The organism is Kitasatospora gansuensis (assembly GCF_014203705.1).
Lineage (GTDB): Bacteria > Actinomycetota > Actinomycetes > Streptomycetales > Streptomycetaceae > Kitasatospora > Kitasatospora gansuensis.
Window position 1 is genome coordinate 4,676,796 of sequence record NZ_JACHJR010000001.1, and the last position, 54,971, is coordinate 4,731,766.

At 70.9% G+C, this 54,971-nt stretch carries 57 protein-coding genes and 5 tRNA genes (2 of these 62 cut by a window edge); 34 read left to right on the top strand and 28 right to left on the bottom strand.

Annotated elements, in window-relative coordinates:
• A protein-coding gene (locus F4556_RS20860; protein WP_184918409.1) for a carbohydrate kinase family protein crosses the window boundary here: on the bottom strand, positions 1–248 show its 5' portion. The gene continues 685 nt to the left of window position 1, outside the view; the window shows 248 of its 933 coding nt (coding positions 1–248); its start codon is at positions 246–248; its stop codon lies off the left edge, out of view.
• 121 nt (positions 249–369) lie between these two features.
• Here F4556_RS20860 and F4556_RS39150 point away from each other — a divergent pair, with 121 nt between their 5' ends.
• The gene (locus F4556_RS39150) at positions 370–1,086 is read left to right on the top strand and encodes a helix-turn-helix domain-containing protein (RefSeq protein ID WP_184918411.1); all 717 of its coding nucleotides are present in this window, start codon (positions 370–372) and stop codon (positions 1,084–1,086) included.
• A 2-nt stretch (positions 1,087–1,088) separates the two neighbouring features.
• Here F4556_RS39150 and F4556_RS20870 read toward each other — a convergent pair whose 3' ends face one another.
• Entirely contained in the window at positions 1,089–2,324 is a 1,236-nt protein-coding gene (locus tag F4556_RS20870) for a PucR family transcriptional regulator (protein WP_184918413.1), read from the bottom strand.
• 241 nt (positions 2,325–2,565) lie between these two features.
• On the opposite strand from F4556_RS20870, the gene F4556_RS20875 reads away from it, so the two are divergent.
• Positions 2,566–4,176: a long-chain fatty acid--CoA ligase gene (locus F4556_RS20875; protein WP_184918415.1), complete on the top strand. Its 1,611-nt coding sequence runs from the start codon at positions 2,566–2,568 to the stop codon at positions 4,174–4,176.
• A 35-nt stretch (positions 4,177–4,211) separates the two neighbouring features.
• Here F4556_RS20875 and F4556_RS20880 read toward each other — a convergent pair whose 3' ends face one another.
• The gene (locus tag F4556_RS20880) at positions 4,212–4,607 is read right to left on the bottom strand and encodes an SHOCT domain-containing protein (RefSeq protein ID WP_184918418.1); all 396 of its coding nucleotides are present in this window, start codon (positions 4,605–4,607) and stop codon (positions 4,212–4,214) included.
• Between the two features lie 175 nt (positions 4,608–4,782).
• Here F4556_RS20880 and F4556_RS39155 point away from each other — a divergent pair, with 175 nt between their 5' ends.
• Complete coding sequence (locus F4556_RS39155) at positions 4,783–5,469, top strand: AAA family ATPase (protein WP_184918420.1); 687 nt, start codon at positions 4,783–4,785, stop codon at positions 5,467–5,469.
• A gap of 98 nt (positions 5,470–5,567) precedes the next feature.
• Here the strand turns inward: F4556_RS39155 and F4556_RS20890 are convergent, their stop codons facing one another.
• Positions 5,568–7,673, bottom strand: a complete 2,106-nt coding sequence (locus tag F4556_RS20890) for a right-handed parallel beta-helix repeat-containing protein (RefSeq protein ID WP_184918422.1) — start codon at positions 7,671–7,673, stop codon at positions 5,568–5,570.
• A 386-nt stretch (positions 7,674–8,059) separates the two neighbouring features.
• Here F4556_RS20890 and F4556_RS20895 point away from each other — a divergent pair, with 386 nt between their 5' ends.
• Positions 8,060–8,461, top strand: a complete 402-nt coding sequence (locus F4556_RS20895) for a YccF domain-containing protein (RefSeq protein WP_184918424.1) — start codon at positions 8,060–8,062, stop codon at positions 8,459–8,461.
• A 4-nt stretch (positions 8,462–8,465) separates the two neighbouring features.
• On the opposite strand, the gene F4556_RS20900 is transcribed toward F4556_RS20895, so the two are convergent.
• Together F4556_RS20900 and F4556_RS20905 are read right to left on the bottom strand one after the other, a co-directional pair.
• Positions 8,466–9,362 (bottom strand): hypothetical protein, encoded by an 897-nt coding sequence (locus F4556_RS20900; RefSeq protein WP_184918426.1) that lies wholly within the window; start codon positions 9,360–9,362, stop codon positions 8,466–8,468.
• A 40-nt stretch (positions 9,363–9,402) separates the two neighbouring features.
• Positions 9,403–10,221 carry a helix-turn-helix transcriptional regulator gene (locus F4556_RS20905; RefSeq protein ID WP_184918428.1) on the bottom strand — a complete coding sequence of 273 codons (819 nt, stop codon included), beginning with the start codon at positions 10,219–10,221 and terminating at the stop codon, positions 9,403–9,405.
• A 128-nt stretch (positions 10,222–10,349) separates the two neighbouring features.
• Between F4556_RS20905 and F4556_RS20910 the strand changes: the two genes are divergently transcribed.
• From F4556_RS20910 to F4556_RS20925, 4 genes are all read left to right on the top strand, one after another.
• Entirely contained in the window at positions 10,350–11,366 is a 1,017-nt protein-coding gene (locus F4556_RS20910; RefSeq protein ID WP_184918430.1) for a zinc-dependent alcohol dehydrogenase family protein, read from the top strand.
• 380 nt (positions 11,367–11,746) lie between these two features.
• Positions 11,747–13,147 (top strand): sulfatase family protein, encoded by a 1,401-nt coding sequence (locus F4556_RS20915; RefSeq protein WP_313068420.1) that lies wholly within the window; start codon positions 11,747–11,749, stop codon positions 13,145–13,147.
• A gap of 119 nt (positions 13,148–13,266) precedes the next feature.
• The gene (locus F4556_RS20920; RefSeq protein WP_313069230.1) at positions 13,267–14,145 is read left to right on the top strand and encodes a formylglycine-generating enzyme family protein; all 879 of its coding nucleotides are present in this window, start codon (positions 13,267–13,269) and stop codon (positions 14,143–14,145) included.
• 42 nt (positions 14,146–14,187) lie between these two features.
• Positions 14,188–14,775 carry a GNAT family N-acetyltransferase gene (locus F4556_RS20925; RefSeq protein WP_184918435.1) on the top strand — a complete coding sequence of 196 codons (588 nt, stop codon included), beginning with the start codon at positions 14,188–14,190 and terminating at the stop codon, positions 14,773–14,775.
• A 157-nt stretch (positions 14,776–14,932) separates the two neighbouring features.
• Here the strand turns inward: F4556_RS20925 and F4556_RS20930 are convergent, their stop codons facing one another.
• On the bottom strand, positions 14,933–16,834 hold the full coding sequence (locus tag F4556_RS20930) for an FtsX-like permease family protein (RefSeq protein ID WP_184918437.1): 1,902 nt from the start codon (positions 16,832–16,834) through the stop codon (positions 14,933–14,935).
• Positions 16,835–16,975: 141 nt separating this feature from the next.
• Here F4556_RS20930 and F4556_RS20935 point away from each other — a divergent pair, with 141 nt between their 5' ends.
• Positions 16,976–18,265, top strand: coding sequence for a sensor histidine kinase (locus F4556_RS20935; RefSeq protein ID WP_184918439.1), 1,290 nt, complete (start codon positions 16,976–16,978; stop codon positions 18,263–18,265).
• Entirely contained in the window at positions 18,226–18,897 is a 672-nt protein-coding gene (locus F4556_RS20940) for a response regulator (protein ID WP_184918441.1), read from the top strand. The genes F4556_RS20935 and F4556_RS20940 overlap by 40 nt, the downstream gene beginning before the upstream one ends.
• A 5-nt stretch (positions 18,898–18,902) precedes the next feature.
• Here F4556_RS20940 and F4556_RS20945 read toward each other — a convergent pair whose 3' ends face one another.
• On the bottom strand, positions 18,903–19,988 hold the full coding sequence (locus F4556_RS20945) for an NADP-dependent oxidoreductase (protein ID WP_184918443.1): 1,086 nt from the start codon (positions 19,986–19,988) through the stop codon (positions 18,903–18,905).
• 134 nt (positions 19,989–20,122) lie between these two features.
• Here F4556_RS20945 and F4556_RS20950 point away from each other — a divergent pair, with 134 nt between their 5' ends.
• Positions 20,123–21,034: a LysR family transcriptional regulator gene (locus F4556_RS20950; protein ID WP_184918446.1), complete on the top strand. Its 912-nt coding sequence runs from the start codon at positions 20,123–20,125 to the stop codon at positions 21,032–21,034.
• Here the strand turns inward: F4556_RS20950 and mug are convergent.
• Positions 21,031–21,609 carry a G/U mismatch-specific DNA glycosylase gene (mug, locus tag F4556_RS20955; RefSeq protein ID WP_184918448.1) on the bottom strand — a complete coding sequence of 193 codons (579 nt, stop codon included), beginning with the start codon at positions 21,607–21,609 and terminating at the stop codon, positions 21,031–21,033. The genes F4556_RS20950 and mug overlap by 4 nt on opposite strands.
• A 111-nt stretch (positions 21,610–21,720) precedes the next feature.
• Between mug and F4556_RS20960 the strand changes: the two genes are divergently transcribed.
• Positions 21,721–22,194 (top strand): hypothetical protein, encoded by a 474-nt coding sequence (locus F4556_RS20960; RefSeq protein WP_184918450.1) that lies wholly within the window; start codon positions 21,721–21,723, stop codon positions 22,192–22,194.
• 131 nt (positions 22,195–22,325) lie between these two features.
• Positions 22,326–22,964, top strand: coding sequence for a hypothetical protein (locus tag F4556_RS20965; RefSeq protein WP_184918452.1), 639 nt, complete (start codon positions 22,326–22,328; stop codon positions 22,962–22,964).
• 81 nt (positions 22,965–23,045) lie between these two features.
• Here F4556_RS20965 and F4556_RS20970 read toward each other — a convergent pair whose 3' ends face one another.
• On the bottom strand, positions 23,046–23,534 hold the full coding sequence (locus F4556_RS20970; protein ID WP_057231451.1) for a YajQ family cyclic di-GMP-binding protein: 489 nt from the start codon (positions 23,532–23,534) through the stop codon (positions 23,046–23,048).
• A 217-nt stretch (positions 23,535–23,751) separates the two neighbouring features.
• Between F4556_RS20970 and F4556_RS20975 the strand changes: the two genes are divergently transcribed.
• A tRNA-Tyr gene (locus F4556_RS20975) sits at positions 23,752–23,832 on the top strand.
• A gap of 151 nt (positions 23,833–23,983) precedes the next feature.
• Here F4556_RS20975 and F4556_RS20980 read toward each other — a convergent pair.
• The 11 genes from F4556_RS20980 to F4556_RS21030 all read right to left on the bottom strand — a co-directional run bounded on the left by F4556_RS20980 (position 23,984) and on the right by F4556_RS21030 (position 31,372).
• Positions 23,984–25,369: a tyrosine-type recombinase/integrase gene (locus F4556_RS20980; RefSeq protein ID WP_184918454.1), complete on the bottom strand. Its 1,386-nt coding sequence runs from the start codon at positions 25,367–25,369 to the stop codon at positions 23,984–23,986.
• A complete protein-coding gene (locus F4556_RS20985) occupies positions 25,369–25,503 on the bottom strand; it encodes a helix-turn-helix transcriptional regulator (RefSeq protein ID WP_221504360.1) in 135 nt (44 codons plus the stop codon). The genes F4556_RS20980 and F4556_RS20985 overlap by 1 nt, the downstream gene beginning before the upstream one ends.
• Positions 25,504–25,540: 37 nt before the next feature.
• Positions 25,541–26,887 (bottom strand): replication initiator, encoded by a 1,347-nt coding sequence (locus tag F4556_RS20990; protein ID WP_184918458.1) that lies wholly within the window; start codon positions 26,885–26,887, stop codon positions 25,541–25,543.
• Between the two features lie 71 nt (positions 26,888–26,958).
• Positions 26,959–27,144 carry a hypothetical protein gene (locus F4556_RS20995; RefSeq protein WP_184918461.1) on the bottom strand — a complete coding sequence of 62 codons (186 nt, stop codon included), beginning with the start codon at positions 27,142–27,144 and terminating at the stop codon, positions 26,959–26,961.
• 99 nt (positions 27,145–27,243) lie between these two features.
• Positions 27,244–27,786, bottom strand: coding sequence for a GGDEF domain-containing protein (locus F4556_RS21000; RefSeq protein WP_184918463.1), 543 nt, complete (start codon positions 27,784–27,786; stop codon positions 27,244–27,246).
• 75 nt (positions 27,787–27,861) lie between these two features.
• Positions 27,862–28,395 carry a DUF6197 family protein gene (locus F4556_RS21005; protein WP_184918465.1) on the bottom strand — a complete coding sequence of 178 codons (534 nt, stop codon included), beginning with the start codon at positions 28,393–28,395 and terminating at the stop codon, positions 27,862–27,864.
• Between the two features lie 23 nt (positions 28,396–28,418).
• Positions 28,419–28,616 (bottom strand): hypothetical protein, encoded by a 198-nt coding sequence (locus tag F4556_RS21010; protein WP_184918467.1) that lies wholly within the window; start codon positions 28,614–28,616, stop codon positions 28,419–28,421.
• A 12-nt stretch (positions 28,617–28,628) separates the two neighbouring features.
• On the bottom strand, positions 28,629–29,291 hold the full coding sequence (locus F4556_RS21015; RefSeq protein ID WP_184918469.1) for a DUF2637 domain-containing protein: 663 nt from the start codon (positions 29,289–29,291) through the stop codon (positions 28,629–28,631).
• A gap of 53 nt (positions 29,292–29,344) precedes the next feature.
• Positions 29,345–29,551, bottom strand: coding sequence for a hypothetical protein (locus F4556_RS21020; protein ID WP_184918471.1), 207 nt, complete (start codon positions 29,549–29,551; stop codon positions 29,345–29,347).
• A gap of 82 nt (positions 29,552–29,633) precedes the next feature.
• A complete protein-coding gene (locus F4556_RS21025; RefSeq protein ID WP_184918473.1) occupies positions 29,634–31,013 on the bottom strand; it encodes an FtsK/SpoIIIE domain-containing protein in 1,380 nt (459 codons plus the stop codon).
• A gap of 5 nt (positions 31,014–31,018) precedes the next feature.
• Positions 31,019–31,372, bottom strand: a complete 354-nt coding sequence (locus F4556_RS21030; protein WP_184918475.1) for an SCO3933 family regulatory protein — start codon at positions 31,370–31,372, stop codon at positions 31,019–31,021.
• A gap of 204 nt (positions 31,373–31,576) precedes the next feature.
• Between F4556_RS21030 and F4556_RS21035 the strand changes: the two genes are divergently transcribed.
• Together F4556_RS21035 and F4556_RS21040 are read left to right on the top strand one after the other, a co-directional pair.
• The gene (locus F4556_RS21035) at positions 31,577–32,365 is read left to right on the top strand and encodes a GntR family transcriptional regulator (RefSeq protein ID WP_184918477.1); all 789 of its coding nucleotides are present in this window, start codon (positions 31,577–31,579) and stop codon (positions 32,363–32,365) included.
• Between the two features lie 2 nt (positions 32,366–32,367).
• Complete coding sequence (locus F4556_RS21040) at positions 32,368–33,126, top strand: glycosyltransferase family 2 protein (RefSeq protein WP_184918479.1); 759 nt, start codon at positions 32,368–32,370, stop codon at positions 33,124–33,126.
• Between the two features lie 33 nt (positions 33,127–33,159).
• Here the strand turns inward: F4556_RS21040 and F4556_RS21045 are convergent, their stop codons facing one another.
• The 3 genes from F4556_RS21045 to F4556_RS21055 form a co-directional block, all read right to left on the bottom strand.
• Positions 33,160–33,735 carry a hypothetical protein gene (locus F4556_RS21045; RefSeq protein ID WP_184918481.1) on the bottom strand — a complete coding sequence of 192 codons (576 nt, stop codon included), beginning with the start codon at positions 33,733–33,735 and terminating at the stop codon, positions 33,160–33,162.
• A gap of 501 nt (positions 33,736–34,236) precedes the next feature.
• On the bottom strand, positions 34,237–34,950 hold the full coding sequence (locus F4556_RS21050) for a HEPN domain-containing protein (protein ID WP_184918483.1): 714 nt from the start codon (positions 34,948–34,950) through the stop codon (positions 34,237–34,239).
• On the bottom strand, positions 34,937–35,998 hold the full coding sequence (locus F4556_RS21055) for a DUF262 domain-containing protein (protein WP_221503665.1): 1,062 nt from the start codon (positions 35,996–35,998) through the stop codon (positions 34,937–34,939). Before F4556_RS21055 ends, F4556_RS21050 begins: the two co-directional genes overlap by 14 nt.
• Before the next feature lie 191 nt (positions 35,999–36,189).
• On the opposite strand from F4556_RS21055, the gene F4556_RS21060 reads away from it, so the two are divergent.
• A tRNA-Tyr gene (locus F4556_RS21060) sits at positions 36,190–36,264 on the top strand.
• 144 nt (positions 36,265–36,408) lie between these two features.
• Here the strand turns inward: F4556_RS21060 and F4556_RS21065 are convergent.
• Positions 36,409–37,011, bottom strand: coding sequence for a superoxide dismutase (locus F4556_RS21065; RefSeq protein WP_184918485.1), 603 nt, complete (start codon positions 37,009–37,011; stop codon positions 36,409–36,411).
• Between the two features lie 376 nt (positions 37,012–37,387).
• Between F4556_RS21065 and F4556_RS21070 the strand changes: the two genes are divergently transcribed.
• Positions 37,388–39,373, top strand: a complete 1,986-nt coding sequence (locus tag F4556_RS21070; protein WP_184924904.1) for an APC family permease — start codon at positions 37,388–37,390, stop codon at positions 39,371–39,373.
• Positions 39,374–39,382: 9 nt separating this feature from the next.
• On the opposite strand, the gene F4556_RS21075 is transcribed toward F4556_RS21070, so the two are convergent.
• A complete protein-coding gene (locus F4556_RS21075; protein ID WP_184918487.1) occupies positions 39,383–40,657 on the bottom strand; it encodes an amidohydrolase family protein in 1,275 nt (424 codons plus the stop codon).
• A gap of 265 nt (positions 40,658–40,922) precedes the next feature.
• Here F4556_RS21075 and F4556_RS21080 point away from each other — a divergent pair.
• The 6 genes from F4556_RS21080 (at position 40,923) to F4556_RS21105 (ending at position 43,485) form a co-directional block, all read left to right on the top strand.
• Positions 40,923–40,995, top strand: a tRNA-Thr gene (locus tag F4556_RS21080).
• 44 nt (positions 40,996–41,039) lie between these two features.
• Positions 41,040–41,112: transfer RNA gene (locus F4556_RS21085), tRNA-Met, on the top strand.
• A gap of 82 nt (positions 41,113–41,194) precedes the next feature.
• Positions 41,195–41,359 carry a 50S ribosomal protein L33 gene (gene rpmG, locus F4556_RS21090; protein ID WP_006604855.1) on the top strand — a complete coding sequence of 55 codons (165 nt, stop codon included), beginning with the start codon at positions 41,195–41,197 and terminating at the stop codon, positions 41,357–41,359.
• Positions 41,360–41,499: 140 nt separating this feature from the next.
• Complete coding sequence (locus tag F4556_RS21095; protein WP_184918489.1) at positions 41,500–41,958, top strand: MaoC family dehydratase N-terminal domain-containing protein; 459 nt, start codon at positions 41,500–41,502, stop codon at positions 41,956–41,958.
• A 5-nt stretch (positions 41,959–41,963) separates the two neighbouring features.
• Entirely contained in the window at positions 41,964–42,386 is a 423-nt protein-coding gene (locus tag F4556_RS21100) for a MaoC family dehydratase (RefSeq protein ID WP_184918491.1), read from the top strand.
• A 58-nt stretch (positions 42,387–42,444) separates the two neighbouring features.
• Positions 42,445–43,485, top strand: a complete 1,041-nt coding sequence (locus F4556_RS21105) for a UDP-N-acetylmuramate dehydrogenase (RefSeq protein ID WP_184918493.1) — start codon at positions 42,445–42,447, stop codon at positions 43,483–43,485.
• A 139-nt stretch (positions 43,486–43,624) separates the two neighbouring features.
• Here the strand turns inward: F4556_RS21105 and F4556_RS21110 are convergent, their stop codons facing one another.
• Positions 43,625–44,644 carry an adenosine deaminase gene (locus F4556_RS21110; RefSeq protein WP_184918495.1) on the bottom strand — a complete coding sequence of 340 codons (1,020 nt, stop codon included), beginning with the start codon at positions 44,642–44,644 and terminating at the stop codon, positions 43,625–43,627.
• A gap of 90 nt (positions 44,645–44,734) precedes the next feature.
• Entirely contained in the window at positions 44,735–45,964 is a 1,230-nt protein-coding gene (locus tag F4556_RS21115) for a pyridoxal phosphate-dependent aminotransferase (protein ID WP_184918497.1), read from the bottom strand.
• Between the two features lie 237 nt (positions 45,965–46,201).
• Between F4556_RS21115 and F4556_RS21120 the strand changes: the two genes are divergently transcribed.
• From F4556_RS21120 to rpoB, 10 genes are all read left to right on the top strand, one after another.
• Positions 46,202–46,274, top strand: a tRNA-Trp gene (locus tag F4556_RS21120).
• 142 nt (positions 46,275–46,416) lie between these two features.
• A complete protein-coding gene (gene secE / locus F4556_RS37605) occupies positions 46,417–46,785 on the top strand; it encodes a preprotein translocase subunit SecE (protein ID WP_184918499.1) in 369 nt (122 codons plus the stop codon).
• 198 nt (positions 46,786–46,983) lie between these two features.
• Positions 46,984–47,895: a transcription termination/antitermination protein NusG gene (nusG, locus tag F4556_RS21130; RefSeq protein ID WP_184918501.1), complete on the top strand. Its 912-nt coding sequence runs from the start codon at positions 46,984–46,986 to the stop codon at positions 47,893–47,895.
• A gap of 164 nt (positions 47,896–48,059) precedes the next feature.
• Positions 48,060–48,494, top strand: coding sequence for a 50S ribosomal protein L11 (gene rplK / locus F4556_RS21135; RefSeq protein ID WP_184918503.1), 435 nt, complete (start codon positions 48,060–48,062; stop codon positions 48,492–48,494).
• A 73-nt stretch (positions 48,495–48,567) separates the two neighbouring features.
• Complete coding sequence (rplA, locus tag F4556_RS21140) at positions 48,568–49,290, top strand: 50S ribosomal protein L1 (protein WP_184918505.1); 723 nt, start codon at positions 48,568–48,570, stop codon at positions 49,288–49,290.
• A 131-nt stretch (positions 49,291–49,421) separates the two neighbouring features.
• Positions 49,422–50,351, top strand: a complete 930-nt coding sequence (locus F4556_RS21145) for an SCO4651 family lipoprotein (protein WP_184918507.1) — start codon at positions 49,422–49,424, stop codon at positions 50,349–50,351.
• Between the two features lie 49 nt (positions 50,352–50,400).
• A complete protein-coding gene (locus F4556_RS21150) occupies positions 50,401–51,225 on the top strand; it encodes an SCO4651 family lipoprotein (protein WP_184918509.1) in 825 nt (274 codons plus the stop codon).
• Between the two features lie 321 nt (positions 51,226–51,546).
• Positions 51,547–52,110: a 50S ribosomal protein L10 gene (gene rplJ / locus F4556_RS21155; protein WP_184918511.1), complete on the top strand. Its 564-nt coding sequence runs from the start codon at positions 51,547–51,549 to the stop codon at positions 52,108–52,110.
• Between the two features lie 90 nt (positions 52,111–52,200).
• Positions 52,201–52,581 (top strand): 50S ribosomal protein L7/L12, encoded by a 381-nt coding sequence (gene rplL / locus F4556_RS21160; RefSeq protein ID WP_184918513.1) that lies wholly within the window; start codon positions 52,201–52,203, stop codon positions 52,579–52,581.
• A 719-nt stretch (positions 52,582–53,300) separates the two neighbouring features.
• Positions 53,301–54,971 carry the start of a DNA-directed RNA polymerase subunit beta gene (gene rpoB / locus F4556_RS21165; protein WP_184918515.1) on the top strand. Its footprint extends 1,803 nt past the window's final position, so 1,671 of the gene's 3,474 nt are visible here — the first part of the coding sequence; its start codon is at positions 53,301–53,303; its stop codon lies beyond the right edge, outside the window.

The following is a 54,971-nucleotide window of genomic DNA, read 5'->3' on the forward strand; positions in this document are numbered from 1 at the left end:
CCGGTCTGACCGTCGGTCAGCAGCTCCACCCCGGCCGACCGCAGGTGCGCGGTGATCAACCCGCCCACCTCGTCCGCCCCGAGCTGGGTGAGTAGCGCGACCCGGCGGCCCAGCCGGGCCAGCCCGTACGCCACGTTGGCCGGGCTGCCGCCCGGGTGCGGGACGTCCGGCTGCCCGGGGGTGCGGACGATGTCGGCCACGCTCTCGCCGACGACGAGGAAGGACGGGGTGGACGGGGTGGAGGTCATGGACCGTCAGGCTCCGGTGCGGGTGAGGAGGGTCGCGGACGACCTTCACCGTACCGATCGCGCTGGTTGCCGGGGAGTGCGGCGGCTACGCTGGCCGCTCCTGGGGCGGGAGGTGGGTGTGGTGGGGGAGGGCGAGCTGCTGGCCGAGCTGCTGGCGGCGGTACGGGAGCTGGCCGGCCGGTCGGCGGCCCGGCCGTGGCTGGTGCGGCTGGCCTGTGGAGCGGTGTCCGCTGAGGCGCTGCGGGCGGCGGCCGAGGCGGCCGGACTCGACCCGGACGAGGGCTTTCAGGGCTGGGCCGCGCCGTACGCGGCGGAGGCGCAGGAGCGGCTGGACCGGCTGCCGGGGCGTTGTGCGGTGGGGGAGGGCCCCGAGGGGCTGCTGATCCTCACCCAGGGGGTCCCGGAGTCGGAGGTCGCGGCGGCCCTCGGGGCGGACTGCCTGGCGGCCGGGCTGCTCCGGATCGGTCCGGACGCCGCGCGGGAGACGCTGCGGGATGCCCGGGCGGCGGCCGCGCTGGCGGGTGGCCGGGCCGGGCTGTGGCGCTATCAGGACCTCTGGCCGCTGACCACGACCGCGGCCGGGGACGGCCGGCTCGACCCGCTGCTCGCCCCCGCCGTCGCCACCGCCCGGACCTTCCCCCATCTGGCCGACGCGGTACGGGCGTTCGCCGATCACGGCTTCGCGGTGGACACCGCCGCCCGCGCCCTGCGGCTGCACCCCGACCTCCTGGGCCGCCGCCTCGACCGCTGGCAGCAGCTGACCGGCGCCGACCTGCGTACGCTGCCGGGGCTGACCGCCTCGCGCACGGCGGTGGAGCTGGCGGCGCGCGGGCGCTGAGGTCAGCTGGACTCGGGCGGCAGGCCGACGCCGGTGCGGAACGCCGTGAGGGCGAGGGCGAGTTCGACGATATGGGCGGGCTCGCCCAGGGTGCGGTGGGTGAGCTGCTCCAGGCGGCGGATCCGGTTCAGCACGGTGTTGCGGTGGCAGTAGAGGCGGTCGGCGGCGGTGGTGGCCGAGCCGCCGGAGTCCAGCCAGGCGGCCAGGGTGTCGAGCAGCGAGTGCCGCTCGGCGTGCGGGAGCGCGAGCACCGGGGCGAGCAGCCGGGTCAGCCGCTGGGCCAGGTCGGGCTGCGCGACCAGCAGGGCGGCGGGCAACCGGTCGTCCAGGTGGGCCAGTTCGGGACCGTCGCCGGTGCAGGTCTGCAGCGCGATCTCGGCCAGCCAGCGGGCCCGTCCGACGTCGGCCAGCGAGCCGACCACCGGGCTGATCCCGACCCGGGCCGGCTGGTGGGCCAACTGCCGCCCCAGCTCGGCCGGTTCGTGGCTGAGCAGCTGGACCAGCGCCACCTCGCGGTCGGCGTGGATCCGCCAGAGCAGCCGGGGCCCGTTCTGCTCGGCAGTCAACTGCCCCTGCCCTGCTCGTGGTTGATGGAACCCACCAGGCAGCGGGCGCAGCACGGCCACCGCGTAGCGGCCGCGCTCGGGCAGGCCGAGCCGGGAGACCGCCTCCGGGATCGAGCCGGTGGCCACGCCGGAGCCGTCCAGCAGGGTGTCGAGCAGCGCGTTGCGCCGGTCCTGGTCCCGGGCCGCCCGAGCAGCCGCGGCGCTGCGGTACGACTCGGTGACGGCGTCGCAGATCTGGTCCAGTACGTCCCACAGGTCGGCCGCCAGCGGCAGCAGTTCGGGCAGCGCCCCGGGGTGGTCGGCCTTGACCAGCTCGGTCACCCGCAGCCACATCAGCCGGCCGCCCCGGCGGTAGGCGTGCAGCAACGAGGCCAGCGGCAGCCCCTGTTCGGCCCGGCGGCGGCCGGTCAGGGTGGCGTCGGCCAGGTCGATGGCCCGCCCCTGGGCGTGGTCGAGCAGCGCGGCGAGCGCCTGGCAGAGGTTGTGCTGGATCCGGGCCCGCAGCTCGGCGGGCGGCACCAGCTCCGCGTACGCGGTGTCCTGGCGCAGGATCTCGGCGGTCAACTGGTGCGCCACGGCCGGGAACCCGGCGGTCAGCGGCCCCTGCACCAGGCCGACGATCCGGATCGCCTCGGAGCGGCCGGGGTCGGCGGTTGTGGCCCGAGCATCCATCCCGCTCTCCTTCGCTGTCGTCCGCGGCGCGTCCGCCGAGGGCTGCGCGGCAGGTCAGCGTGGCACGGAAGGCTCGGCGCCGATACCCCTCCGCAGTGAACCGTCCGCCGGACTGTGCGGGTGCCCAACCGGGCCGGGCGCGAGTTGGGGAGGTGCAGCGGATTGCCGCCGGACGCTTCTCCGGCCGGGCGGCCGGGTGCTGTGATGCCTGACCACCCCACCCTTCGGACAGGAGACCCGCGTGCTCAGCACCATGCAGCGGCACCAGCTGAACGTCACCACCCTGCTGCGGCACGGCGCCACCGTGCACGGCCGCAGCGAGGCGGTCACCTGGACCGGGGCCACGGCCCGGCGCACCAGCTACGCCGCGACCGCCGCCCGGGCCGCCCGGCTGGCCGGGGCGCTGCGCGCGCTCGGCGTGGACGGTGACCAGCGGGTCGCCACCTTGATGTGGAACCAGCAGGAGCACCTGGAGGCGTACCTGGCCGTCCCGGCGATGGGCGCCGTCCTGCACACCCTCAACCTCCGGCTGCCCGCCGACCAGCTCGCGCACATCGCCCGGCACGCCGAGGACCGGGTGGTGATCGTCTCCGCCGACCTGCTCCCGGTGCTGCCGGCCGCCCCCTCGATCGAGCACGTCGTGGTGGTCGGCGCGGCCGAACTCCCCTCCCTGCCCGGCGTGCTGGTGCACGACTACGAAGCGCTGCTGGCCACGGCCCCGGAGCGGTTCGACTGGCCCGAGCCGGACGAGGACTCGGCGGCGGCGCTCTGCTACACCTCCGGCACCACCGGCGACCCCAAGGGCGTGGTCTACTCGCACCGCTCGGTCTACCTGCACTCGATGCAGGTCTGCCTGCCCGAGGCGCTCGGCCTGTCCGACGCCGACCGGGCGCTGGTGGTGGTCCCGATGTTCCACGCGATGGCCTGGGGCCTGCCGTACGCGGCCTTCCTGGCGGGCAGTTCGCTGCTGCTGCCCGGCCGGTACCTGCAGGCCGCTCCGCTGGCCGCGTTCATCGCGGCCGAACGCCCGACCACGGCCGGGGCCGTCCCGACCGTCTGGGCCGCGCTGCTCGCCCACCTGGACGCCGAGGGCGGGGACGTCTCCTCGCTGCGCGAGGTGCTGGTCGGCGGCGCGGCCTGCCCGCCCGCGCTGATGACCGGCTTCGAGGAGCGGCACGGCGTCCGGGTGCTCGCCGCCTGGGGGATGACCGAGACCTCCCCGCTGGGCACGGTGGCCCGGCCGCCGCAGTACGCCAGGACCGCCGAGCAGCAGTGGCCGTACCGGAACTCGGCGGGCCGCCCGCCGGCCGGGGTACGGCTGCGGCTGACCGCCGAGGACGGCACCGTGCTGCCCCAGGACGGCGTCACGGTGGGCGAGTTGGAGGTCAGCGGCCCGTGGGTGACCGGCTCGTACCACCTGGTGGAGGCGCCCGACAGCTTCCGGGACGGCTGGCTGCGCACCGGCGACCTCGGCACCCTGACCGCCGACGGTTTCCTGCGGCTCACCGACCGGGCCAAGGACGTGATCAAGTCCGGCGGGGAGTGGATCTCCTCGGTCGAGCTGGAGAACCAGCTGATGGCCCACCCCGCTGTCCGGGAGGCCGCCGTGATCGGCGTACCGGACCGGCGTTGGGACGAACGCCCGCTGGCCGCCGTGGTGTTGACCGAGCCGGTGGCACCGGCCGAGCTGGCGGTCTTCCTCGGCGAGCGGATCGCCCGCTGGCAACTGCCGGAGCGCTGGGCGGTGCTGGCCGAGATCCCGAAGACCGGGGTGGGCAAGTTCGACAAGAAGGAGCTGCGGGCCCGCTACCGGGCGGGCGAACTGGACGTCACCGTGCTCGACGGCCGCTGACCGAGGGGTCCTCGGTCAGCGGCCGTCGGCAGCGGTCAGGTGAGCAGCTTCTCCTTGGCCTTCCGGTACTCCTCCTCGGTGAGGGCGCCCTGCTCCTTGAGCGCGGCGAGCTTGGCGAGCTCGTCGACCCCGCCGCTGCCGCCCGGGGCCGAGGCCGCGTTCCGGATGTACTCCTTGAAGGCGGCGTCGGCCTGCTGGGCCTGTTCGGTGTCCCGGCGGGTCATCGACTTGCCCCGGGCGATCAGATAGACCAGGACACCCAGATAGGGCAGCACGATCACGAAGAGCAGCCAGCCCGCCTTGCCCCAGCCGCCCATGTCGTGACTGCGGAAGATATCCGTGATGATCTTGAAGAGCAGGAAGAACCAGAGGACCCAGAGGAAGATCCACATCATGGTCCAGAACAGATTGAGCAGCGGATAGTCGTCCATGCCAACCACACTGGTGACTGCGCGGGCGCCCCGCGCGCGGAGCCGTGGCAGGTTGGGCCGTCCGGGGGCGTTCCCGGCCTGACGGTGCGTGCGATGATCGATGGCCGACGGCGTCTGACGGTCGGTCGATTCGCCGACGGTGGCCGGTGACTGGTGAGGGAAGAGGGGCGAGCGCGTGCGGCACAACCTCATACCGGACCCCCGGGTGCCGCTGCCCAGCGATCTGCACCCGCGCGGCGTGGTCGACCTGCGGGGCACCGGCCCGCTGCCCGCCGCCCTCCGCTACCCGCCGGGCGCGGTGGTCGTCGTCTCCGGCCTGCCCGGCAGCGGCAAGAGCACCGCCCTGCACCACTGGGCCGACGCGGCCCCGGTCATCGACCCCCGCACCACCCACCTCGCCTGCGAGGCAGTCATGCCGGACTGGCTCCCGTACGCGGTCTACCGCCCGTGGTCCCGCCTGCGGCACTTCCGCCGGCTGCACATCGCCGCGCGCGACGGCGGCCACCTGCTCGTCCACGACTGCGGCAGCCGCTCCTGGCTGCGCCGCCACCTGGCCCGCCTGCTCCGGGCCCGGGGCCGCGAACTGCACCTGATCGTCCTCGACGTCGGCACCACCGAAGCCCTGGCAGGCCAACGCGCCCGCGGCCGCTGGGCCCCGCCCCGCACCTTCACCCGGCACGACCGCGGCCTCGCCCACCTCCTGCGGACCCTCGACGACCTCGGCCCCGCCGCCGCCCCCGAAGCCGCCTCGGTCACCCTCTTCGACCGCTCCTCCCGCGGCCGCCTGCCCCGGCTCGCCTTCGAGCCGTTCGGGACACCTGACGTGCCCAGCCGACTGAGCGAGTCGGACCTGCACTCCTGAAGCACCGCCGGCCCACGGGTCGAGCGGGCGCCGGCCGAAATCGCAAACGGCCCATCGCCGCGGGGCAGTTGCCGCAGCGATGGGCCGAGGAGCGGTGGCTACCAGGTCTGGTAGCCGAGGACGTCGACGACGAAGTCGGCGTCGCCCCCGCCGCCGTTGTAGAGCGAGATCTTGCCGTTCTTGATCGGCACGATGACCTGGTTCGGGATGGTCTGGCCGGTCACCCAGTTCAGGTTCGAGGCGAGCGGCCGGTCGGTGCCGTACGGGTAGACCGTCAGGAAGCCCGGAGCGGACGGGTTGGTGACCGTCACGTTCAGGATGGCGGCGCCCGGCCGGCGCGGGTCGCCGAGCTGCGGCCTGTTGCCGACGACGAGATCCAGCGTGCCGCCCGCGGCGACCTTCGCGGCCTTCCGGATGGGGTACTCGGACCCGTCCTGCCGGGTGTCGGCCAGCCGACGGGGGGTGACCGCCCGGTAGGTGCCGAAGCTGTCGGGGCTGTAGTAGCCGGCCACGTCGGCGACGACGTGGACGCCGCCCTGGCCGCTGCCCGCGTAGATGCTGACCTTGCCGTCGGTCACCGGCACGGTGACCAGGTTGGCGATGGTCTGGCCGGGCGCCCAGTTGAGGTTGGAGGCGGTGGGCCGCTGGGTGCCGTGCGGGAAGACGGTGAGGTAGCCCGCAGCGGCGGACTGGGTGGCCGTCATGTTCAACGTCACCGCGGTGGCGTTGGCCGGGACGCCCTTGATGCCCGCGATCGGGAGGTCGAGGACCTGGCCCGGCTGCAACGCGGCGCCACCGCCGTCCCGGGTGTCGAGTACCCGAGCCGGGCCGGCCGAGGTGAAGGCGGTGCCGTGCTCGCCGTAATAGCCCTGCAGGTCCGCGACGAGCTGCACGCTGCCGGGGTCCCCGGCGGTGCCGCCGACGTGGAACCAGACCGTGTCGTCGGTCACCGGCACGGTGACCAGGTTGGCGATCGTGGTGCCCGGCGTCCAGTTCAGGTTGGAGATACCGGTGGTGTCGGCGCCGTCCGGATGGACCGTCAGGTACCCGGCGGAGGTCGGGTCGGTCACCGTGACGTTCATGGTGACGGCCTTGGCACCCTTGAGCTCGGCGGGCAGCTTCAGGTGTACGTTCCCGCCTGCGCCGACCGCACCCGGGTGGCCGCCGATGTCGGTGCGGGTGTCCAGCAGCCGCCGGGGCGCGAGCGGGGTGTAGAGGCTGCCGAACTCCCGGAACTCGTTCGAACCGCGATCGCGGAAGCCCGAGCCGGTACCGGTGTTGGCGACGAACGGGTAGTCCACGGGGGGCAACCCGCCGCCGTCGACCGGCAGCATGCCGGGTGCGTTCTCGTCCGCCGAGTCGATGACCGGGCTGACCGGGCGTCCGTTGTACGGGACGGCGGGGTCGGCCACGAAGTCGTGCGTGCCCTGGCCGGTGGCCGAGGTGAAGCCGGCCTGCGTGGTGTAGGCGGTGCCGGCCCAGTTGTAGGCGGGGCCGCCGCTGAGCGGGCTGACCACGTTGTAGTCGACCTTGGTGCCGGCCGTCGATCCCGGGCTCACGGTGATGCCGGTGTCGGTGGCGTCGGCGGGGCAGGGCTTGGCCTGGCCGGTGTAGCTGTCGAGGTCGGCCGCCTCGACCTCGTTGTTCTCGACGGTCGAGCCCGGGGAGGCACCGGCCAGCACGATCCCCTGGTGGCACTCGCTGCGGATGGTGTTGGCGACCACCACGGTGCCGGGCGCGTCGGTGGCCAGGATCGACGTGGCGTCGTTGTGGAAGTAGTTGCTGGTCACCACGGCGCCCCGCACGCCCGGGTCGATCTGCACCGTCGGGCCCGGGCCGTTGAGGAACCGGTACCGGCCCACCGTGACCTTGCTGGAGTCGCCGGTGACCTGGACCACCGGACCCTGCGCATTGCCGATCAGGCCGCGCAGCAGGGTGACGTCCGAGGAGTTCTCGATCACCACGGCCTGCTTCGTGCTGCCGACTATCGAGAAGCCGTTCAGCACCAGGTGCCGGGCACCGGAGACGGACACGGCGGGCTCGGACGTTCCGGTCGGGTTGAGTACGGCCTCGAAGTCGAAGTTGCCCGGGGTGTCTTCCCCTGCCAGGAACGTGATGGGTGCATCGGCGGTACCCGAGTGGGTGAGCTTCAGCCCGCCCGGGTAGTCGCCTCGGGCGACGTGCACGGTCTGGCCCGGCAGCACGACGTCGGCGGCTGCCTGGATGGTGCAGTACGGCGCGTCCTGAGTGCCGCTGCCGCGGTCGGTGCAGCGGGAGTCGGACTTCTTGACGTACAGATCGGTCGCTGCCGCGCTCGCCGGGCCGGAGACGGCCGGTAGTGCGAGCGAACCGAGCAGCGCGGCGCCGACGACGGCGCCTATGCGGAGCTTGATGATTCCCCCAGAGCAATGAAACGGGGATCACCCGATCCCGGGGACATCCTGGCACAGGGAAATCACGCCCCACCAAGAGGTATTCGCTCAGTGGAGCAGCACTTCCCGAATCGGTGGCGTCATTGCCCGCGCTTTCCGGGACTCGCCCGTGACGGTTGTGAACACATTGCGGGGCAGCTCGTGGGAGGGTGGGGGTCATGAAGGTGATCGACTTCGTCCTGAACGTGCTCTGGCTGATCTTCTGCGGCATCTGGATGGCCCTCGGTTACGCCATCGCCGGGATCGTCTGCTGCGTCCTCATCGTCACGATCCCGTTCGGCATCGCGTCGTTCCGGATCGCCGGGTACATCCTGTGGCCGTTCGGGCGGACCACGGTGGAGAAGCCGGGGGCCGGGGCGCCGTCCTGCGTCGGGAACGTGATCTGGCTGGTGTTCGCCGGGTGGTGGCTGGCGCTGGCTCACATCGCGACCAGCATCCCGCTGTTCCTGTCGATCATCGGGATCCCGTTCGGCTGGGCGAACCTCAAGATGATCCCGATCTCGCTGATGCCGCTCGGGCGCGAGGTGGTCTCCACGGACGAGAAGTTCGGCGGCCGCTGAAGTCTCAGCCGGTCGGCTGCTGCTCGTTCCCGCGTCGCAGCAGGCCGTACGCCCAGCGTTCGTTGAGCCCGGCGAGGAAGCCGACGCTGCTCCAGAAGAACCAGCCCTTGATCACTGCCTGGTGCCCGGCCGCGGTCAGCGGAGTGGCGCCGCAGAGGTCGTCCGGGACGGCGGGCGGTGTGAGCAGCGTGAGAACCCCGCCGTTGATCAGCAGGAAGAGCGAGGTGGCCAGGAACCAGCCGACCACCACCCGGTACCAGCCCTCCTGACGCATGGTCTGGGCCAGCTGCACGGGGTTGGCGGGCAGGCCGGGAGTCGCGCCGCGGAGCGGGCCGCGCTGGATCAGCTGGTAGGCGTCGCGGAGCCGGATGACGACGCTGAGGACCGAGCCCATCGCCCCGCCCGAGAAGCAGACCAGGGCGTACACCAGGCTGAGCTCCTCGGGGCAGCCGAGGCTGCCGCCCAGCAGCGGTGGCACCGCCCGGGCCACGGCGAGGGCCAGGACCAGGACGACCGGGCTGAGCAGGATGCCGAAGGCCAGGCCCGTGTTGAGACCGCGTCCGCCGGCCAGCGCCGCGTCCGCTTCGAGTTGGCGGGCGGCGGCGTCGGCCTCCTCCTTCAGGTGGTCGGGGTCGGTGGCGTCCCGGAGGGCGACCCGCACCGCTCGCTCCAGGGCCCGGCACACGTCGACGCGCGTACGCCGCTCGAAGGCGTGCTGGGCAGCCGTGTGCAGGTGCTCGATCCGGACCAGCTGCGATCCCTCCGCCTGCCGCAGGCCCTGCAGCTCGGGAGTGTCCTCGGCCAGGCCGAGCGCGTCGGCCAGCGTCCCGGGCTCGGCCGGGCCGGCTCCCAGCAGCCACTCCTTGACCCGTTGGGCCCGGCCCGCTCGCTGTCCACTCATGTGTGTCCCCGCCCCCTTGCTCCGAGAGGCAGTTGTACCGTCATGCGCCCGTCGAGCGGAACCCTCGACCGGACCCGGCCCGGGCGCGGAGGATGGTGGCGGTGGCCTCGTCGGCCGGCAGGAACGCCTCCAGGTGCAGTTCGGCCAGGGTGACGTCGAGTGCGGTGGCGAACGAGGTGATCGTGGTGATCAGCCGCAACTCGCCCTCGGGGGTGGCCAGTCGGAGCGGGACGGCGAAGCCGAGGTGCTCCGGGTCGGGGGTGGTGGGCGGCAGGTAGCCCTCCAGCTCGGCGATGAAGGCGGCCAGGCGCGGATCGTGGCCGCCGTTCGCCAGCGCCCGGCGCATGTTCTCGGTGACGTGCCGGCCCCACTCGGGGAGGTTCAGCACGCGGCGGGCCATGCCGTCGGGGTGCAGCAGCAGCCGGATCATGTTGACCGGGGGTTCGAGGAGTTCGGCCGAGCAGCCCTCGGTGATCAGGTCCACGGCGCTGTTCGCGGCGACCAGTTCGCCGTACGGGCGGAGCACCAGCGCGGGGTAGGGCAGGTGGCCGCGCAGGATGACCTCCAGCGCCTCCCGCACCGGGCCGAGCAGTGGGGTGTCCAGCCGGGACTCGGGGTACACGGGCGCGTAACCGGCCGCGTGCAGCAGGGAGTTGCGGTCGCGCAGCGGCAGGTCGAGGGATTCCGCGATCCGGATCACCATCGTCCGGCCGGGGCGGGAGCGGCCGCGTTCCATGAAGCTCAGGTGCCGCTGGGTGGTCCCCGCCCGCAGGGCGAGGTCGAGTTGGCTGAGCCTGCGTTCGGTCCGGCGGCGCCGTAACTCGGCGGGGAAGGGGCTTGGTTCGGCAACGGTGCTCACTGCACGGTTATAGCCCGCGCGCTCGCTCCCCGCACGGTCATTCCCTGCGCGGAATTGTGACGCCCCGTCGGCTCGCGCAGGATCGTTCCTGTCACCCCGTCGAGGAAGACAGCAGAGGAGCGGAAACCATGAAGAGCTACCACGTGACCGGCGCCGGTACCGGATCCGCGGGCCTGACGCTGCGTGAGCACGCCGTGCCGGAGCCCGGCCCCGGCCAGGTGCTGGTGCGGATGCGCGCCAACGCCGTCAGCTTCCGGGACGCGCTGATCCTGGCCGACGACTACCCGCTGCCGGTCGTACCGGACGTGGTCGCCGGGTGCGAGGGGGCCGGCGAGGTGGTCGCGCTCGGGCCGGCCGTCAGGACCTTCGGGCTCGGCGACCGGGTCGCGCTGACGGTCTTCCCGGACTGGCTGGACGGCCCGTTCGGGCTGGACCGGGCGGCCCAGCTGGGATCCTCGCTGGACGGCGCGCTCACCGAGTACCGGGTGGTCGCGGAACAGGCGTTGGTACGGATCCCCGGTCACCTGTCGTACGAGGAGGCCACCGCACTGCCGCTCACCGCGCTGACGGCGTGGAACGCTCTCACCGGCGGCCGCCCGCTGCTCCCCGGCGAGACCGTGCTCACCCTCGGCACCGGCGCGGTCAGCCTGGCCGCGGTGCAGCTGGCCCTGCTGGCCGGCGTGCGGGTGATCGCCACCACCTCGGGCGGGCCGAAGGCCGTACGGCTCAAGGAACTCGGCGCCCACGAGGTGATCGACCGGACCGCCGAGCCGGACTGGCACCAGCGGGTCCGCGAGCTCACCGGCGGCCGGGGCGTGGAGCAGGTGGTGCACGTCGCGGGGCCGCTGGACCAGTCGCTGCGCTCGGCCGGGATCGGTGCCGAGCTGGCGTACGTCGGCTACCGGGTCGGCGCGGCCCCCGTCGCTCCGCCGGTGGACGCCCGGCTGCTGTTCGCCTCGGGGGTGCAGGTGCGCAGCGTCGCGGTCGGCAGCCGGGCCCAGTTCACGGCGCTGAACCGGGCGTTGGAGGTGCACGGGGTGCGGCCGGTGCTGGACCGGGTGTTCCCGTTCGCCCAGGCCCCGGAGGCCTTCCGGTACCAGCAGGAGGGCGGCGCCTTCGGCCGGGTGGTGATCAGCCACGGGTGACGTCCGCCCGAACTCCGTTCCGGCGGACGGTGGTTCGTTGTTTCCGATGGCCCCACGTGAATTCGGTGTGTCCAGTCCGGGATGCCGTTGCGGGCCGCCGAGGAGAGCCCCTATGGTCGCCTGCATGGCAGCCGGAGAGTTCCTCGCTGCCCGCCGCCACGTCGATCTCGGCCGACTGGCCAGCGGGCTCTGTAGCGCCGCCGCGTGATCTCCGCGGCTCGTCGCCGCTGATCGCGGCGCCGACGACGCCCTTGCCGTGAATCCCGGGGAGTGCCTTTCCCCCCTCCCGGGGATCACGCGTTCTCCTCCGACTCCGGTGCTGATTTCGGCATGCCCTGTCGTGCACACCGGAGTTCACCGACGCCGAAAGGAATTCCGTGGTGCCCGAGAACACCCGTCCCGAATTCGGCCGGCGGGGCTTCCTCGCCGGAGCCGCCGCCGTGGCCGCCGCCGGAGCGGTCCCGCTGGCCGCCGGAACCGCGGCCGCCGCCGCACCGGCCGCCGCCCGCCCGAACGTCCTGCTGATCGTCACCGACGACCAGCCCAAGCACACCGACTGGGCGATCCAGAACACCATCGCCTGGCTCGGCGGCCAGGGCGTGACGTACCCCAACGGCCATGTCGCGACGCCGCTCTGCGCGCCGTCCAGGTCCTCGATCTTCTCCGGCCGGTACGCCCACAACCACGGGGTGCGCAACAACGGCGCCTCGGCCGCGCTGGACCAGCACACCACCGTGCAGCGCTACCTGAGCCAGGCGGGCTACCGGACGGGCCTGTTCGGCAAGTACCTCAACTCCTGGGCGCTGGCGGACAATCCGCCGCACTTCGAGGACTGGCTGCTGCTCCAGCCGTCCTACCAGGACGCCAACTACAACGACAACGGCACCGTCCGCACCATCAGCGGCTACGCCACCAACGTGATCAAGAACCACACGCTGGCCTTCCTCGACAAGGCGGCCACCGACACCCGCCCGTGGTTCGCCTACGTCACCCCGTACGCCTCGCACGAGCCCAACAAGCCGGCCGCCAAGTACGCCGACACCCCCGTACCGGCCTGGAACGGCCGCCCCTCGGTGCCCGAGGCCGACCGGAGCGACAAGCCCGCGTACATCCGCAACGCCACCGCCACGCTGGCCGACGCCCAGGCGCTGCGGCAGCGTCAGCTCCGCACGCTGCTCTCGGTGGACGACGCGGTGCAGGCGTTCCACGACAAGCTGGCCGCGCTCGGCCAGCTCGACAACACCCTGGTCATCTACCTCGGCGACAACGGCTACACCTGGGCCGACCACGGCTGGCTGAAGAAGTCCGTGCCGTACTCCCCGTCCCACCAGGTGCCGTTCTACCTCTCCTGGCCCGCCGGCGGTCTCGGCGCGGGCACCACCGACAGCCGGATCGCCGCCAACATCGACATCGCCCCGACCATCCTGGACGCGGCCGGCATCGTCCCGGACACCCCGCAGGACGGCCGCTCGCTGCTCACCGGCTACCGCCGCGACCACCTGCTGGTCGAGTGGTGGAAGCAGGGCGCCGGGGCCGGCACGCCGGACACCTGGGCCTCGTACGTCGGCACCGACCGGCAGTACACCGAGTACTACGACCTGAAGACCGACGCCAACGGGACGGTCACCGGCACCGGGCAGGTGCTGTTCCGGGAGTACTACGACCTGGTGAGCGACCCGTACCAGCTGCAGAACCTGCTGCACCAGGCCACCCCGCAGCAGGAGCAGGCGCTCGGAATCCCGGCGCTGGCAGCCCAGTTGGCGGCCGACCGCGCGCTCTGACCGACCACCGTCCCCCGGGCCGCGCCGCCCGGGGGACACCTTCGAGAGGACGACCAGCCGTGAGCACCGAGCCGACCAAGTCCTGCTGCACGCCGGGCCGGACCGAGCCGGGACCGGCTGTGCTCACCCTGACCGCCGCTCCGGGGCGGACCGCTCGGGGGCTGCTCGCGCTGCCCGGCGGACGGTTCCTGATGGGCACCGACGACCCGGTGGGCTTCCCGGCCGACGGCGAGGGGCCGGTCCGTGAGGTCGAGGTCGGCCCGTTCCGGATCTCGCCGACCGCCGTCACCAACGCGCAGTTCGGCAGCTTCGTGAAGGCCACCGGGTACGTCACGGAGGCCGAGCGGTTCGGGTTCAGCTTCGTCTTCGAGGGCTTCCTCGCCTCGGCCGTGGCGGCCACCGCACAGTCGGTGGCGGGCGTCCCGTGGTGGCGGGCGGTGCCGGGCGCGGACTGGCGACGCCCCGAGGGCCCCGGCTCCACAGCCGGTGACCGACAGAACCACCCCGTGGTGCACGTCTCCTGGCACGACGCCCGGGCGTACTGCGCCTGGTCCGGCACCCGGCTGCCCACCGAGGCCGAGTGGGAGTACGCCGCGCGGGGCGGGCTGGAGCAGAAGCGCTACCCGTGGGGCGACGAACTCACCCCCGGCGGACGGCACATGTGCAACATCTGGCAGGGCGTCTTCCCGACCCTGAACACCGCCGCCGACGGCCACCGGAGCACCGCCCCCGTGAAGTCCTTCCGCCCCAACGGGCACGGCCTGTACAACGTGGCGGGCAACGTCTGGGAGTGGTGCGCCGACTGGTTCAGCCCCGACTTCCACCGCACCGGCCCGCACCACCACCCGGCCGGCCCGCCGGACGGCACCCGCCGGGTGATGCGGGGCGGCTCGCACATGTGCCACGACTCGTACTGCAACCGCTACCGGGTCGCCGCGCGCAGCTCCAACACCCCCGACAGCTCGGCGGGCAACATCGGCTTCCGGGTCGCCGCCTGAACAGGCTGGCGCGGCCGTCCGGCAGCGGGTAGACAGTTCGTCATGAGCGCTGACGGTTCCCTGAACTTCCTGCCGACCTTCACCCCCGTCGACCTGCCCGGGGACGGTTTCGCGCTCCGCCCGTGGAGCCGGGTCGGCGAACCGGAGCGCCGGGCCCGGGAGTTGTCCGCACTCGCCGACGACCCCGCGATATCCCTCTGGAACCCGCTCCTGGTCACCACCGTGCTGCACGCCGAACGCTGGCTGAACGGCCGGACGGCCGCCTGGGAGCGCGGCGAGGTGGCCTCCTTCGCACTGCTCGACCCCGACTTCGACCAACTCCTCGGCACCGTCACCACCCGCTGGGCGGACCGGGGCGACGGCCTCGCGATGATCGGCTACTGGCTGGTCCCGGCCGCCCGCGGCCGCGGCCTCGCCACCCGCGCCGTCGAAACCGTCACCCGCTGGGCCTTCACCACCGCCGACGTCCGCCGCATCGAACTCGCCCACGCCGTCGGCAACACCGCCTCCTGCCACGTCGCCACCCGAACCGGCTACCTCCTGGAGGGCACCCTCCGCCAAAGCCACTGCTTCGGCGACGGCAACTACCACGACGAACACCTCCACGCCCGCCTCGCCACCGACGCATAGGCAGACGCTTCGGCAGACAGGGGCTCGGGGAACTGCGACGCCGACCTCAGAAAAGGTCACCCGTGCGTAGCTGGTCAGGCACTTTGCCTTTTGACCCGCACACCAGACCTCCTCGCAGTTCCCCGAGCCCCTGGACCGTAAGACTGAGCGCCCTGCCTTACCCGACCACCGTCACCGCCCGCTCCCGCAACGCCCAAGCTGCCGCAACCACCGTGCACGGCACAGCAATCACCGCACAAACGCCCGCCACCCCACCGACCGCCAGCCACGGCACCACCAACGGCGGATCCACCCCCAACACCCGCAGCGCAACCTGCATGCCCCCCAAGTTGACCCCTGTGACCAGCGCGCCGAGCACCGCCCCCGCTGCCACCGCGAGCAGCGACTCCGCCGTCACCACCCGGATCACCTGCGTACGGGTCGCCCCGGCCAGCCGCAGCTGCGCCAGCTCCCGCTTCCGGTCCGCCGTCGCCAGGACCAGCGTGTTGGCCAGCCCGATCGCCGTGTAGACCAGCGCGAGCCCGAGCACCAGCACCGCCCGCAGCCAGGACACCCGGTTCGGCGCAACCGGATACGCGGTCGCCAACCACCGTTCCCCGGTGACCAGTTCGGCGCGGTACCGCTCCGCCACCACCGCCAACTGACGCTCCGTCCCCGGCCCGGACCCGCTCACCTCGATCCGGTCGACCCGGGCACCGGGTGCGTTCCGCGCCGTCAGGTACAGCCCGTTGTTCCCGGTCCCGTCCCGCAGCACGCCCGCCACCCGGAGCGTCCGCCTGCTCCCGTCCGCGAGCACCAGCTCCACCGGCGCGCCCACCGTGTGCTGCTCCCACTCCTCGGGCAGGATCACCGAGTCGTCGTCCAGCCCCGCCAACGACCCGGCCACCAACGGCAGTCGCGACACCTTCCCGTACGTCGCCGGATCGACCGCCCTGGCCTCCGTCCGCACCTGCACCCCGTCGCTCTCCACCACCGCGACCACGGTCGGCGCACTCGGCGCGACCACCACACCCGGCACCGTCCGCAGCTCACGTACCAACTCCTCCACCCGGGTGCCTCGTTGCGGTGTCACCACATGATCCGGCGCGCTCTGCGACCGCGCCTCCGCGGCCCGCCCCGCCGCCACGGTGTTCATCCCGCCGAGCAGCGAGCCCGCCAGCGCCACCGAGACCAGCACCGGCGCGGCCACCGCACCCGTACGCCGGACCCCGCCCAGCGCGTTCGCCCGGACCAGCCGTCCGGCGTACGAGGTCAGCCGAGCCGGCAGCGCCCCGAGGCCGTGCAGCAACGGCCGGGCCAGCACCGGGGTCAGCAGCCCGCAGGCGGAGATCAGCACCATCGGCTGCACGGTGTAGTTCTTCCGTCGCAGCAGCGTGCCCGGGGCGTCGACCAGGGCCGTGCCGGTCAGCACCAGCGCCGTGAGCAGCAGGCCGAGGCCGCAGAGCCAGCGTCCGCCGGTCATCACTCGGGAGTTGACGTCCGCCTCGCGCAGCGCGTCCAGCGGACCGAGCCGACCGGCCCGGTGGGCCGCCGCCGCGACACCCGCGACGGCGACCAGCAGGCCGGTCCAGAACGCGGCGTACAGCGGCCAGCCCTCCGCCCCGAACCCGCCTGTCCCGATGGTGAATCCCTCCGGCGCGGTGCCGACCCGGACCAGTTCCCGCCCCAGCCGGGGTGCACCGGCCGCCCCCAGCGCGCAGCCCGCCGCCGAGGCCACCACCCCGAGCGCCAGCGCCTCGAACAGCACCATCCGCCGGACCTGCCCCCGGCTCGCCCCGGTCAGCCGGAGCAGCCCCAACTCCCGCTGCCGCTGCGCCACCACGTACGAGAAGGTGGAGGAGATCACGAATCCCGCGACGAAGGTGCTCACCCCGCCCGCCGTCCCGAACGCGGAGTTCAGCCCGATCGCTGCCTCGCCCCACGGCAGCCGGGCGGTGGCGGCCAGCCCGAGCAGCATCACCGTCATCAGCGCCACCCCGAGCGACAACGCGACGAACGCCCCCGTCAACGAGACCCAGCGCACCCGCAGCGACTTCCACGCGATCCTCGACATCCTCATGCCCCGAGCCAACCGCGCCGGGCCCGCCCGATCACCAGCCCGAGCCCCACCCTCAGAGGTAGAGCCAGCCCTACCGCCCGCCCCCAACCCGCCGCCTAGGGTGGCCCGGTACGAGTCCCCAACTCTCCGGAGGTGGCGCAGATGGCGGCGCCCTGGCTGGCCCTGACCGGACCCGGCTTCCTGCGGTCGGCCCGCCCCTGGCGGTCGGCCGGCTACCTGCTGGCCACCGGGCTGTCCGGGCTGCTGCTCTGCGTCGTCCTGCTGGTCAGCGCGATCGTCTCGGGCGTGCTGGTGATGGTCCTGGTCGGGCTGCCGATGCTGGCCGCGCTCGCTCTCGCCGGGCTGCCGTACGCGGCGCTGGAGCGCCGGCTGCTGCGCCTGCTCCCTGGCCGGCCTCCGGCGGAGTCGCCGCACCGGGAGCCCGACCGCCCCGGCCTGGTGGCGTGGCTGCGCACCCGCTACCGCGAGCAGTCCACCTGGCGCGAACTCGGCTGCACCGCGCTGGCCGCCCTGGTGCTCTGGGTGATCGACCTGACCGCCGTCGGCGGCGCGGTCCTCCTCCCGGTCTGGCTGCTGGCGACCCCGGCCCTGCTGGCCCTGGACGGTGAGCAGGTGAACGTCCTGAAGGTCTGGCAGATCCACGACCAGCCGACCGCGTTCGCTCTCTCCCTGATCGGCGCGCTCCTGCTGGCGGCCCTGAGCTACCCCCTGACGGCCGTCGCGATGGGCCGGGCCGCGCTGGTCCGCCGCCTCACGGGCCGGACCGAGCAGGACCGCCGGATCGGCGAACTGGTCAGCTCCCGGGCCCGGTTGGTGGACGCCTTCGAGGCCGAACGCCGCCGGATCGAACGCGACCTGCACGACGGCGCCCAACAGCGCCTGGTGGCCCTGGCGATGAACCTCGGCCTGGCCCGGCTGGACGCCCCGACCGGCAGCCCACTGGCCGGACGGCTGGCCGACGCCCACCGCGAGGTCGGTCAAGTGCTGTCCGAACTAAGGGAGTTGATCAACGGCATCCACCCGCAGGTGCTGGCCGACCGGGGCCTGCCGGAGGCGGTGGCCGACCTGGCCGACCGGTCCCCCGTCCCGGTCGACCTGGCCTTCGAGCTGCCCGGGCGGCCACCGCCCGCCGTCGAGGCGGCCGGGTACTTCGCGGTCGCCGAGGCGCTGGCCAACATCGCCAAGCACAGCGGCGCGAACCGGGCCCGGCTGACCGGCCGTTACGCTGACGGTCGGCTCGCCGTCGAGGTGTCGGACGACGGCCACGGCGGCGCCGATCCGGCCCGGGGCACCGGCCTGACCGGCCTGGCCGACCGGCTCGCGGTGGTGGACGGCACCCTGACGGTGAGCAGCCCGCCCGGAGGACCGACCCTGCTGCGCCTGGAGATCCCATGCACCCTGACCAGCCGACCGCCGCACCGCTCCGGGTAGTGCTGGCCGAGGACAGCGTGCTGCTGCGGGAGGGACTGGTCGGCCTGTTGGAGCGGTTCGGCCACCGGGTGGTGGCCGCGGTCGGCGACGCCGGGGCGCTCCGCGCGGCGGTGGCCGAACACGCCCCGGACCTGGTGGTCACCGACGTCCGGATGCCGCCCGGCCAGGCCGACGAGGGTCTGCGGGCCGCCGTCGAACTCCGCGAGGCCCGTCCGGGGCTGCCGGTTCTGGTGCTCAGTCAGTACGTCCAACGGTCCTACGCCGCCGACCTGTTGGACTCCGGGGACGGCTCCGGGGTGGGCTACCTGCTGAAGGACCGGGTCGGTCAGATCGAGGACTTCCTGACCGCCGTCGCCACCGTGGCGGACGGCGGCACGGTGGTCGACCCGGAGGTGGTCCGGCAGCTGATCGGCCGTCGGCGCGACCCGCTGGCCCGGCTGACGCCGCGTGAGCGCGAGGTGCTGGCGCTGATGGCCGAGGGCCGCTCCAACGCGGCGATCTGCCGGGAACTGGTGGTCACCGAGGCCGCCGTCTCCAAGCACATCGGCAACATCCTGGCCAAACTCGACCTGCCGCCGGCCGAGCAGAGCCACCGCCGGGTGCTCGCGGTGCTCACCTTCCTCCGGGGCTGACTCGGTCACACCTCCCCGACCTGCACGATCGCCTTGCCGGTGTTCGCCCCGGCCAGCATCCCGAGGAAGGCGTCCACCGCCCGGTCGAAGCCGACCGTCACGGTCTCGTCCGGCACCAGTGCGCCCGAGCGCAGGTAGGGGGCGAGGTACGCCTCCAACTCGCCCTGGACCTCCCGGTAGTTGCGTACCAGGAAGCCCTCCAGCCGCAGGCTCTTGCTCACCACGTCGTAGAGGTTGTACGGCGCGGCGGGCGGGTTCGCCGGATCGTCGTACTGGGCCACCGCGCCGCACCAGGCGATCCGGCCGCCGTCCCGCAGCACGTCGATGGCCCCCGCGAGGTGGTCCCCGCCGACGTTGTCGAAGTACACGTCCAGGCCGTCGGGGGCGGCCTTGCGCAGCTGCTCGCCGACCGGTCCCTCGTGGTGGTCGAAGGCGGCGTCGAAGCCGAGCCGTTCGGTCAGGTGCCGGACCTTGGCGGCCGAGCCCGTGCTGCCGACCAGCCGGCCGACGCCCATCAGCCGGGCGAGCTGCCCGACCGCCGTGCCCACCCCGCCCGCCGCCGCGCTCACATACAGGCTCTCGCCGGGCTGCAGCCGGGCGATCCGGGTCAGGCCGACGTACGCCGTCAGGCCGGTGCCGCCGAGCAGGCTCAGGTACGTGCGGAGCGGCACCCCGTCCGGCGGGCTGATCACCCGGACCCCGGCCGACTGGAGCGTCGGCACCCCGGGCCGGCGCAGCCGGACCTGGACGCCGCCCGGGTCGGGTGCCGCGCCGCGCGGCGGGATCTGATCCGGGCTCAGCAGGGCGTGGGTCCGCCAGCCCAGCCGGTGCGCGACCAGATCGCCGACCTTCAGATGATCCGACCGGGACTCCACCACCCGGCCGAGCGCGCGGCCCTCCATGGGGGCGTGCAGGTCACCGAAGTCCATCACTTCGCGCATGTACGGATCGACCGAGAAGTACAGGTTCTCGATCAGCGCACCGCCCGGCTCGACCGGCGGGAGCGCGGCCTCGACGAAGGCGAAGTCGGTGGGGGAGGGGCGGCCCTGCGGGCGGGCGACCTGGTGGACGAAGCGGGCGGTGCGGGTCATGGTGGGGCTCCCTGTTCGGTGTGATGATCACGCTAGGGAGGCCAGGCGCGGCCGGGCAGGGGGTCGCGTCGATGGTTGGGGCCGTTCCATGAGCGCTCTTCATGGAAGCCGCCGGCCCGGGGTAGGTTGCCCGGATGACCGACCTCGCCCCGCACGAGCTGCGCATCCTCGTCGCCGTCGACCGCGATCGCAGCTTCACCGCCGCCGCCACGGCGCTCGGCATGTCGCAGTCCGCCGTCTCGCACGCCGTGCGCGGGTGCGAACGCAAGCTGGGCGCGGTGCTGTTCGAGCGGGGTCGGCACGGGGCGCGCCCCACCCCGGCCGGCGCGCAGGCCGTCGCCCACGCCCGCCAGATCCTGCACCTGCTCGCCACCCTGGCCACCGAGACCCGGGCCGCCGCCCAGCAGACCGCCGAACTCACCGGACCGCTCCGCATCGTCGCCTTCCGCAGCGCCGCCGCCCACCTGCTGCCCGGCGTGCTGGCCCGGCTGACGGCGCGTCACCCCGGTCTCGCGCCGGAGCTGCGGATCGTCCGCGAGATCGGCCGCGGCACGGCCGGCGAAGTCGCCGACGGCCACGCCGAACTGGGCATCGCCACCCTGGACGCGGCCACCGGCCAGACCCCGTCCCCGGCCCTGCCCGGCCTCCTCGCGGGCCGCCTGTTCACCGAGCCGTACGCGCTGGCGCACCCCGTCGGCCACCCGCTGCCGCGCACCCTGCCGCTGGTCGACTGGGACGAGAACTGCGGCTCGTACACCCGCGACTGGTGGCGCAGCCAGGACTGGATCCCGGCCGCCACGGTGAACGTCGAGGACGACACCGTCACGCTCTCCCTGGTCGCCCAGGGCCTCGGCATGTCGATCATGCCCGCACTCACCCTGCTCGGCGCCCCGCCCGGCGTGGCCGTCACCGCCCTCGGCCCGCAGCCGCCCACCCGTACGGTCGGCTACGTCACCACCCCCGCCCTGGCCCGCACCGCCGCCGTCCGCGAACTGATCCGCGAACTCCGGTCCGCCCCGGCCCCGGCTCTGGTGGCCTCCGTCTAACGGCCGGGCAGCGCCTCACGCAGGCGCCGGAACTCCTCGGCGATCCCGTCCAGCGTGTAATGAGCGTTCAAACCACTCGGATTGGGCAGCACCCACACCTCGGTCCCGCCGATCCCCTCCGGCTGCCGCCCGACCACCGCGCCCCGCCGCCCGAACGCGGTCCGGTACGCCCCGATCCCCAGCACCGCCAGCACCTCGGGCCGCAGCCGCGCCACCCGCTCCACCAGGGCCTGCCCGCCCACCCGGTACTCCTCGGCGGTGAGTTCGTCCGCCTTGGCCGTGGTCCTGGCCACCACGTTGGTGATGCCGAGACCGTAGCCGAGCAACTCCCGCTGCTCGTTCGGCCGGAGCTGACGGGGCGTGAAACCCGAGCGGTGCAGCGCGGGCCAGAACCGGTTGCCCGGCCGGGCGAAGTGCTGCCCGGTGGCCCCCGACCAGAGCCCGGGGTTGATGCCGCAGAACAGCACCCGCAGGCCGGGCGCCACCACGTCCGGGACGGTCCGGCCCCGAGCCGCCGCCAGTTCCTCGGCCCCGGGCCGGAGCTGACGGACCGTCGACTCGCTCTCCTCGTTCATCCGCCCAGTCTGCCCGTTCCCACCACGACCCCGGCCGCCGAGTCCGTTCGAACACACGACGAGTTCGATAATCCGCTCCCGCACCGTTGTCGGAAGGCGCAGAATGGCTGGATGTCCTACGAACTGAAGGCGCTGATCGCATCACGGGAACTGCTCGACGTGGTGGCGGCCGAAGTGCCCGTCGCCCGGGTCGCCGGACTCGAACAGAAACTGGCGCTGATCCCGATGACGGACCTTCTCTTCGACACCGTCACCGAGCACGGCGGCGCCCTCCAGCCCGGCTTCGCCTCCTTCCCCGGCGGCTTCGGCCGCCGGATGGCGGCCTGGTCCAAGGCCGGTCCGATCGGCTACGTCGAGGCGGACTTCTTCGGCGGCGAGGGCACCCAGCACGCGGCGGTCTGGTTCGACGCCAAGGTGGTGCTCGGCCCGCTCGCCTCGGTCACCGGCCAGCCGTTCCCCGCCGAGGGCAGCCCGATCTCCCAGGCGCTGCGCCGGGTCGGGGCCCAACACACCCACGGACAGGACGAGTTCGAGGCGGTCGGGCTCGGCCGGCACCGGCGCCTGGTCGACTGGTGCTCCGGCTGACCGGGCCAAAACCCGTCCGGCGCCCGGGGTCCTGACCATTCGGCGTACAACCGGTGGCCGGGGCAGGTGAGGTGGCCCAACGTGAAGCTCAGGCGATTCCGCCTGTACTTCACTGAGAGGAAGCGCATCCCATGCGTGCCACCTGGACGGCCGTCGTGCTGACCGCAACCCTTGGCCTCGCCACGGTCACCACCACATCCGTCACCGTCGCCAACGCTGCCGACACCGCCGCGGCGACCACCATCCGCCCCCTCGTCCAGCTCCCCCTGCCCCCGATCGTCCCGCCGGCTCCCGACCTGCCGGTCAAGCCCCCGGTCGACCTGCCCGTGAAGCCCCCGGGCGGCGCGGACCTCCCGGCCCTCCCGGACCCGTCGAAGAACCTCGCGGTGCTCGGCTCGCTCGGCGACGTCCTCGGCCAGATCACCAAGCTGGTGACCTCCGCGACCTCCGCCGCCCCCGATCCGGCCGCGCTGCAGAAGCAACTGGCCGACCTGCAGGCCGCGGTGAAGTCCCTGCTGGCCCTGCTGCCGGCCCCGCCGGTCCCCGACCTGCCGGTGAAGCCCCCGATCAACGACACCCGGATCGTCCCGCCGCTGCCGGTCAACCCGGCGGACGCCCTCGCCCAGGTCCAGAAGACCGCGGCCGACCTGGTCGCCAAGGCCACCGCCACCAAACCGGACCCGACGGCCGTCAAGGACGCGGTCCCCCCGCTGTCCACCAGCACCGTCACCGCCACCGTGGCCACCGCGACCGCCCTGGTCACGGGCTGACCCACCCGCTGATCCACCCGCACACCCGTCGGGGCCCGGACCGTGCACGGTCCGGGCCCCGACGGCGGCGCTGTCGCAGCGTCAGCGGTAGTTCACGAACTGGATCGCGAACTCCAGGTCCTTGCCCTTGAGCAGCGCCTGAATGGTCTGCAGGTCGTCCCGGCTCTTCGAGCTGACCCGCAGCTCGTCGCCCTGCACCTGCGCCTTGACGCCCTTCGGGCCCTCATCGCGGATGATCTTCGCGACCTTCTTCGCGTCGTCCTGGGAGATGCCCTCCTTCACGTCCGCGGTGATCCGGTACTCCTTGCCGGAGAGCTGCGGCTCACCCGCGTCGAGCGCCTTCAGCGACAGGCCACGCTTGATGAACTTGTCCTTCAGCACGTCCAGGATCGCCTTGACGCGCTCCTCGCCGTTGGCCTTCATCTCGATCTTCTCGCCCGACCGCTTGACCTCGCCGCCGACGTTCTTGAAGTCGAACCGGGTGGCGATCTCGCGGGAGGTCTGGTTGATCGCGTTGTCGACCTCCTGCCACTCGACCTTCGAGACGATGTCGAAACTGGAGTCGGCCATGGTGTCTTGGTCTCCTTGATGCTCTGGCTTCACTGTCCGCCCCCACCCCAACGGAGCAGGCGCCGCCCAAGCCTATCCACCCCCACCCCCGCCCGCCCCCGCCAGCCACGCCCCACTCCCTTGATCATCACGTGACCAACCAAGTGGCGAAGCACCCCCATCCATCAGGTATCGTTTACGAGGTCGAACGGGGCAGCGCCCCGCAAGACACCATCCTGGCTGGTTGCCCGAGCGGCCAAAGGGAGCAGACTGTAAATCTGCCGCGCAAGCTACGCAGGTTCGAACCCTGCACCAGCCACAGGATAAAGAAGGGCCCCTGACCAGCGGAAACGCCGGTCAGGGGCCCTTCTGTTGTGCCCGAGTGCTCATCTCAAAAGTCACCCGTTTTGTGCGGCTTGTCTCACCCTGTCTCGCCCGGATCGCAGGTCCGACCAGCACTTCCGGACCAGTCACGGACCAGACTCAGGGGCCGGCCGAGCGCGGCCGTCGAGCCACTGGCCGATCAGCTGATTGGCCCGCTCCTCATCCCCGTGGATGCACTTCGCATAGACCCGGTGGAGCACGGCGATGCTGTGCCCGGCCCGGCGAGCGCACTCGGCCGGCGCGACACCGGAAGCCAGCCAGCCCGAGATCCCGGCGTGCCGCCAGTCGTACGGGCGGTCGCCCAACGGCGTCTCCTGCTGCTCGGCGGTCAGCACCTCGGCACGGGCCTTCGACCAGACGACGCCGTACGAGCTCTCCTGGACCAGGCCGCCCCGGAAGGTCTGGAACAGCCGCCCGTCCGGGGCCGTGCCGTACTTCTCGATGTGCTCGCGGAGCAGCTGCACCAGCACGGGAGGGATCGGGACCGGCCGAGTGGCCTTGTCGGCCCGGTGCTTGAGACTCCGGGGATCGTGGGAGGTCCCGCTGTCGGTCCAGGCCGACCCGACCCGAGGGCTGCTGCCGTTCAGGTTCAGCTTGCCCCAGCCCTCCTCAGGCAGGACGCACCGGTTCTTCCGCAGGTGGACTACCTCGGCCGGTCGCATCCCGGCGTAGTAGAGGCAGGCGAAGAACGCCACCATCCGGGGCCCGCGCCGACCCTGACGACCGATCTCGGCGAGAGACGCGGTGATCTGTTCAGGGCTGAGCACGTACTCGGGATCGACCTCTTCTTCGATCTTCGGCGGCTGCCACTGGACCAGCGGGATCGGATTGACCGTCAGCAGTTTCTCTTCCACGGCCCGGCCCAGGACGTGATGCAGAATCCGCCGTTTCCGGAGGACCGACGAAGCCGCGGCCTTCTTGCCGTCCAGCTTCACCGAGGCGGCGTCGAGCAGCTGCCGGGCCACAGTGAGCTCGGCCAGAGCCGACACGTTGATGGACTGCCGCTCGACCCAGGCCAGTGCCTTCGCCCACTCGGCCCGGGGCTCCTGGACCCACTGCGTCGGGTTGAACGCCCAGCTGTAGAGCGCCCGCCGCAGTACCCGCTTGTCCGGCCGACCGACCTTCGTGCGGACCAGCTCGAAGGTCACCGTCGCCAGCGCGTCTGCCCAGGTCGTCCGGGTCTTGGCCGGAGCGCCGTCCCATCGCGCCTTCACGTACTTGCGGCCGAACTCGTAGAAGGTGACTTCGCTCTGGGCCCGCAGCTCCGAGAGGGGGAGACCGCTCTCGGTGTCGAACGGCTCCAGCGAGCGGGCAGCGGTGATCAGCTCGGCCTTGCGGCCGTCGGCCTGAGTCTTGGTCAGGAACGACTCCGAGAACTCCCGCCCGTTGACGGTCCAGCGGACCATGTACGGCTTGCGCCGGTCGGGCCGGTGCCGGTGCTCCCAGAACTGCACCTTGAAGGAGGAGCCCATCAGGCAGCCACCTCACAGGAGGACAGCCAGGCATCCAGTTCCACGCGGTCCACCCGGATCTGCCCGTTCGGCAGCTTCATGACGCGTGGCCCCTTGCCCCGGGCTTGCATCCGGTAGAAGGCGGCGCGGGACATGTCGATCTCGTCCAGGACGGCCGGCAGCTTGAGCAGTTCACGCTTGGGCACGAGTCGGTTCCCCCTCCGTGCCGGGGGCGGGCTGGACTGCGGCGGCGAGCCACCGTTCACCCCTGGTGAGTCCGGTACCGGCGAAGACCCAGTGGGCGAGGACGAGGGTCGTCTCGTCGGCGGCCGGTGCGTCCGGGCCGTGGAGACGTTCGAGGGTCTGGGCCCGCCGCCAGGCGGTGCGGGCGGCGCGGAGTTCGCCGAGGGTGGTCGAGTACCGGCGGGTCTTGGTGGAGAAGTGCCCCCGGAAGCCGAGCATGTGGGCCCAGGCCCGGAGCCGCAGCTCGGCCAGCTCGGGACGACGGCCGAGGGTCCAGCACGTACGGATGAGGCGGCGAGCGTGCTCGGGTACGTCGAGGTAGGCGATGTCGGAGAGGAACTTGACCGGGCGGTCGAGAGCACCGGTCGCGGTCTCGGCGCCCTTGGTGGCGTACTTGGCGATGTAGGCCGCCACGGCACGCTCGGTGATCTGGACAGGGCCGGAGAAGTCCGCACTGCGGATCGTGCGGATGTCGAACTGCCTGCCGAAGCCGAAGACGTACGCGCGGCCGTCGAGATCGGGGCCCGGGATGCTGGTCCGCTGTGCGGCGGCGCGGATCGCGTCGGTGAGCAGTTCGGCCGTGGCCCAGCTCGGCGGGAGATCTGAGCCGCCCTCGGGGCCGTCGAGGCGGATGACCGCGTGGAAGTGGATGGCACCGCGCTTCTGGTACTCGGCGACCTTGCCGAAGGAGATCCGGGCGAAGTCACGGAACTCACGCTGCGTCAGCCCGGCCCGCTTGGCGACCTCCCGGCGGAGCTGGATCGAGAAGCGGGCCCAGATCTTGCCCGCGTGGGCGTTCCAGAGCACCGCGGCTTCGTAGTCGTAGCGCTCGGGATCAAGCGGCGAGCCGAGCACGGGGTCGTCCGCCAGGTGGGCGATGCCGCAGCGGCAGCGACCGGAGGCAGGCCGGTTGTGGACCGGGCCGAAGCTCGGGGCGGTGAAGGTGGCGAAGACCCGGGGGTGGGTGGCCACGGTCTCCGGGGTGCCCTTACCGCCCGTGAGCCCGGCGGTGATCAGGTGGAAGGTGTCGCGGCGGTAGGTCTCGGCACAGGATGGGCAACGGGTGGTGCGGCGGTTGCCGCAGCGTACGAGCAAGTGGCCGGCGGGGAGTGCGGCGGACTCCAGGTGGTGCAGCACCTGGCCGGTGCTCTCGTTGATCTCGGTACGCCAGCCGTGAAGGCGGATGGGGGTGGTGCATCCGGCGAGGCCGGAGAGCTGACGGGCCAGGGCGGGCATGGTGCCGAGTTGGGCCAGGCCGACGAGGTCGGCGACGGGCGGTGCGGTTGTGGCGGTCATGGTGGTCCACCTCCAGCAGGGAAGGGCCCCGGGGCCGTGCCGGTTCGAGTCCGGCCCCGGGGCAGGCGTGTTCAGGCGCGGGAGGTGGCCAGGCGGAGCGGGCTGGTGCCGAGGCCCTGGCAGGACTGGCAGTTGACCGGGAGGGTGTCGCGGGTGCCGTCGGACCGAGTCGAGCCGGTGGCGATGTGGGCGCGGCCGAAGCCGTGGCAGTCGCGGCAGATCCGACGCGGGTTGAGCGGGTGCTGCTGGGGCATCATGAGCTGGTCTCCTTCATCGGGCTTCGGTTCGTGAGGAGGTGCGGCCCCGGGGCGGTGGGATGCTTGGCGGCTTTTGCCGCCCCGGGGCTCTGTGCTGTCTCAGCGACGGCGAGCGGTACGGCCGTCGGGCTTGCGGGTGTACATGTCCCGGTCGGCGGCGGAGAGCGCTTCGGTCAGCAGCAACGCGGCCGGGTGCGACGCTCCCGTGGACGCGCCGACGTCCAGCAACTGGCCCTTGAACGGCACGGGTTCGTGCAGGGCGGCGTGCAGATCGGCGAGGCGCTCGTCCGAGTCCACGACGATGGCGGCGAACTCGTCACCGCCCAGGCGAGCAGCCACACCGGCAGAGCCGCACCACGCGGCGAGCCGGTCCGCGGTTGCCGCCAGGACGGCATCACCGGCGGCGTGACCGTAGGTGTCGTTGACGTGCTTGAAGTCGTCCAGGTCGATCAGCAGCACCGTCGTTCGGCCGGCGCGGGAGCGGATGAGCCGTTCGGCGCGGGAGGTGAAGCCGTCGCGGGTGAGCAAGCCGGTCAGCGGGTCGCGGCGGGCGGTGGCCAGGCGGCGCGTCAGCCACGTGGTGTGAGCGCTCCAGCCGAGGAGCGGGACGCCGACGGCGGCCAGGTACGGGGCGAGGTCCATCGTTGCGGGTCCTTCCAGGAGGTGCGGACCGGGGGCGGTGGGATGCTTGGCGGCTTGGCCGCCCCGGGACCGAGGTCAGATACCGAGCGACAGTGCGCGGGCAGCAGCCCGGTCGAGCAGGTGGTGCACGTCGGCCTGACGGGTCGTCGGCGCGTCGTTGAACATGTCCGGCGAGCTGACGAACCGGCCGGTGGCGTGCAGGGTCTCCATCACCTGGTTCCGGGCACGGCTGACGGTCGCCGGGGTGCCATAGCCATGGGCCAGGACGGCGGCTTGGGCACCGAGGAGGCAGACCCGGCCCGCCTCGTCCCACAGCGCGCCCTGCAGCCAGCCCGCGTGGTGCAGGTAGCGAGAGGTCAGCCGCAGGTGATCGGCGACGCTCACCGAGACCGGCCTGGCCGGACGGCGGGCGATCCGGTCGAGCAGCGTCACCCGGGGCAGCGGGTGGCCAACGTTCCAGAGCTGCACCGTGGAGCCGTACGGGCAGACGTACGGCACCAGCGGCAGAGCTGCGGTCGGGAGGGAAGCGAGGTACGCCTCGATCTCGGCGACCAGCCCGGAGCTGTCCCAGGTGACGAGGGGCGGTGCAGTGATCAGAGTGCTCGGCATTGCTAACTCCCCTTTCTGGGAGGTCACTTGGCGCCGGTCTGGTTGATGATCTTCACGCCGTCGCGGGTGGTCTTGTCGATGACCGGGGCGGCCGAGGTGTCGGCCAGGTAGAAGCCGAGGAGGACGAAGGCGATCACGACCCACCAGCGGAGCCGCAGTTGGCGGAAGAGCAGCCAGGCGACGATCAGCAGGATGACGGTGAACGGGAGAGTGACGTCCATCTGTGGTGCCTCTCAGGCGAGTTCGGCGATGAGTGCCGAAGCGAGCGGGTCCTTGATGCCGAGCCGAGCGCGCAGGGTGGCCGGGTCGATCGGGCTGCCGGTCCGGGCGCGGTGGTCGTCGGCGACCTTGCGGGCATGCGTGAGCAGGGAGGCCGGGAGTACCGGGGCCGGGGTCGCGCTGATAGCGGGCGGAGCAGGGGGCGCCGGAGGTCGGACCAGCTCGGGTACGGGCGGCGGTGACGGGTCCGGCTCCTGGACGTACAGGGCCGGGACTTCCTCCTCGGCCTCGACCGGTTCCGCCGGCGCTTCATCAGCGGCAGGAGTGTGGGCGAGCAGCGTGCCGCCGAGGAAGGCAGCGGCAGGCCACCCGGCAACGATGATCCGAAGCCAGGCCGGGGTGTCGGCGAGGTTGAGCAGTCCGGCGGTGCCGATGTTCGCGCCGAGCGAGGCGGTCAGCGCGATGACGAACCAGCACCAGGCGAGCCGTACGGAGATCCGGGCCCGGAGTCGGCGCCAGGCGGCGACCAGGAGCAGATCGACCGAGATCGGGTAGGCCCACGCCTTCCAGCCGCTCTGCCCGGCGGCTTCGGCCAGGTCGTGCAGATGGGCGAAGGACAGCGCGGCGGCGATGAGGGCCTGCACCAGGACGGCGTCCAGAACGGGCAGACGGCGCATGCTGGTTCACCTCCAAGAAGTCGGGACGGGGTCGGGCGGGAAGGCCTCGGCGGTCACCGACGGTGGTGGTCGGCGGCGGCGCGGGCCTCGCGGGCAACCTGGGCCACCTCACGGTCGTGCGGGTTCTGGGCGGCGATGCGCTCCAGTAGGTCGGCCTTGTCGGCGAGGAGCGGACCGGGGCCGCCCTTGGACTCGGCGGAGGCCCGGACGTTGGCGAGGAAGGCGCCGATCTCGGCGATGGTGGGCTGCTTGCGGTTCATGGCAGTGCTCCTTCGGGATTTGGGCATGGGCGTGGCAGGGACTTGGCGCGAGGCGGTCACGCCGACCGTCGGGTGGAGGGACCTACTTGGTGAGCTGGCTCGGGAGGTGCACCGGGGTCGGCGGCGCGGGAGCAGCCGGTGCCGAGCTCGGCCGGAAGGCGGCGAGCCGAAACAGGGTGGGCGTCATGTACGCGAACTCGGCGCAGCGGGAGGCCACTTCGGCCAGCGAGCGATACGGAGTGCGGATCTGCGACCAGTAGCCGGAGGTGTCACCGGTGACGGCCATTCCGGGCATGTCGGGGCTGATTCGGGTGGCGGCGAGCATCGCGGCTTCGGACACGTCGCCGAGCCCCATCTTGGCGCTCTCCAGGTCGTTGACTCGGTGGACCGTCCGGCCGGTGAGCTGAGACCGGAGCATGGTTGCCCCCTTGCCCAGGTCGGAGCCGAAACGCTGGCCCGAGATCTCCAGGAAGATGCCTGCGGCGCGGGCGAGTTGGGCGAGCCGAATCAGCGCCGTGACGATCTGGTTCCGCCGCTGTTCGTCTGCCTTGCTTCCGACGAGGAACAGCTCGGCGATCTCGTCCACCAGGACCACGATCGGCAGCGGCCGGACATTCTCCGGGAGCCCCCAGATATCGGCGGTCACGTCTTCGGCGGCGACCGAGCCGGGTACACCCTGGTAGGCCCGGATCAGGTCGTACCGGTCGTCCATTTCCACCAGCAGGGCCAGGAGCAGGCCGAGCGCTTCACTCTGGTCGGTCGCCAGGGCCGACAGCCGCCGGGCGAAGGGCAGTTGCTCGATGCCGCCCTTGCAGTCGATGCCGACCAGGGCGACCGGTTGCGGGGCGAGGCCGTACACCAGGTTGCGGGTGTACATGGATTTCCCGGACTGGCTGGCACCGAGGTTCAGCCCGTGCGCGATCTCCCGGAAGTCCCGCATGTGCGCGGTGCCGTCGGAACGGAGCGCAACCGGCACCCGCAGCAGACCGGCCGACTTCGCCGCACGCGGCATCCGGACCTCACGGAGCACGTCGAAGCCGACGATCCGCAGGTCCACCACACCGGGCTTGACCTCGGCGACGTGCACCGCGTGGACGCCCCAGGCGTGGCGAAGGCGCTCGGTGGCGTTGACCACGTCGGCGGTCTCCTGGCCGCTGGCGAGACGGAGCCGCAGCCGGAGGCCGGTCGAGGAGCCCTGGACGCCCCGGATCTTCGGAGCGGCGGGCTTGGTCTCGCGGTTGGTGGCCTGAGCCGCCATGGCCCGCCAGAACGACGGCTCCACGGTCAGGCCGCACGACTCCATCACGGTGTCGTAGTCGCGCCGGATCCGGCCGAGCGTCAGCGGCAGGCCGAACGAGACCCAGTAGGCGCGGGGGTGCCGGGCCTTGGCGTAGAGAGCGGCCCCGGTGACACCGGCCGTCGGGAGGCCCAGCTCCAGGAGCATGGTGCTCAGAGCGGACACCGGGGTCAGCCGTTCGCGCTGGCGAACGCGGGCATGGAGGCGGTGACCGCGTCGGCGCGGAAGGCGATGCCGGAGCGCTTCTGGCCGTTGAACTCGTTCTCCCACGGCCGGGCGATGAGCTTGGTCAGGGCGACCAGGGTCCCGGGAGTCAGGTCGTCGGGCACCCCGGGCTGCGGCACGGTCAGGGACAGGATGTCGGCTTGGCCGTTGGCCACGAAGGTCACGTCGAGGGTCATCAGCGGGGCGCCGGTCTCGGTGTCGAAGGCCAGCTCACCGGTCTGCCGGTTCTTCAGCTTCGGGCGGGGCTCCTGGGCCACCATCACCAGCGCGCCGGTCGTGTCGACGGGGATGAACTTCATGGTCCGACTCCTTCGCACAGCACCAGGAGCAGTTCCGCTCCCGGAGCAGCCAACTCGTAGCGAACGCCACAAGTTCTCAACTCCTCTAGTTCTCAAGTCCTCTTGAGGAGTTGCTAGAACTATGACGGGCCATCAGCTAGTCGTCAACACCTCTTTAGGACTTAGGATGAGCGGGAGAACACGACAGGACGGTGACCCAGCACCATGGCCAACCAGTACGAGCGGATTTCGACCGATCTCCGACGGAAGATCACCAGCGGCGAACTGACCGAGGGCGACCGGCTTCCGTCGGAGGCAGCGCTCGCCGATCAGTACGGCGTGAGCGTGCCGACCCTTCGGCAGGGTGTCGGGGTGCTCCAGGCGGAGGGGCTGGTGGAGAAGCAGCACGGCCGCGGCACCTTCGTCCGCCGGCAGCCGAAGAAGGTCACCCGCTACAACGACCGCCACCAGTGGGAGAAGGACCGGGCCCGCGAGCCGGAGACCGAACGCCGAAAGACCGGGGCGACCGAGCACGACACCGGGCTGCAGGTGGACGACCTCGTCTTCCACGCCGAGTACGAGCAGGTGCCGGCCCCCGCCGAGCTGGCCGAGCTGTTCGGCGTGCCGGAGGGGACGACCCTGCTGGAGCGGAAGTACCGCACGAGCTACCGCGAGGAGCGCGCGCCGTTCAACACCGTGCGGTCGTACTTGGTGCTCGACGTGATCTCCAAGAACCCCGACCTGCTCCGTGACGACCTGGAGCCGTGGCCCGGCGGCACGCAGAACCAGCTCTTCACCGTCGGCATCGAGCTCGACCGCATCGTGGAGACCTTCAAGGCCCGGCCGCCCACGCCGGATGAAACCGAAGAACTCGGTCTGCCGGTGGGTGTGTCCGTGGTGATCCTCCGCAAGACTTCGTACGACACCGCCGACCGCGTGGTGGAGGTCTCCGACGTAGTACTCCCCGGCGACCGAACCGAGATGGTCTACACGACCAAGCTGAGCAGGTGGTGAGCATGACCAACGTCGTGAGCGTGATCACGGCCGTGCACGGCCCGAGCGCCAAGTACCTGGCCGACGCCTACAAGTCGCTCAACGAGCAGGAGATGCCCGCCGGTTGGGACTGGCAGTGGGTGATCCAGGAGGACGGCGAGACGGACGACGTAGCGCCCCACGTCCCGGACGACGCCCGGATCAGCTTCGGCCAGGGCCGCCACGGCCGAGCCGGGATGGCCCGGACGATGGGCATGTCCCGGGCGGTCGGGCAGTTCGTGCGGGTGCTGGACGCCGACGACATGCTCACCCCGGGAGCTCTGGCCCGCGATATCGCGGCGCTGACCGGCCGGCCGGACGTCGCGTGGACCACCTCGCGGGTACTCGACCTGCTGCCGGACGGGAGCACGGTCGGCTTCGACCAGGACCCGCCGGAAGGCCCGATCGAGCGCGGCGAGGTGCTGTCCCACTGGCAGGCCCACGATTACCGGGCGCAGGTCCACCCGGCGACGCTGTGCGCGCGGCGGGACCTGGTGCTCGCGCTCGGCGGGTGGATGGCACTCCCGGCTTCGGAGGACACCGGACTGCTCCTGGCGCTCAACGCGGTAAGCCGCGGCTGGTTCACGGCGGAGACCGGACTCCTCTACCGGAAGTGGCCCGGACAGAGCACCAGCCAGGCCGCCCACAGCGAGCAGGAAGAGCGGGCGGCTCGGATGGCAGTCGTCGAGGCACGGGCCGAGGCACTGCTCGCGCTGGAGAACTGGCGGATCGACGCAGCCTGAGCAGGACACAGCACGGAGCAGCCCCGGCGGGATCTACTGCCGGGGCTGCTCTGTTTCCTCGGAGCTGCGAGTGGCCGGCAGGATCAGGCCGCGAGCCGAGTGCTGGTCACCGGCGAAGCCGCCGCGCACGCCGAGGTCAGCTCGAGCCACCTCATGGAAGACGTTGACCGCCCGGAAGAACTCGGAGTGGAGGGCACGCCAGTCGGCGAGGGTTCCCTCCACCAGGCGGCGGGCTTGCCAGTCGATCGCCAGGGTTGCGGTGTTGACCGCGTGGGCGGCTTCGATCACGTCGTCCCCGGCGAGCATCATCAGCCGCTCGAACGCGAGGGCCCGGCGCCCCTCAGCCTCGGTGAGGTCCATCAGCAGCTCATGCTCGGTGCGCGGCATCGCCCGAATGTCGTGGGTCACCTCGTACGCCAGCACGGCCGCGTAGACACAGGACCGGACCCCGCCGACGTACTCCACGTAGGTGTCGAGCTTCTTCTCGTCCCAGCGGACCCGCAGGCCGTCCTTGCGCCTGCTCCGCTCCATCAGTTGGTTCGTCACGTACGTGGTCAGCGCCCCGAGCACCACGGCGGCGATCGTCACGAGCTGGGTGATGGTATCCACGGGCCCCCGCACAGGATGTGAAACACAGTCAGATCAAGCTGCCGAGCCTAGCGGCGGGCGGGCCGGAAGTGCAGGGGAGGGTGAGGAAGGGGGAGTGGTGAGAGGGGGTGCGTAAAAATCTTCTCTACGGGTTCAAGGCGCGCGCGGCGCGCCGCGCGCGGCCTCAGCCGCTCGCCGTCGCTCCTGTCTTCGCCCCGCTTCGGCGGCGGCCGGCCGCGCCAGGCGGGGGAACGGTCAGAGGGTGGTCCAACCCGCCGTGGCTGGCGGCGGGCGGTTCCACGGTTTTACCCACCTGTCAGGACCGGGACCCGCACCGAGCAAGACCGGGGGGCCACTCGGCCAAATTGCGGTCAGGCCCAGAAGCCCTGACCGAGACGCGATGAGCTTACGGCCCCCCGATCATGCTCGGACCCAGACCAGACAGGACACCGGCCAAAACCGCTCCACCACCCTGAGCGGTCGGGCGGACCTGCAGCAAGGCTCAGTTGGTCTATCAATTCGCTAGGTTGCCAGATATCCGCGATGCTCCAGATACTCAACCCATGTGGCAGTGAGGTGAACGGCGAATTCTCCGATGTCGTTCACGTAGCGTTCGACATCTGCAACCGATCGACCGGCCTGTTGAAAGATCTCCACATAGGGAATGTTTCCGTGTGCAACATCGTTTCTCAGCATTGACATTTTAATCAAGGAAGCACCCCAGGTGGAATGAGGAAATGCGTCTCCGGGGAGACCGTATATCTCCCAGATGCGATTGAAATGTTCAGGCTTTAGTGTTCTGCCGTCAAGTGGCGGTTGAGCCTGCTTGTGGTTGACCGGAAGTGCTGCGGGGTCACCGCAGAACTCGAGGGTCGTGGCGTACTTACGTCTCTCCCAAAGCTTGCTGTGGTCATTCAACTCACGAAGGCTTTCGAATGCCGTATGAGCCGCAAGTTGGCGTAGGCTTGGGCGGAGTTTATTCACGGAAAGTCTTGAATCATTAATCTCCTTGTGTGTCTCTTGGATGATGAACTTGGTGAAGCTTTCCAGTTCGGCCATCGTGCAAACCACGGCCAATGCCCGGGCGTCTCGTGCCTCGGACTCCCACCGTGGGCTTGCCGAAGAGTCGGCACTGTGGCTTGCGAGTGCTAGGAACTTCTTCAGGTCGTCGCTTCGACGTAATAGCTGGTCGCCATGGGATTCAACTTCGCCAATAAGTGCGTCATGCGTCGCCACGAAGCAGATCCTTCGCGCGCGTGAGCCGCCGCCTCAGCATCGACTTCGTGTTAGTGCCGGCGCCTGTGGAAGCTCGCAGCTCGGTGTCCTCGAGCCAGCCCGGCGCTACTGCCCTCGGCTCGACCCCCTCGGCGGCAAGATCGCCTGCTGCGACCAAGCAGGCCTCAAACTGCACAAGGGGAGTGACGGGGGTCTGCCTGCGGAGGAACGGCTTCCCATTGCAGACACTGTGGAGAGTCCCAAGGGCTCGATCGAAGATATCGCGCTCCGTTGGGTAGTCGAATGACTCGGATGCGGCTTCCATGTAACTATTTAGAAACCGTTCGACTTTGCCATCGAACTGGTCGCGGTAATTCTTGTAGGCAAAGAACTTCAGGACCTGCTCTACTTGAGTCCCATCGTTCTCTCGTGCTTTCTGGAGCTTCAGGAGGTCGCTAAGGCGCGGGTCCTTTGACAGCTCTTCGATGAAGTCATTAAAGGGGCCCATGTAGACACAAGCGCGTACTTCTTGGGCTGTCAGGCTAATGCCGCCGCGATTTAGTCGTTCAAATACATCAAACCGAACTTGACGGTCGCTCTTGTCGGTCAGGGAGATGACCTGCAAGGGCTGGCGGCCAAAATACACCTGCAGATTCTTTGGCAGGTCAATGTATGTGTTTCCGTTGAGGGCGGTAAGCTTCTCGAGGCCATCGAGTCGAAGTGGTTTAGGTCGTCCAATTTCAATCGCAGCCTCTTCGTCTCGGGCCAGAAAATGGGCCAGAGTGGAAAGTCGCTGTAGTCCATCTACAACTTCCCACTGGAATCCGACGTTTGTTGCAACGAAGACTGGAGGAATTGGCAAACCGAGGAATACTGATTCGATAAACAGTGACTCATCGGCTTCCTCCCAGCGAAACTTCCTCTGGTAGCTTGGTGACGCATTTAGCTCTTCATCGGAAATCATCCGAACGAGCTCGCGAACTGAAAAGTTATGAACTGCAACATCGACTCTGCCGCGTTCTCCGCGAAGCTGTTCTTCTAGGTTTTCAAGGGATGCGTTAGCAGTCATGGGCGCAGTTTAGACGGCCGACGCAGTGCTTCGCCGGGGTATGGCAGCTTCATAGCTCTCAGATTGAGCTGCCGATCCTGGGCGCTCGAGCCACCAAGGTGTCAACGGCCATGGCTGCCCTGATCCGGACCAGTGGCGGACCAGGGAGGGACATCGCCTAGGGGGCGGGCTTCCAGCCGCAGGTCGAGGCGGGCGGCCAGATCGGCCACGCGGCAGACTGTAAATCTGCCGCGCAAGCTACGCAGGTTCGAACCCTGCACCAGCCACAGGATAAAGAAGGGCCCCTGACCAGCGGAAACGCCGGCCAGGGGCCCTTCTGCTGTGCGCGCGGGCGGCGCCCCGGCCGACGGCGGAGCCCCGCGCTTCCCCATGGGGCAGGCGGGGCTCCGGTTCGACGGCGGTCCGGCCGGTCAGGCCCCCGTGGCGGCGGTGAAGCGGGCGGCGACGTCGTTCCAGTTGACGACGTCCCAGAGGCGGGTGACGTAGTCCGGGCGGACGTTGCGGTACTGCAGGTAGTAGGCGTGCTCCCAGGCGTCGAAGGCGAGCAGCGGGGTGGTGCCCTGGCCGACGTTGCCGTGGTGGTCGTAGACCTGCTCGACGATCAGGCGCCGGCCGAGCGGCTCCCAGGAGAGGATGCCCCAGCCGGAGCCCTGGACGCCGACGGTGGCGGTGGTGAGCTGCTTCTTGAAGGCGTCGAAGCCGCCGAAGTGCTCCTCGATGGCGGTGCCGAGGGCGCCGTCGGGGCGGTCGCCGCCGTCGGGGGAGAGGTTCTCCCAGAAGAGGGAGTGCAGGACGTGGCCGGAGAGGTGGAAGGCCAGCGTCTTCTGCAGGCCGACCAGGCCGCCGAACTGCTCCTTGTCGCGGGCCTCGGCGAGCTGCTCGATGGTGCTGTTGGCGCCGGCCACGTAGGCGGCGTGGTGCTTGGAGTGGTGCAGCTCGAGGATCTCGGCGGACATCGCCTTCTCCAGAGCCGAGTAGTCGTACGGGAGGTCGGGGAGCGTGTACTGACCCATGAGTGGAGAACTCCTAGTGGGTAGGGGTCTGTGGCGTGCCGGCCCAACACTATTGCGTATAGCTTGCAATTACATACTGATGGCATCAGAGTGTCTCGCGGGGGTGGCCGGCCCGTGTCCAGCCGCCTGCTGACGTACGTCCCGGCCCTCGCGCCGGGGGTCCCTCCGCCCGTGCTGATCGTCTTCCCAACCGGCGCCCGCCGGGACGTCCGGTCCGCCACCCCCATCACGAGCCAAGCTGGGTGAGCGACCGTCAGGTACGAATCGGGACACGCCGGACATTCGACGGCCCCGGGAACCTGACGCCCCGGCACATACGCTCACCAGTGTGTTCAACGTGCCCCAGGCGCTGAAGCGCCTCGTGATCGGCCGGGCCATGCGCAGCGAGGAGCTGGGCGAGACGCTGCTGCCCAAACGCCTGGCGCTGCCGATCTTCGCTTCCGACCCGCTCTCCTCCGTCGCGTACGCGACCCAGGAGATCCTGCTGGTGCTCACCGTCGGCGGCACGGCGTTCCTCTACCTCACCCCGTGGGTCGCGGCGGGCGTGGTGGCGCTGATGGTGGTCGTGGTGCTGTCGTACCGTCAGGTGGTGCACGCCTACCCGAGCGGTGGCGGCTCCTACGAGGTGGTGTCCAGGAACCTCGGGCCGAACTCCGGCCTGGTGGTGGCCGCCTCACTCCTGGTCGACTACGTGATGACGGTCGCCGTCTCGGTCGCCTCCGGGGTGGCGAACGTCATCTCCGCGCTGCCGAGCCTGGTGGACTACCGGGTGCTGATGGCGGTCGGCTTCGTGGCGTTGCTGACGGCGATGAACCTGCGCGGCGTACGGGAGTCCGGCAACGCCTTCGCCGCGCCGACCTACCTCTTCATCGGCGCCATCCTGATCATGGTGGGCACCGGGCTGATCCGGTACCTGCTCGGGGACGCGCCGGTGGCCGAGAGCGCCAAGTACGGGATCACACCGGAGCCGGGGGACGAGACCTTCGCCGGGTTCGCGCTGCTGATGCTGGCGCTGCGGGCGTTCGCCTCCGGCTGTACGGCGCTGACCGGCGTGGAGGCGATCTCGAACGGGGTGCCCGCGTTCCGGAAGCCGAAGTCGAAGAACGCCGCCACCACGATGGCGGTGATGGGCATCACCGCGATCGTGATGTTCTCCGGCATCACCACGCTCGCGATGGTCGCCAAGGTGCACATCACCGACGACACCTGCCAGCTGGCCGGCTTCACCGGCGACTGCGGAACACCGCAGCAGACCGTGATCGCCCAGCTGGCGGCGGCGATCTTCGGCGGCAGCGACAGCATCCTGTTCTACGTGGTCCAGGCCGCGACCGCGCTGGTGCTGATCCTGGCTGCGAACACCGCGTTCAACGGCTTCCCGCTGCTCGCCTCGATCCTGGCCGAACACCGCTACCTGCCACGACAGTTGCACACCCGCGGCGACCGACTCGCGTTCTCCAACGGCATCATCGCCCTCGCCCTGGTGGCCGGCGGCCTGCTCTGGCTGTACGACGCCGACGTCACCAGCCTGATCCACCTCTACATCCTGGGCGTCTTCACCTCCTTCACGCTGTCCCAGATCGGCATGGTCCGGCACTGGAACCGCACCCTGGGCGAGCAGCCCACCCCGCAGGTGCGCCGCGACGCGCACCGGGCCCGGGTGATCAACGCGCTGGGCGCGGTGGTCACCGGACTGGTGCTGGTGATCGTGCTGGCCACCAAGTTCACCCAGGGCGCCTGGCTGGCGGTCCTCGCCGCGGTGGTGCTGTGGCTGATGATGCGCGGCATCCGGCGCCACTACGACCGGACGGCGGAGGAACTGGCGGTCCACGACCCGCACGAGGAGTCCGTCCGCCCGGCCAAGGTGCACGGCATCGTGCTGGTCTCCAAACTGCACAAGCCGACCCTGCGCGCGCTCGGCTACGCGCAGGCGTTCAAGCCGGACACCCTGGAGGCGCTGACGGTCGCGGTCGAGCGCGACAGTACCGACGAACTCCGGCTGAAGTGGGACGAGTTCGACATCCAGGTGCCGCTGAAGGTGCTCGACTCGCCGTTCCGGGAGATCACCCGGCCGGTGGTCGGGTACGTCCGCGGTGTCCGCCGGAGCAGCCCGCGCGACGTCGTGGCGGTGTTCATCCCGGAGTACGTGGTCGGCCACTGGTGGGAGAACCTACTGCACAACCAGTCAGCCCTCTGGCTCAAGAGCCGACTGCTGTTCACCCCCGGCGTGATGGTGATCAGCGTCCCCTGGCAGCTCAACTCCTCGGCGGCGGCGAACCACCCGACCGGGCGCGCGCCGGGCGCGGTCCGCCGGGGCGAGCCCGCCAGCCCCGGCGCACGCAACGACCTCAGCGCCAAGCAGTAACCCGAGCGCCTACCCCGGCGTGCTCTGCCGCGGCAGCGCCAGCGCCACCGTGTCGGCGAACTCCCGGACGGCGCTGGTCCGGCTCACCACCCGGCCGCTGTGGATCACCAGCCGGCTGTGCCCGCCGGCCAGCGCCCCGGCCAGTGAGTCACCCCGGACGGCCAGCAGTTCGGCCGGGAAACCGGCGTCGACCCGGACGGGCTGCAGCCCGAGGGCGATCCTGGCCTGGTTGGAGACCGCCTCGTACGCCGCCTCGGGGCTCAGCCCACCGCCCGCCGCGAGCAGGTACGCGGCCTCCAGCGGGTCGGCCCGGCCGACCGGATTGGCGAGGTCCCGCAGACCGCCCGCCCCGGCCGCCAACGGAACTCCGGCCTCGGTCAACTCCCGCACCAGGGAGGGGCGCAGGGGCGCGGCGAGGCCCTCCAGGCCGACGCAGCCGCCGTTCTGCGGCAGGCAGACCACCCGCAGCCCGGCGCCGGTCAGCACCGCCGCCCCGCCGTCCGCCAGCGCGCTCACCGGGCCGACCGTGACCCGGGGCCGCAGCGGCGCCAACACGGCGGCCAGTCGGGCGAGTTGGGACGGATCGACGCCCAGGGTGTGCAGGTCCACCGGGCAGTCCGCCTCGCGGGCCGCCTCCAGCAGGACCTGGACGTAGCCCACCGGGTCCGGGTCGAGGTCCGGGCAGCCGCCGGCCGCCGCCGCGCCGAGCTTGAGCGCGTCCCGCAGCTGGGCCCGGCCGTCCGCGCCGGCCCGGCCGGTGAGCAGCCGGGGCATCGCCACCGCCTGCAGTTCGGCCAGGCCGCGCAGCGCCTGGCGGGCCGTCAGGACGGCCTCCAGCCGGCGCAGGCCGTGCACGTCGCCGATCCGGACGTGGGTGCGCTGGGCGGTGGCCCCGTACCCGAGCGCGGTGAGCGCGCCCTCGGTGACCCGGCGGATCAGGTCGGCCGGGGTCTCCGGCGGGGGAGTGGGCAGGGCGGCGGAGAAGGCGACGTCGTAGTGCGCGTGCGGCTCGGCGGGGGCGGGCAGCAGCAGGTAGCCGCCGAGGTCGATCCGGGCGCCGGTGGTGCTGGTGGGACTGCCGGGCATGGCGGGCAGCGGGCCGAGGCTCCCGGTGGTGCCGACGGCCTGGATGCGGTCGCCGCTGATCCGGACGTCCACCACCCGGCCGTCGGTGAGCCGGGCGTTGACCAGCAGCAGGACCGGGCCGTGGCCGAGCGGATTGGGGTTCTTCGACGATCCCTCGCCCGGGTGCGGCCCCTCGGCGGGTGCGCTGTCCGCGGTCATCGGCCGGCTCCTCGCTGCCCGGCGGCCTCGGGGCGCCCCGGGAGCCGCAAGATCACTGGGGGCCGAGCCTATGGGGAGTCGGGGCGGGGCGCTCGGAGGCTCGCAGCAGTCGTACCGGGTCGGGCCGTGACCGGCCGTCGGTTCGGAGGCGCCGTCGAACGCGGGTGCTGCACAGGAGCGTCCGTACGGGCCGCCCACCTGCGATCTTCCGGGCCGGATACGGATTTCACCTCTGGCCGGGAAACGTGTAATCTCTTCCTCGTTCGCCCCTATAGCTCAGTCGGTAGAGCGTCTCCATGGTAAGGAGAAGGTCTGCGGTTCGATTCCGCATGGGGGCTCTGGTGAGAAGGAGTCAGACCTCGGTCTGACGACCGATCATCAAAGCGGTGTAGCTCAGTTGGTAGAGCAAGCGGCTCATAATCGCTGTGTCACCGGTTCAAGTCCGGTCACCGCTACCCCGCGTAGTCGGTCGGGAGATCGAACTCCCGATCGGCTACTCTTGTTGTGTCATCACCCATTTTTTAGGAAGGCACTCCCGTGGCTGCCACCGACGTCCGCCCGAAGATCACGCTGGCCTGCGTGGAGTGCAAGGAGCGGAACTACATCACCAAGAAGAACCGGCGTAACGACCCGGACCGTCTTGAGATGAAGAAGCACTGCCCCCGTTGCAACTCGCACACCGCGCACCGCGAGACCCGCTGACCCCGCAAGGCGTCGTCGGGCCTGGTGTGTTCAGGCTCTTGGCTCCAGGCCGTGTCCCGCAAGGGGCACGGCCTGGAGCTTTTTCTCGTGTCCAGGCAAGTCCGCACCAGCTGCGTGACCCACCGTCAGAGGAGTAGCCCATGGCCCTCGACCCCTCGTTCATCGGGCGGACCTACCCGCCCACCGAGCCGTACGAGGTAGGCCGGGAGAAGATCCGCGAGTTCGCGACCGCGATCGGCGACGCCAACCCGGCGTACACCGACCTGGAGACCGCGAAGGCGCTCGGGTACCCGGAAGTGATCGCGCCGCCGACCTTCCCGTTCGTGATCACCTACGGAGCCGCGGCCCAGGTGGTGAACGACCCCGAGCTGGGTCTGGACTACACCCGCGTGGTGCACGGCGACCAGAAGTTCAGCTACAGCCGCCCGGTGCACGCCGGGGACCGGCTGACCGTCACCGTCGCGATCGACGCGATCAAGTCGCTGGCCGGCAACGACGTCCTGACCGTCAGCGGCCAGGTGCACGACGAGAGCGGCGAGCACGTGGTGACCTCGATCATGACGCTGGTGGCCCGGGCCGCCGACCAGGCGGGGGAGTGACCAGGATGACCATCAGCTTCGACCAGGTCGAGGTCGGCACCGAGCTGCCCGCCCAGTCCTTCCCGGTGACCCGCGCCGCGCTGGTCCAGTACGCGGGCGCCTCCGGTGACTTCAACCCGATCCACTGGAACGAGAAGTTCGCGCTCGAGGTCGGCCTGCCCGACGTCATCGCGCACGGCATGTTCACCATGGCCGAGGCGATCCGGGTGGTCACCGACTGGGTCGGCGACCCGGGCGCGGTGGTCGACTACGGGGTCCGCTTCACCAAGCCCGTGCCCGTCCCGAACGACGGCGTCGGCACCGTGATCGAGGTCACCGGCAAGGTCGCCGCCCTGCTGGACGACCGCCGGGTCCGGGTCGACCTGGTGGTGAAGAACGGCGAGAACAAGGTGCTCAACATGTCCCGCGCGGTGGTCCAGCTCGGCTGACGCCGTGGACGGGGGTCGGTCCGCCCACCGGGCCGGTCGACCCCCGTACGCTGGGGGCGTGCTTGTTGAACTGGACGCCCCCCTCGCCCCGCTGACCACCCTCCGGCTCGGTGGTCCGGCCCGTCGGCTGGTGACCGCCGCCACGGACGAAGAGGTCATCGCGACCGTCCGGGCCGCGGACCTGGCCGCCGAACCGCTGCTGGTGATCGGCGGCGGCTCCAACCTGGTGATCGGCGACCAGGGCTTCGACGGGACGGTGCTGCGGATCGCCACCACCGGCTTCGCCCTGGACGGTGTCGACCTGGAGCTGGCCGCCGGCGAGGTCTGGTCCGACGCGGTGGCCCGGGCGGTGGACGCCGGACTGGCCGGCATCGAGTTCCTGGCCGGCATCCCCGGCTCGGCCGGCGCCACTCCGGTGCAGAACGTCGGCGCGTACGGCCAGGAGGTGGCGAGCGGGATCACCGAGGTGGTCGCCTACGACCGCCGGGCCGACGAGGTGGTCACGCTGACCAACGCGGAGTGCGGCTTCTCCTACCGGCACAGCCGCTTCAAGGCCGACCCCGAGCGGTACGTGGTGCTGCGGGTCCGCTTCCGCCTGGAGGACGCCGACGGGCAGTCCACCCCGGTCCGCTACGCGGAGGTCGCCCGCACCCTGGGCGTCGAGGCCGGGGAGCGGGTCGCCCTGCGGACCGCGTACAAGACGGTGCTCGGCCTGAGGGCGGGCAAGGGCATGGTGCTCGACCCGGCGGACCACGACACCTGGTCGGCGGGCTCCTTCTTCACCAACCCGGTGCTGACGGCCGATCAGTACGCCGACTTCCTCACCCGACTGGGGGAGCGCACGGCGCCCGCCTACCCCGCGCCGGACGGATGCACCAAGACCTCCGCCGCCTGGCTGATCGACCAGGCCGGCTTCGGCAAGGGCTACGGAACGGGCGCCGCGACCCTCTCCACCAAGCACACCCTCGCCCTCACCAACCGGGGCACCGCGAGCACGGCCGACCTGCTCGGGCTGGCCCGCGAGATCCGCGACGGCGTTCGCACGGCGTTCGGCGTCGACCTCGTCAACGAACCCGTCATGATCGGCGTCGCACTCTAGGCACACACCTTCGGCAGACAGGGGCTCGGGGAACTGCGACGGTTCGTGGCTGGCGGGTATCACTGCGAAAGTGCCTGACCATCCACACAGGTGCAACGCTCCTGAGGTCGGCGCCGCCGTTCCCCGGGCCCCTGGCGGTTCAGCCGTTGAGCCAGCCGTCGATGTCCGCCAGGAGCTGCTTGCGGACGTCCTCCGGGGCGCGGGTGGCGCGGACGGACTGCCGGGCGAGCTCGGCCAGTTCGGCGTCGCTGAAGCCGTGCACGTCGCGGACCAGCTCGTACTGCGCGGCCAGCCGGGAACCGAACAGCAGCGGGTCGTCGGCGCCGAGCGCCATCGGCACGCCCGCCTCGAACAGCTTCCGCAACGGCACCTCCTCCGCGCGCTCGTAGACCCCGAGCGAGACGTTGGAGGACGGGCAGACCTCGCAGGTGATCTGACGATCCGCCAGCCGCTGCATCAGCCGCGGGTCCTCCGCGGCCCGGACGCCGTGGCCGATCCGGCCCGCGCCGAGATCGTCCAGGCAGTCCCGGACCGACTCGGGCCCGGAGAGCTCGCCGCCGTGCGGGGCGGCCAGCAGCCCGCCGTTCCGGGCGATCGCGAAGGCGCGGTCGAAGTCCCGGGCCAGGCCCCGCCGTTCGTCGTTGGAGAGGCCGAAGCCGACCACGCCCTGATCGGCGTACCGGACCGCGAGCCGGGCCAGCGTCCGGGCGTCCATCGGGGACTTCATCCGGTTGGCCGCGACCAGCACCCGGATCCCCACGCCGGTGGCGGCGGAGGCCTCCCGGACGGCGTCCAGGATCAGCTCCAGGGCGGGGATCAGCCCGCCGAGCCGGGGCGCGTACGAGGTGGGGTCGACCTGGATCTCCAGCCAGCGGGAGCCGTCGGTGGCCTCGTCCTGGGCGGTCTCCAGCACCAGGCGCCGGATGTCGGACTCGTCCCGCAGCACCGACCGCGCGGTGTCGTACAGCCGCTGGAACCGGAACCAGCCCCGCTCGTCGGTGGCCCGCAGCTTGGGCGGCTCGCCGGAGCTGAGCGCCTCGGGCAGCCGGACCCGGTGCTTGTCGGCCAGCTCCAGCAGGGTGGCGGGCCGCATCGAACCGGTGAAGTGCAGGTGCAGGTGGGCCTTCGGCAGGCTCCGGACATCACGCTGGCGTTCCATTCACCGATACTGCCGTATCAGGGCCCCGAACGGGAACCGCCCCTTTCACATCCCTCGATGGGGTGAAAGGGGCGGCCGCCTGAAAAGCCGTCAGGCGCGGGCCTCGCCCAGCAGCTTCTGCATCCGGCCGATGCCCTCGGCCAGGTCGGCGTCGCCGAGCGCGTACGAGAGCCGCAGGTAGCCGGGAGTGCCGAAGGCCTCGCCGGGCACGACCGCGACCTCGGCCTCGTCCAGGATCAGGGTGGCCAGCTCGGCGGAGGTCGCCGGGCGCTTGCCGCGGATCTCCTTGCCCAGCAGGTCCTTGACCGCGGGGTAGACGTAGAACGCGCCCTCGGGCTCGGGGCAGAACACGCCGTCGATCTCGTTCAGCATCCGCACGATGGTCTGCCGGCGGCGGTCGAAGGCGGTCTTCATCTCGTCCACCGCGGCCAGGTCACCGGAGACGGCGGCCAGCGCGGCGCGCTGCGCCACGTTGGAGACGTTGGAGGTGGCGTGCGACTGCAGGTTGGCGGCCGCGTTCACCACGTCCTTCGGGCCGATCATCCAGCCGACCCGCCAGCCGGTCATCGCGTAGGTCTTGGCCACGCCGTTGACCACGATGCACTTGTCGGCCAGCTCGGGCAGCAGCGCGGGCAGCGAGGTGAAGGTGGCGTCGCCGTAGACCAGGTGCTCGTAGATCTCGTCGGTGAGCACCCAGAGGCCGTGCTCCAGCGCCCAGCGGCCGATCGCCTCGGCCTCGGCCTCGGTGTAGACCGAGCCGGTCGGGTTGGACGGCGAGACGAAGAGCACCACCTTGGTGTTCTCGGTGCGGGCGGCCTCCAGCTGCTCGACCGAGACCTTGTAGCCGGTGGTCTCGTCCGCGACCACCTCGACCGGGACACCGCCGGCCAGCTTCACGGCCTCCGGGTAGGTGGTCCAGTACGGCGCCGGGATGATCACCTCGTCGGCCGGGTCCAGGATCGCGGCGAAGGCCTCGTAGATGGCCTGCTTGCCACCGTTGGTGACCAGCACCTGGGAGGCGTCCACCTGGTAGCCGGAGTCGCGCAGGGTCTTCGCGGCGATCGCGGCCTTCAGCTCCGGCAGGCCGCCGGCCGGGGTGTAGCGGTGGTTCTTCGGGTCCTGGCAGGCGGCGACGGCGGCGTCGACGATGTAGCCGGGGGTCGGGAAGTCCGGCTCACCGGCGCCGAAGCCGATCACGGGGCGGCCGGCCGCCTTGAGGGCCTTCGCCTTGGCGTCCACCGCGAGGGTGGCGGACTCGGCGATGGCACCGACACGGGCGGAGACGCGGCGGTCTGCGGGGCGGGGGGTGGGAGCGCTCATGCCGCAATCGTTGCAGAGTCCTCCGTGGGCGGGTACGGCGGTTTCAGCATGCGTACGGATCCGTCCACGATCCGTACCCGTAGGTGGGCGGTCGGTGAATGGGGTTCGACCAAACGCCCAGGAACACGTACACTCACTGCTCGATGGCTCCCGAAGTGCGGCTCCACCGGTGCGTAACTCACGCAGCGACTCGGATGCGGTAGGTTGGTGGTCATCTCCGGAGCCGCAAAGCTCCGTAGGGCAATAGCTCAATTGGTAGAGCACCGGTCTCCAAAACCGGCGGTTGGGGGTTCAAGTCCCTCTTGCCCTGCTGCTTGATCCGTATCCAGCCCGTTCGCTCCACAGGAGTGAGCGGGCTTGATGCGGAGATGGCTCCATCGCACTGCATTCGCCGGATCGCCCGCACCAACGCGAAGCGACGCTCGGCAGGACCCGGATTCAGGTGAGGACGAGTGACGGAGACCACGGGCTCCACCGCAACGCCTGAGAGCGGCAACCCCGAGGGTGCCGACGGCGCGGAGACGACGAGCGCCGACGTCAACGACAAGGTGCCCTCGCGCCGCGACCGCAAGCGTGCCCAGAAGGCCGAGGGCGGTGACGGCGAGAAGAAGTCCGGCAAGCGGGCCAAGAAGAGCATCTTCGCCCGGACGGCGCTGTTCTACCGTCAGATCATTGCCGAGCTCCGCAAGGTCGTCTGGCCGACCCGCAGCGAGCTGACCCAGTACACCACCGTCGTGGTGGTCTTCGTGGTCGTGGTCATGGGCCTGGTGGCCAGCATGGACTACGGCTTCTCCAAGCTCAGCCTGTGGGTGTTCGGCTGATCGGCCGTCACCTCCCAGCTCCATCCCGACCCGGGCCGTGCAAACGGTCCGGGTCGAGCTGTCGGCGCACTCAGGGCGATCCCGCTACCGTTGACTCGGTACTGTGGAGGTATCCGAGTTGTCCCCGCAACGTGCCCGTGAGGGTGCCGGACAGTCCGGAGCCGTTCCAACTCACATCCCAGGAAAGAAGCAGCCACCGTGTCTGAGTCCCCCCTGTACGACGCCGACGAGACCGTCCGCGAGGCGGATGTCGCGGCCGAGGCTGCTGACGTCGAGGACGCCGAGCAGATCCTGGACGCGGTCGACGCCGACCAGGACGAGGTCGAGGCTGCGGACGAGGCCGAGGCGGGCGTGCCGGCCGAGCAGGACGCGGTGCACGAGCTGACCGAGGACGAGGCCTTCGCGGAGGACGAGACCGAGGACGCCGACGAGACCGAGACCGCCGAGGACGAGGACGAGGTCGAGGCGGAGGACGCCGAGGTCGAGGCCGAGGACGAGGAAGAGATCGACCCGGTCGTCGCCTTCCGGGAGCAGCTGCGCACCGCGCCGGGCGAGTGGTACGTGATCCACACCTACGCCGGCTACGAGAACCGGGTGAAGCAGAACCTGGAGCAGCGCGCCGTCTCGCTGAACGTCGAGGACTACATCTTCGAGTCCGCCGTTCCGCAGGAGGAGGTCGTCCAGATCAAGAACGGCGACCGCAAGACCGTCCGGCAGAACAAGCTCCCCGGCTACGTGCTGGTCCGGATGGACCTCACCCCCGAGTCCTGGGGCGTCGTGCGCAACACCCCGGGTGTCACCGGCTTCGTCGGCAACGCCTACGACCCGTACCCGCTGACCCTGGACGAGGTCGTCAAGATGCTCGCCCCCGACGTCGAGCGCGACGCGGCCAAGGCCGCCGGCAAGGCGTCCCCGCACCGTCCGGTCGAGGTCCAGGTGCTCGACTTCGAGGTCGGCGACTCGGTCACCGTCACCGACGGTCCGTTCGCCACCCTGCAGGCGACCATCAACGAGATCAACCCGGACTCGAAGAAGGTCAAGGGCCTGGTCGAGATCTTCGGCCGGGAGACCCCGGTCGAGCTGTCGTTCGACCAGATCCAGAAGAACTAGTTCAGAGCTTCGGGTTCGGGGGCGGGGCTTCGGCCTCGCCCCCGAACCCGTTTTGGTCCAGGCCGCATCAGCGGTTAGCCTGGTCCGATGTGTGTTCTGCCCGGCCGGGTGTCGCCCCGGCCGCGGACGCACCAGTAATCCACTCTCGGAAGGACCCGGAGAGCATGCCTCCCAAGAAGAAGAAGGTCACGGGGCTTATCAAGCTCCAGATCAAGGCCGGCGCGGCCAACCCGGCTCCGCCGGTCGGCCCCGCGCTGGGTCAGCACGGCGTCAACATCATGGAGTTCTGCAAGGCCTACAACGCTGCGACCGAGTCGCAGCGCGGCATGATCGTGCCGGTGGAGATCACGGTCTACGAGGACCGTTCCTTCACCTTCATCACGAAGACGCCGCCGGCCGCGCGCCTCATCCTGAAGGCCGCCGGCGTGGAGAAGGGCTCGGCCGAGCCGCACAAGACCAAGGTCGCGAAGCTCACCAGCGCCCAGGTCCGCGACATCGCCACCACCAAGCTCCCCGACCTGAACGCCAACGACCTGGACGCGGCGGAGAAGATCATCGCCGGCACCGCCCGGTCGATGGGCATCACCGTCGAGGGCTGAAAAGCCCCCTAGTCCACCGTGGTAGGGCCTGCGCGGCCCGTCCCACGAACTCCATTCACCTTCAGGAGAAGCAGTGAAGCGCAGCAAGGCTCTCAAGGCCGCGGACGCCAAGGTCGACCGCGCCAAGATCTACGCTCCCCTCGAGGCCATCCGCCTCGCCAAGGAGACCTCCACCGCCAAGTTCGACGCGACCGTCGAGGTTGCCATGCGCCTGGGTGTCGACCCGCGCAAGGCCGACCAGATGGTCCGCAGCACCGTGATCCTTCCGCACGGCACCGGTAAGACCGCTCGGGTCCTGGTCTTCGCGACCGGCGAGCGTGCCGAGGCCGCGCGTGCTGCGGGCGCCGACATCGTGGGCTCGGACGAGCTCATCGACGAGGTCGCCAAGGGCCGCCTGGACTTCGACGCCGTCGTCGCCACCCCGGACCTCATGGGCAAGGTCGGCCGCCTCGGCCGCGTGCTCGGCCCGCGTGGTCTGATGCCGAACCCGAAGACCGGCACCGTCACCCCCGATGTCGCCAAGGCTGTCAACGACATCAAGGGCGGCAAGATCGAGTTCCGCGTCGACAAGCACTCGAACCTGCACTTCATCATCGGTAAGGCCTCCTTCACCGACGAGCAGCTGGTCGAGAACTACGGCGCCGCGCTGGACGAGGTCCTCCGGGCCAAGCCGTCCGCCGCCAAGGGCCGTTACATCAAGAAGACCGCGGTCTCCACCACGATCGGCCCCGGCATCCAGGTCGACCCGAACCGCACCCGGAACCTCCTCGTCGAGGAGGACCCGGCCGCCGTCTGAGCCTTCGAGCTGCAGCGGTAACCGCGTTCAACGGGCCCGCACTCCCCTTCGAGGGGGGTGCGGGCCCGTCGCCGTATGTACATCAATTAGAGTCCGCATGCCGAGATCCGAACGACGAGGGGGAGACTTCCATGCGGGACCTGCGGACCATTGCCGTCACGGCACTGCTGGTGGGCGGCCTGACCGCCTGCGGTTCGAGCGGATCGGGAACGGGCGAGGCGGCCAAGCCCCCGGTGACGGCCACCCCGTCGGCCGGCGCGACGGACTCCGGTACGGCGGCGCCCCAGCCGGGCGCCTCCTCCTCGGCCGCCGCCACCCCCGCCGCGGGCCAGGCCCCGGCGCCCACCGGGGCGCCGAAGGACGTCCTGCTGGCGGCCGCCGCGGTGATGGCCAAGGCGGGCAACGCCGGCCTGGTGGTCAGCACCGGGGGAGCGGACACCGGCAGCGGCCCGCTGCGCTGGGGCCAGCCGGCCGCCGCCGACCTGACCTTCAAGGTCGACGGGCAGGACGGCAAGCTGCGCTCGGCCGCCGGGGTCAGCTACGTCGGCGCCTCGCCGGACACCTCCGCGCTGGCCGGCGGCCGGCACTGGATGAAGGTGAACGCCGCGGCGCCCGCCAACGGCGCGGGCCTGTCGGCCGGCGGCGAGGACGCCCGGACGCTGGCCATCCTGATGAAGGCCCTCGACCCGGCGGTGCCGCTGGCGGTCGGCGCGGCCAGCGCCGGGCTGGCCAAGGTCGGGGTCGAGCAGGTGAACGGCGCCGAGGCGGTGCACTTCCGCACCACCGGGGTGGCCCAGGCGCTGGTCGGCGCGATGGCCGGGCTGACGGAGGACCAGAAGGGGCAGGCGCTGGCCGAGCTGGGCAAGGGCGGCGGCGCGCTGGACCTGTGGATCAACGGCCGGAACGAGCTGGTCCAGCTCCGCAGCGCGGACCTCACCCCGACCCGGGCCGGCGACATGACGGTCCGTTACACCGAGCTCGGCAAGGCCCCCGAGGTGGCCGCCCCGCCCGCCGCGGATGTGTTCGAGGTCGCAGATCTGCTCAAGGGCTTCGGCGGCTGAGCTCCGCATGACAGGGTGGCGGAGGGAGCGACGGCGGCAGGGGGACAGGGTGACGGCAGGTCAGCGGTCGGCGGCCGCGGCGATCGCCGTGCTGCTGCTCACGGGCGTGGCGGGCTGCGGCAGCGGGTCGGAGCCCCGGCCCACCCCGACCCCGACCCCCAGCGCCACACCGACCGGCCTGCCCAGCCCCACCGACCGGTCGCCGCAGGGCGTGCTGCTCTCCGCCCAGCTGGCGATGAGCACCGCCCGCCGGGCCGAGTTCAGCTACCGGCTCGCCGGTGACCAGGCCGGCGGAGTGCTGTTCTGGGCGCCGAAGACGGTGCTGAAGGTCAAGTACCCGGACACCGCCGAGCAGCTGATCGTGCTGGACACCACCGCCTACCGGGGCGGCGACCCGGCCACCGCCGAGCGCACCGGCGGCCGGCACTGGGAGAAGTTCACCGCGCCGGGCGGCCAGCGGGAGATCCCGTACGCCGGGCTGGTCGACCGGATCAACCCGATGGTGGCGCTGACCGCCGCGGTCGCCGCCGAGAGCCCGCAGCTGGTCGGCGAGGAGGAGCTGGGCGAGGCCACCGTCCAGCACTACCGGGTGACCGTCGGGGTGGACCGGTACGTGGTGGCGCAGACCCAGCTGTCCGCCACCCGGCAGCAGGCCCTGCAGGCCGCGCTCGGCGCTGGCGGGGTGCACCAGCTCACCCTGGACCTGTGGCTGAACGACAAGGACCAGCTGGTCCAGCTCCGCCGCAGCGGTGGGGGCGGCCCCGACGACACGGTGACCTACAAGGGCTTCGGTGGCCCGCTCTCGGTGCAGGCCCCGGCCGAGAGCGACACCGTGGACACGGCCGGCCGGAGTCTGCCGCCGCTCGCCTCCTGACGGATTTGGCCGATTCGCACCGGGTCGAGTACGGTGGGGGCTGCCAAAGACCGCTGGTTGTCGGCTGCGCCCGTGAGGGTGCTGACGGCCGAAGGTTCCGCGATTCGTCGCGGACAGCCTGCGCAGGAGTGTTTGGAGCTTGGACTTCCGGTCCGTGCGGCTTGCCGCCTGGATCGTTGAGGTCATTCAGAGCCCCGTGCGCCTGCGCACCGGGGCTCTCACTGTTTCTGCAGAGCTTCCTGGCCGGTGGTTTGAGGCGTTGGATGGTCGACTGTTCGAAGGTCGGCCTGACTTCGACATCACGGAAGGAGGCGTAAGCCTATGGCAAGGCCCGACAAGGCTGCTGCCGTCGCCGAGCTCACGGACAAGTTCCGTGCCTCGAACGCGACGCTGCTCACCGAGTACCGCGGTCTCACGGTGAAGCAGGTCAAGACCCTGCGTCGCTCGCTGGGGGACAACGCCCAGTACGCCGTGGTGAAGAACACGCTGACCAAGATTGCGGCCAATGAGGCCGGGATCTCCGAGCTGGACGACCTGTTCTCGGGTCCGACGGCTGTTGCCTTCGTCACCGGTGACCCGGTGGAGTCGGCGAAGGCTCTGCGTGACTTCGCCAAGGACAACCCCGCACTCATCATCAAGGGCGGTGTCCTTGACGGTAAGGCGCTGTCCGCCGATGACATCAAGAAGCTCGCGGACCTCGAGTCCCGCGAGGTGCTGCTCGCCAAGTTCGCGGGTGCCATGAAGGCCAAGCAGTCCCAGGCTGTTGCGCTCTTCCAGGCTCTCCCGTCGAAGCTCGTCCGCACCGTGGACGCGCTTCGCGACAAGGTCGAGCAGGGCGGTGCCGGTGCGCCGGCTCCCGCCGCCGAGGACGAGGCCGCCGAATAATTCGGCAGGCTCACGCCTCGCTGCGGGCCAGTGCCCGCCCAATCCGTACATCCGGCACCTACCTGCCGATTTAGTGGAAGGACGCCAATCATGGCGAAGCTGACCCAGGACGAGCTGCTCGCGCAGTTCGAGGAGCTCACCCTCATCGAGCTCGCTGCCTTCGTGAAGGCCTTCGAGGAGAAGTTCGACGTCACCGCGGCCGCCGCCGTCGTCGCCGGCCCGGCCGGCCCGGCCGTCGTCGCCGAGGCCGCTGAGGAGCAGGACGAGTTCGACGTCATCCTCGACTCGGCCGGCGACAAGAAGATCCAGGTCATCAAGGAGGTGCGCGCCCTCACCTCCCTCGGCCTGAAGGAGGCGAAGGACCTCGTTGACGGCACCCCCGCCACCGTCCTGGAGAAGGTTGCCAAGGACGCTGCCGAGAAGGCCAAGGCCCAGCTCGAGGGCGCCGGCGCCAAGGTCACCGTCAAGTGACCCAGTGCCCCCTCTGAGGGGGCGCGAGGCCGGGCCGATCACCCTTGCGGGTGGTCGGCCCGGCCTTTTTGCGTACCCGGGCCGGGGCCCGGACCACCCGTACGCCGCGCCAGGTCCACCCGGTCGGCGGACGGGCGTCACCGGCCTGGCCGACTGTGTACTCGGCCACTGTCGGCCGCTCCCGGTAAGGTGAGCGCAGTCACGGGGGAGGCTCCCACCACGGGTTCTGTAACGCGGTGGCCTGCCCGGACGATGAACGGTTCGAGGTCCGCACTCCGGTGAGGGCCTTGACGAACTCCAGCGGGCGCGCGATTCTCAAGGCGCGCCCCATGGGAGGCGAGTCCAACCGGTCGATGTGGTTCCGGATGCATATTCGGCGGCCCCGACGGGAACTGACTCTTCGTGAGGTGCGGTGGCTCGGAGCGTCCGAGCCGCGGCGGAGCGGTATGAGGGGAGTCTCCGATTCGGTCTCCGAATCAGAGCTTGTCAGCAGTGTGCCTTTTGGCTACACTGTCCCTTTGCGCTGCCTGTTAGCTGCTCCGTGACTCGTCGCCCGGAGTGTGCGTTGCCCTGAGTGGGCCTGGCACCGCCTCCGCAAAGCGGCTCTGACCTGGGGTTCGAACCCCGGCTGAGACCCACGGCGCCGGGGGTGGGGTCAGCCCGTCGAGGCCGGCCGGTATGCGCGCAGTGAGCTCCGAGCCCTCGGAAGGACCCCCCTCTTGGCCGCGCCGCGCAACGCCTCGAACAACGCCAATTCCACCGCCCCGCTCCGCGTTTCCTTCGCGAAGATCAAGGAGCCCCTCGAGGTCCCGAACCTCCTGGCCCTGCAGACCGAGAGCTTTGACTGGCTCCTCGGCAATGCGGCCTGGAAGTCTCGCGTCGAGGCGGCCCTGGAGAGCGGTCAGGACGTCCCCACCAAGTCCGGTCTGGAGGAGATCTTCGAAGAGATCTCCCCGATCGAGGACTTCAGTGGGTCGATGTCGCTGACCTTCCGCGATCACCGATTCGAGCCGCCGAAGAACTCGATCGACGAGTGCAAGGACCGCGACTTCACCTTCGCGGCCCCGCTCTTCGTCACGGCCGAGTTCACCAACAACGAGACCGGTGAGATCAAGTCTCAGACGGTCTTCATGGGCGACTTCCCGCTCATGACCCACAAGGGCACCTTCGTGATCAACGGCACCGAGCGTGTCGTGGTCTCGCAGCTGGTTCGTTCGCCGGGCGTGTACTTCGACTCCACCCTGGACAAGGTGTCCGACAAGGACATCTACTCCTGCAAGGTCATCCCCTCGCGTGGTGCCTGGCTGGAGATGGAGATCGACAAGCGCGACATGGTCGGTGTCCGCATCGACCGCAAGCGCAAGCAGTCGGTCACCGTGCTGCTGAAGGCCCTCGGCTGGACCAACGAGATGATTCTCGAGGAGTTCGGCGAGTACGAGTCGATGCGCGCCACCCTGGAGAAGGACCACACCCAGGGCCAGGACGACGCGCTGCTCGACATCTACCGCAAGCTGCGCCCGGGCGAGCCGCCGACCCGCGAGGCCGCGCAGACGCTTCTGGAGAACCTCTACTTCAACCCGAAGCGCTACGACCTCGCCAAGGTCGGCCGTTACAAGGTCAACCGCAAGCTGGGCAACGCCGAGTCGCTGGACTCCGGCGTGCTCACCGAGCCCGACATCATCGGTGCGATCAAGTACCTGGTGAAGCTGCACGCCGGTGAGACCGACTGGCGTGACGACGAGGGCCGCGACATCGTCGTGGAGGTCGATGACATCGACCACTTCGGCAACCGTCGTCTGCGCAACGTCGGCGAGCTGATCCAGAACCAGGTCCGTACGGGTCTCGCCCGTATGGAGCGCGTCGTGCGTGAGCGCATGACCACCCAGGACGTCGAGGCGATCACGCCGCAGACCCTGATCAACATCCGGCCGGTCGTCGCCTCCATCAAGGAGTTCTTCGGCACCAGCCAGCTGTCGCAGTTCATGGACCAGACGAACCCGCTCTCGGGTCTGACCCACAAGCGTCGTCTGTCCGCGCTCGGCCCCGGTGGTCTGTCCCGTGAGCGGGCCGGCTTCGAGGTCCGTGACGTGCACCCCTCGCACTACGGCCGCATGTGTCCGATCGAGACCCCCGAAGGCCCGAACATCGGTCTGATCGGCTCGCTCGCGTCCTACGGCCGGGTGAACGCCTTCGGCTTCATCGAGACCCCGTACCGGAAGGTCATCGACGGTGTCGTGACCGAGGCGGTCGACTACCTCACGGCTGACGAGGAGGACCGCTACGTCATCGCGCAGGCCAACGCCCCGCTGACCGACGAGCTGACCTTCGCCGAGCCGCGTGTCCTGGTCCGCCGCCGTGGTGGCGAGATCGACTACATCCCGGGCACCGAG

Excerpts from the sequence above, each read along its gene's own strand:
- F4556_RS20985 (WP_221504360.1), bottom strand. The coding sequence starts at position 25,503 with ATGTCCCGCGCCGCCTTCTACCGGATGCAAGCCCGGGGCAAGGGGCCA.
- F4556_RS20970 (WP_057231451.1), bottom strand. The coding sequence starts at position 23,534 with ATGGCCGACTCCAGTTTCGACATCGTCTCGAAGGTCGAGTGGCAGGAG.
- F4556_RS20935 (WP_184918439.1), top strand. The coding sequence starts at position 16,976 with ATGGCGGCGCCCTGGCTGGCCCTGACCGGACCCGGCTTCCTGCGGTCG.
- F4556_RS20925 (WP_184918435.1), top strand. The coding sequence starts at position 14,188 with ATGAGCGCTGACGGTTCCCTGAACTTCCTGCCGACCTTCACCCCCGTC.
- F4556_RS20930 (WP_184918437.1), bottom strand. The coding sequence starts at position 16,834 with ATGAGGATGTCGAGGATCGCGTGGAAGTCGCTGCGGGTGCGCTGGGTC.
- F4556_RS20900 (WP_184918426.1), bottom strand. The coding sequence starts at position 9,362 with ATGAGTGGACAGCGAGCGGGCCGGGCCCAACGGGTCAAGGAGTGGCTG.
- F4556_RS20990 (WP_184918458.1), bottom strand. The coding sequence starts at position 26,887 with ATGACCGCCACAACCGCACCGCCCGTCGCCGACCTCGTCGGCCTGGCC.
- F4556_RS20960 (WP_184918450.1), top strand. The coding sequence starts at position 21,721 with ATGTCCTACGAACTGAAGGCGCTGATCGCATCACGGGAACTGCTCGAC.
- F4556_RS21055 (WP_221503665.1), bottom strand. The coding sequence starts at position 35,998 with ATGACTGCTAACGCATCCCTTGAAAACCTAGAAGAACAGCTTCGCGGA.
- F4556_RS21100 (WP_184918491.1), top strand. The coding sequence starts at position 41,964 with ATGACCATCAGCTTCGACCAGGTCGAGGTCGGCACCGAGCTGCCCGCC.
- F4556_RS20945 (WP_184918443.1), bottom strand. The coding sequence starts at position 19,988 with ATGACCCGCACCGCCCGCTTCGTCCACCAGGTCGCCCGCCCGCAGGGC.
- F4556_RS20910 (WP_184918430.1), top strand. The coding sequence starts at position 10,350 with ATGAAGAGCTACCACGTGACCGGCGCCGGTACCGGATCCGCGGGCCTG.
- F4556_RS20870 (WP_184918413.1), bottom strand. The coding sequence starts at position 2,324 with ATGGATGCTCGGGCCACAACCGCCGACCCCGGCCGCTCCGAGGCGATC.
- F4556_RS21040 (WP_184918479.1), top strand. The coding sequence starts at position 32,368 with ATGACCAACGTCGTGAGCGTGATCACGGCCGTGCACGGCCCGAGCGCC.
- F4556_RS21070 (WP_184924904.1), top strand. The coding sequence starts at position 37,388 with ATGCGCAGCGAGGAGCTGGGCGAGACGCTGCTGCCCAAACGCCTGGCG.
- F4556_RS21115 (WP_184918497.1), bottom strand. The coding sequence starts at position 45,964 with ATGAGCGCTCCCACCCCCCGCCCCGCAGACCGCCGCGTCTCCGCCCGT.
- F4556_RS21035 (WP_184918477.1), top strand. The coding sequence starts at position 31,577 with ATGGCCAACCAGTACGAGCGGATTTCGACCGATCTCCGACGGAAGATC.
- rplK (WP_184918503.1), top strand. The coding sequence starts at position 48,060 with ATGCCTCCCAAGAAGAAGAAGGTCACGGGGCTTATCAAGCTCCAGATC.
- F4556_RS21020 (WP_184918471.1), bottom strand. The coding sequence starts at position 29,551 with ATGAACCGCAAGCAGCCCACCATCGCCGAGATCGGCGCCTTCCTCGCC.
- F4556_RS20995 (WP_184918461.1), bottom strand. The coding sequence starts at position 27,144 with ATGATGCCCCAGCAGCACCCGCTCAACCCGCGTCGGATCTGCCGCGAC.
- F4556_RS21000 (WP_184918463.1), bottom strand. The coding sequence starts at position 27,786 with ATGGACCTCGCCCCGTACCTGGCCGCCGTCGGCGTCCCGCTCCTCGGC.
- F4556_RS21095 (WP_184918489.1), top strand. The coding sequence starts at position 41,500 with ATGGCCCTCGACCCCTCGTTCATCGGGCGGACCTACCCGCCCACCGAG.
- F4556_RS20980 (WP_184918454.1), bottom strand. The coding sequence starts at position 25,369 with ATGGGCTCCTCCTTCAAGGTGCAGTTCTGGGAGCACCGGCACCGGCCC.
- F4556_RS20895 (WP_184918424.1), top strand. The coding sequence starts at position 8,060 with ATGAAGGTGATCGACTTCGTCCTGAACGTGCTCTGGCTGATCTTCTGC.
- rplJ (WP_184918511.1), top strand. The coding sequence starts at position 51,547 with ATGGCAAGGCCCGACAAGGCTGCTGCCGTCGCCGAGCTCACGGACAAG.
- F4556_RS21015 (WP_184918469.1), bottom strand. The coding sequence starts at position 29,291 with ATGCGCCGTCTGCCCGTTCTGGACGCCGTCCTGGTGCAGGCCCTCATC.
- F4556_RS20880 (WP_184918418.1), bottom strand. The coding sequence starts at position 4,607 with ATGGACGACTATCCGCTGCTCAATCTGTTCTGGACCATGATGTGGATC.
- mug (WP_184918448.1), bottom strand. The coding sequence starts at position 21,609 with ATGAACGAGGAGAGCGAGTCGACGGTCCGTCAGCTCCGGCCCGGGGCC.
- F4556_RS21110 (WP_184918495.1), bottom strand. The coding sequence starts at position 44,644 with ATGGAACGCCAGCGTGATGTCCGGAGCCTGCCGAAGGCCCACCTGCAC.
- F4556_RS21145 (WP_184918507.1), top strand. The coding sequence starts at position 49,422 with ATGCGGGACCTGCGGACCATTGCCGTCACGGCACTGCTGGTGGGCGGC.
- F4556_RS21075 (WP_184918487.1), bottom strand. The coding sequence starts at position 40,657 with ATGACCGCGGACAGCGCACCCGCCGAGGGGCCGCACCCGGGCGAGGGA.
- F4556_RS21065 (WP_184918485.1), bottom strand. The coding sequence starts at position 37,011 with ATGGGTCAGTACACGCTCCCCGACCTCCCGTACGACTACTCGGCTCTG.
- rplL (WP_184918513.1), top strand. The coding sequence starts at position 52,201 with ATGGCGAAGCTGACCCAGGACGAGCTGCTCGCGCAGTTCGAGGAGCTC.
- F4556_RS21030 (WP_184918475.1), bottom strand. The coding sequence starts at position 31,372 with ATGAAGTTCATCCCCGTCGACACGACCGGCGCGCTGGTGATGGTGGCC.
- F4556_RS20950 (WP_184918446.1), top strand. The coding sequence starts at position 20,123 with ATGACCGACCTCGCCCCGCACGAGCTGCGCATCCTCGTCGCCGTCGAC.
- F4556_RS20965 (WP_184918452.1), top strand. The coding sequence starts at position 22,326 with ATGCGTGCCACCTGGACGGCCGTCGTGCTGACCGCAACCCTTGGCCTC.
- F4556_RS20940 (WP_184918441.1), top strand. The coding sequence starts at position 18,226 with ATGCACCCTGACCAGCCGACCGCCGCACCGCTCCGGGTAGTGCTGGCC.
- F4556_RS21010 (WP_184918467.1), bottom strand. The coding sequence starts at position 28,616 with ATGGACGTCACTCTCCCGTTCACCGTCATCCTGCTGATCGTCGCCTGG.
- F4556_RS21005 (WP_184918465.1), bottom strand. The coding sequence starts at position 28,395 with ATGCCGAGCACTCTGATCACTGCACCGCCCCTCGTCACCTGGGACAGC.